Here is a 40,587-nt window from a genome sequence, read left to right as displayed (position 1 = left end):
GCGAGTGATCAGTTTGATCCTGATAGTGATCCGACGCAGGATGATACCGTAGATGATAATGGAGATGGTATTGCCGATGATGATGAGGATAGTATAACAATTCCTCCTAGACAAGCCGATTTATCACTTACTAAAATTGTGGTAGATGGCGATACAACTCCTTTAATTGGATCAGAAATTACATTTGAAATTAGAGTGTTTAATGATGGGCCGCAAGACGCTACTGGTGTTGAAGTCCTTGACTTATTACCCTCAGGATATGACTTTATCTTATATAGTTCTACTGCGGGAGTCTATGATGAGACAACAGGTGTATGGCAAGTAGGTAATGTTCCTTCAGGAGAATCAGAAACATTATTAATCGATGTTTTGGTGAATCCTACTGGAGATTATCTAAATATTACTGAAGTTATAGCATCCGATGTTTTTGATATAGATTCTCAACCTAACAATGATGATGGAGATCAGAGTGAAGATGATGAAGATAGTGCTATTGTTACTCCAGTAGAAGCTATAGCGGATTTATCATTAACCAAAGTTGTTGTGGATGGAGATACTACTCCATTAATTGGATCTGAAATAACTTTCCAGATTACAATTACAAATGATGGTCCACAAGATGCCACGGGTGTAGAAGTAACTGATTTCCTTCCTTCGGGATATGATTTTGTTCTATTTAGTTCTACGGTTGGTGGATATAATGAGGCTACTGGGGTTTGGACTGTTGGTAATATTGCAAGTGGAACTTCCGAAACATTATTAATCGATGTTTTAGTAAATCCAACAGGAGATTACTTAAATATAGCTCAAGTAACTGCTTCTGATGTTTTAGATATAGATTCAAGTCCAAATAATGATGATGGTGATCAAAGCGAAGATGATGAAGATAGTGAGATTGTAACTCCTGTTGAGTCAATAGCTGATTTATCACTTGTGAAGACTGTAGTGGATGGTGATACTTCACCAAGAGTAGGAACTGAAATTACTTTTCAGATAACTGTTGCCAATGATGGACCTCAGGATGCGACTGGTGTAGAAGTTACCGATCTGTTGCCTTCAGGGTTTGATTTTGTGTTATTTAGTTCCTCAACAGGTAGTTATAATGAAACAACAGGTGTTTGGACCGTTGGGAATATAGCAAGTGGTACATCTGAAACCTTATTGATTGATGTTTTGGTGAACGGTTCTGGAGATTACTTAAATGTGGCAGAAATTTCAGCTTCTGATATTTTAGATCCCGATTCTGCTCCAGGAAATGATGATGGTGATCAGAGTGAAGATGATGAGGATAATCAATTAATTTCACCAGTTGATGCAATAGCTGATTTGTCTTTAGAAAAAACGGTTGTAGATAATGATATTACACCAAATGTTGGAGATGAGATTACGTTCCAGATTACGGTAACGAATAATGGACCTGATCCAGCGACCAATGTAGAAGTGGTTGATCAATTACCAGTTGGTTTTGACTTTATACTTTTTAGTGCTACTTCCGGAACCTATGATGAAACAACAGGTGTATGGGATGTAGGTACAGTTCCGAATGGAAGTACACAGACATTATTTATTGATGTCTTAATAAATTCTCCTTCTGGTACAACTGATGAATATATCAATGTCGCAGAAATTACTGCTAGTGATCAAATAGACCCTAATAGTACTCCTGGTAATGACGATCTTTCAGAAGACGATCAAGATGATATTCAGGTATTTGTAGAACAGGCAGATCTTAGTCTTGATAAATCAGTGAGTAATGTAAATGCTAATGTAGGAGAAGTTGTAACATTTACATTGCAAATTGATAATGCAGGACCTGATACAGCTACTGGTGTTGCTTTACAAGATATTCTACCTATTGGATACAGTAATATCACAAATATTAGTAATGGAGGAGTATTAACAGGGAATACGATTGACTGGACTGGATTAACTGTAACCACGGCAGGATTAACTATAACCTACGATGCTACTGTTAATATGCCAACACTAGAAGATGGAGAATATGTGAACATAGCACAGATAATCGCAAGTGATCAGTTTGATCCTACTAGTGATCCTAATAACGATGATGGTGATCAGAGTGAAGATGATGAAGATAGTGCATTCATAGAAACTCCGGTTGCAGATATTCAAGTGATCAAAACTGTAAGTGATCCTAATCCTGCTATTGGTGATATAATCACATTCACCATTACAGCAAATAATTTAGGCTCTCTAGATGCTACAACTGTAGAAATATTAGATCAGCTTCCTACGGGATATAGTTTTGAATCTTTTACAGCTACCTCAGGAACTTATAGCGAAGTATCTGGTATATGGTCAATTCCGATAGTAGCTGGTAATAGTTCTGAAGTACTAGAAATTACGGTAGAGGTTCTTGATGTAGATGATTATGTAAATATAGCTTCTCTTGTGTCATTGGATCAAATAGACGGCAATGAGGATAATGATGAGAGTCAAGTTACAATTGAAACGATTTGTTTAACTGTGTTTAATGAGTTTTCACCAAATAATGATGGTGTAAATGATCAATTCTATATCGATTGTATAGATAGATATCCCAACAATAAACTGACCATATATAACAGATGGGGAAATATCGTATATCAAAAAGATGGATATGATAACACATTTGATGGAACATCAAACGGTAGAGCCGTTTTATATACGGAGGATAAACTTCCAGTAGGAACTTATTACTACATTCTAGATTTAGGAGACGGTAATGAGCCAAAAGCTGGATGGTTATATATCAATAGATAAAAAACCTACCGATGAAAAAGAACAGTAAAATAGAAAATCTACTTTCGAAAAATTTGATAAAGACAATGAATATTGATATCAGAAAAAATATAGGGATTCTAATAGTATTTATATCCTTTGGAATGTATGCTCAGCAAGATCCGCAATTTACACAGTATATGTATAATACGATGAGTGTAAACTCCGCTTACGCAGGATCTCGAGGAAATCTTAGTGTTACAGGAATTCATCGTTCTCAATGGGTAGGAATTGATGGGGCGCCAAGAACACAAACCTTAACAGTCGATTCTCCTATAGGAAAAAAGGTAGGTCTAGGATTGTCGATTGTAAACGACCAAATAGGTCCTTCTGATGAGTTTTATGTTGATTTAAATTTTTCCTATACAATTCAAGCTTCTCAAACTCATAAATTATCTTTTGGAGTTAAAGGTGGAGGAAGGCTCTTTAGTCTAGATTGGACAAGAGGTCAATCTCAAAACCCAGATGTATTGTTTCAACAAAACATCGACAATAGGTTTTTGCCCACTGTTGGAGCCGGATTATATCTGCATGGTGAAAAAAGTTATTTAGGAATATCTATTCCAAACTTCTTTACAGATCAACATTATGATGATATTGAACAATCACTAGCCTCAGAACGATTACATTTTTTCTTAATAGGAGGATTGGTATTCGATATCAATGCAAATACCAAATTTAAACCTGCGTTTCTGTTAAAACATGTTGTGGGAGCTCCTTTAATAGTCGATTTATCAGCTAATTTTATGTTTTACGATAAATTTAGATTGGGAGCATCTTATCGTTGGGATGATTCATTCAGTGGTCTCGCGGGATTTCAAGTTTCCCCAGGATTGTTAATAGGATATGCTTATGATTACACTACTACCGAGTTACAACAGTTTACAACAGGTAGTCACGAAATTATGATACGTTTTGAATTGATATCAGCAGAAAAGAGATTAAAGTCACCTAGATTCTTCTAAAAAGTACTCAATAATGAAAAGAATTATTACTATACATATTTTATTGATTTTTTCAATTACAATTTCGGCTCAGAAAAAATATAAACGAGCAGATGATTTATTTTCTAAAATGTGGTATATACAGGCCGCTAAGGAATATGAAGCAGTTATTGATGAAGGAGATAATTCGATCGAAGTATTACAAAAAGCAGGAGATGCGTATTACTTTAATACTGATATGGAGAATGCTTTTAAATGGTATGATAAATTGATATCAGAGTATCCTAATGAAGTTAATCCAGAATATATTTTCAGATATGCGCATTCATTAGAAGGTTTAGGCGAATATAAATTAGCAAAGAAGTGGATGAAAAAATTTGCTAAAAAAACGAAAACCAATGATCCTCGTGCTACCAAATATGCACAAGAAGAAGTTACTATAGAAGATATTCTAGATATAGAGCCACAGTTCGTTCTTAGAAACCTTTCGATAAATACGGAGTATTCAGATTTTGGGCCAATGTATTACAGAGATAGTTTAGTGTATGCTTCTGCAATAGATTCGTCATATTATCACGAAAGAAAATATAGATGGAATGAGCAGCCTTTTCTTAATTTGTACTTAGGTAAAATGAATACATTAGAAAATGATGTTATAAAATCAGAGAATTTCTCTGAAACGATAAATACAAAATATCATGAAGCAACTGTTTCTTTTTCTGTAGATAATAACAAGGTTTATTTTACTCGTAACAACTTCAATGGAGATTTAGGAAGAGATGAAGAGGGGATTAATCATCTTAAGCTCTACAGTGCTGTTTTAGAAGAAGATAGAAAAGGAAATCAAATATGGACTGATATAAAAGAATTACCGTTTAATGGAGAAGATTACTCAGTAGGACATCCAGCAGTTAGCCCAGATGGAAAACAATTATATTTCGTGTCAGATATGCCTGGTTCGATTGGAGCTACCGATGTATTCGTAGTTGATATATTGGATAATGATGAATATTCTAAACCTAGAAATCTAGGGAATCAGATTAATACATATGGTAGAGAAATGTTCCCTTATATAACGGAAGAGAGGTTGTATTTTGCTTCAGATGGACATTTAGGACTTGGAGGATTAGATGTTTTTGAATCTAATTATGTGGTCAATAATTATTTTGAAACTCCTGTAAATTTGGGATCTCCACTTAATAGTAAATTAGATGATTTTGGATTCATAATAAGAGAAGATAAGAATACTGGATTTGTTTGTTCTAATAGAAAACAAGGAAAAGGAGATGATGATATTTATTCATTTGAAAGGATTCCTGTAGAAAAATGTGCTCAAAACGTCTATGGATATGTTTCCAACAATAAAACCGGTGAGCGAATTACGAATGTTAAGGTAGTATTGTTTTCTAACGGTGGAGAACAAATACAAGAAACTATCACAGACGTAAATGGAGATTATAATTTCGTTACACCAATTGATTGTGATGAAAAATATAAGGTCATTGCCCAAAAACAAGGGTATAGCCCAAATGATAAAGAATTTAAAACAGCTAGACAGACTGGTAAAACAGAAGTGCCGTTGGGTCTTGATACTGTAAGTGAACTAATTGTAGAAGAAAATGGTTTACTCAAAATTAAGATAGGAATAATCTATTTTGATTTAGATAAATCTTTTATAAGAAATGATGCAGCCATAGAACTTAATAAAATTGTTTTGTTAATGACCCAGTACCCTAATATGGTTATCAAAATTGAATCACATACAGATTCTAGGTCTCCTGATGATTATAATCTTGCCTTATCAGATCGAAGAGCTAAATCAACAAGAGAATATATTATTTCACAAGGAATTGAATCTAGTAGAATCGAAAGTGCGATAGGTTATGGAGAAACACAATTGATTAATAATTGTGGTAATGAAAATCCTTGTTCAGAAGCAGATCATCAACTTAATAGAAGGTCAGAATTTATTATCACTAAAATGTGATTTGATCTAATATTACAATGGTGAAAAACAAATAAAATAAAAAGAGCCGAATCATATGATTCGGCTCTTTTGCAGTGCGGGCGGAGAGACTCGAACTCTCACACCTCGCGGCACTAGATCCTAAGTCTAGCGTGTCTACCAATTCCACCACGCCCGCATTAAAACCTTTATAAAACTTAGGACTATTTATAAAAGCGAGTGCAAATATAAACAATACTTTTAAAATAAAAAGTCTCAGTAAATTTTTTTAGTACTTTTAGACAAAATTAATTCAATCCAATGCAAAATATTAAATCTTACGTTCAGGAACATAAAGAGCGTTTCATCAACGAGCTTCTTGAATTACTAAAAATACCATCTATTAGTGCAGATTCTGCATATAAGAATGATGTTATTAAGACTGCTGATGAAATTAAGAAGAGTCTAGAAAATGCAGGTTGTGATCTTGTAGAGATATGTGAAACTCCTGGATATCCTATAGTTTATGGCGAAAAGATAATAAACCCTGATCTTCCTACTGTTTTAGTATATGGTCACTATGATGTACAACCACCTGATCCAATTGACCTTTGGGATAGTCCACCTTTTGAACCAGTAATTAAAAAAACCGAATTACATCCAGAAGGCGCAATCTTTGCAAGAGGTTCTTGTGACGATAAAGGGCAAATGTATATGCATGTTAAGGCAATGGAACTCATGACTAAGACAGATCAACTTCCTTGTAATGTTAAGTTTATGATCGAAGGAGAAGAAGAAGTTGGAAGTAATAGCCTTGGCTGGTTTGTAGAAAGAAATCAAGAAAAATTATCGAACAATGTAATTCTTATTAGTGACACTGGGATGATTGCAAAAGATGTTCCTTCGATTACCACAGGATTAAGAGGGTTAAGTTATGTAGAGGTAGAGGTTACTGGACCCAACAGAGATTTACATAGTGGATTGTATGGAGGGGCGGTAGCAAATCCAATTAATATTTTGACCAAGATGATCGCTTCATTACACGATGAGGATAATCATATAACAATCCCAGGTTTTTATGATAAGGTAGAAAACCTTTCTATAGAAGAACGTGCAGAAATGTCAAAAGCACCATTCTCGTTAGATGCTTATAAAAAATCATTAGATATTAATGCTGTTTATGGAGAAGAAGGGTATACAACTAACGAACGTAATTCAATTCGTCCAACATTAGATGTAAATGGAATTTGGGGAGGATATACAGGAGAAGGAGCTAAGACGGTTATCGCAAGTAAAGCATACGCTAAGATCTCGATGCGTTTAGTGCCCAATCAAGATTGGAAAGAAATAACAGAACTCTTTAAGAATCATTTCGAAAGTATTGCACCAGAGGCAGTAACTGTAAAAGTTACTCCGCATCACGGAGGACAAGGATATGTAACTCCAATAGATAGCATAGGATATCAAGCAGCGAGCAAAGCATACCAAGATACATTTGGTAAAACTCCTATTCCGCAAAGAAGTGGAGGAAGTATTCCAATCGTTTCTTTATTCGAAAAAGAATTAAAGAGTAAGACAATTCTTATGGGGTTTGGATTAGATAGTGATGCGATTCATTCACCCAATGAACATTTTGGTGTTTGGAATTATCTAAAGGGTATAGAAACCATCCCGTTGTTTTATAAATATTTTACAGAATTATATAAATAACAAAGAATTTTTTAAGCTTATCTTTTAATTAAACCACTCATTTAGAGTGGTTTTTTTTGTTCTAAATAAAAAAATATTTGGAAATATAAATTTTTATTCTACATTTGTAGAGTTAATTCTAACAATGTAGAGCAATGCAATTATCTAAAGCCGAAGAACAATTAATGAAATACCTCTGGAAACTAGAAAAAGCTTTCATGAAAGACTTACTAGATGCTTTCCCAGAACCTAAACCGGCAACTACTACGGTCGCTACTTTATTAAAAAGAATGACCGACAAAGGATTTATAGATTATGCTTTATACGGAAAATCCAGAGAGTATTATCCACTGGTAAAAAAGACAGATTATTTTTCAAAGCATGTAAACGGTTTGATAAAGAATTTTTTTAACGATTCTGCATCCCAGTTTGCATCTTTTTTTACTTCTGAGACGAATTTGTCAACCTCAGAATTAGAAGAACTTAAAAAGATTGTAGATAAAGAACTTTTAAAGAAACAAAAATGATAACATATATAATTAAGTCATCCCTTTGTTTAATACTCCTATGGGGATTCTATAAGTTGTTTTTAGAAAAAGAAAATATTCATTTTGTAAAGAGGTTTTATTTGCTATTTAGTTTAATTTTTGCATTCATAATACCTTTAATTACTCTAACCTATCAGGTCGAAGTGACTGCCGAACCTGAGGTAGTTTCAGAAATAGCAACTCCTTTATTAGTAGAATCTAATATTGCTGTAGTAGATGAACCGATTAATTACCTTCAGATTGTTTTGTGGAGTATGTATGGGATTGGAGTTTTGATTTTTGGCTTTCGGTTTATCCGAAATATTACAAGTCTTTCTAAAAAAATTAGAACTAATGAAAGACTTGAAGAACGATCGCATATTAATGTTTTACTAAGTAATTCGATCGTTCCGCATACCTTTCTTAGCTATATTTTCGTGCCCAAGAAAGAATTTCAGGATAAAAAAATCCCTGAAGAAGTTTTACTTCATGAAAAAACACATGTATTACAAAAACATACATTAGATATACTGTTTGTAGAAATTCTACAAGTTTTATTTTGGTTTAATCCTTTATTTATTTTTATAAAAAGATCTATAAAGTTAAACCACGAGTTCCTTGCGGACCAAAATGTATTGAAACAACAATTTTCAATACAAAAATACTTTGATTTACTCGTTAATTACCCTGCTAGCTCTAATCAAGCTGTATTATCGAGTCCTATTAATTATTCATTAACAAAAAAACGATTACAGATGATGACTAAAGAATTTTCTAAAAAAAGAACAATACTTAAACTTACTAGTTTAGTACCTATTCTATTTTTATGCATACTATTTTTTAACAACCAAATAGTAGCTAAAGAAGTAGAGCAACCAATTGATGAAATTACGTATCCTGATGTTGAAGAATTAAATACGCTTGAAGAATCTTCAATTATTGTTTTAAAGGATAAAGAAGAAATTAGTGTTGCAAGTAAAGAACAAAATAGTGTTCAGGACGGAGTTACTAAGGAAATGGTAAAAGAATATGATGTGTGGGCAAAAAATATAAATGCCAAAATCAAAGGTAACAAACCGATTAACATCAAGCAGAGTGAGATTTATCGTATGATAGATATTTATAGGAAAATGACTGCTGAGCAGCGAAAAGGAGTGGAACAGTTTCCAGATATTCCACCGCCACCTCCAGTTCCAGAATCACCAAAAGTAATGAAGGGAGAAAAAAGCAATATTCCGCCACCACCACCTCCGCCAGCTCCAGAAGTAAAGAAAGGGGAGAAGAGTGATATACCTCCACCACCACCTCCTGCTCCTAAGGAGAAAGAATATGACAATAACAAATCCAAAAAATCGGAAAAGATAAAGACGGAAGATGGTTACGCAGAAATTTTGTTATCAGAAGAAGAAGATTGGACAGAAGAGGAAAAATCGGTTTTAAAGGCACAAGTACAAAGAGAATTGGCTAGAGAGCGAGCGGAACTTGCAAGAGAAAAAGCGGAAATTAGAAGAGAAGAAGCAATGGTAAGAGCAGAGGAGTCTAGAATGGGACAAGAAATAGCAATGCTTAGTCAAGAAGAAGCTAGACAAGCAGGAGAAAATGCTCGCGAGAATGCTATGATGAGTAGAGAAGCTGCTGAGAAAGCAAGAGCTATGGCTAGAGAAGCTGCACAAGAATCAAGAGAGCGATCAGAAAAATCAATGCGAAAGGCTGAAGTACAAGCTCGAAAAGCTGAGAAGGCAATGCGAAAAGAAGAAATGAAAGCCAGTAAAAGAGCACGTGAAGCAGAAATGGAAGCCCAAAAAGCGAGAATAGAAGCAGAGGTAGGTGCATATAAAGCAGAACTGGAAGCGCGAAAAGTAATTCGTAAAGCAGAAATGAATGCTCGCAAAGCAGAAATGGAAGCAGAAAAAAAAATGCGTAGGGCAGAAATGAACGCTATGCGAGCAGAGCAGAGAGCAGCGCGGATGGCAGAGAGCAATACGCCTGATAAACTAATAGAAAGAATGGCGAGAAATGATGCTGATTTCTACTATAATGGGAAACAAATTTCTCCTAAAGAAGCTCTTAAACTAGTAGAGGGTTCTAATAACAATATTTCTATAGATGCATCTACAACAAATGGTAAATCAACAGTAAAACTGAAAGATTGATCAAGAGCTTTAGATATTATAAATAATACAAATTATTTAAAACCTCACTTCGGTGAGGTTTTTTGCGCAACATTTATCTAGAAATCAACGTTATAAGTCTATTGTCAATCAAATACACCCTTAGATTATGTTAAAACGATTTTTTATTATGTGCTCGGGAGCAGATGCTGATATTTTGGCTGAAAGCTCTAATGGAGAACAAAACAAGTATGCCGGTATCGGTGCAACTGTATTTTTTACTGCGCTAATGGCTTTTTTAGCAGCTAGTTATGCTTTGTATACAGTGTTTGATAATTATTTTACTGCCGTTTTCTTTGGATTGGTATGGGGACTATTAATTTTTAACCTTGATCGATTTATAGTATCGACTATTAAGAAAAAAGAGAATTTTTTGGATGAACTTTTGCAGGCTTCTCCCAGAATTGTTTTAGCCGTAATTATTGCAGTCGTAATTTCTAAGCCTTTAGAATTAAAGATTTTTGAAAAAGAAATTGATCAGGTTCTTTTAGAACAAAAAAACGATCTAACACTTGCCAATCAGGAACAAATAGCTACGCAATATACTCCAATATTGGAAGGCATTGATGCTGAAATAGTAGCGGTAAAACAAGAAGTTAGTACCAAAGAAGAAGAAGTAAATGAACTGTACGAAACCTATATAGCAGAAGCTGAAGGTAGAAAAGGAACCGAATTAGTAGGTAAAGGTCCAGTGTATAAAGAAAAAAGAGAAAAACATGATGCAATGCTTGCTGAGCTTGTGGAGTTAAAAGAGACAAATGCAGAAAAAGTTGCTGGTTTGGAAATACAAAAAACAGAACTTGCTGCTGAGTACGATAAACAGATAGAAGCATCACAGCCAATAATTGATAATTTTGATGGATTAATGGCTCGAGTAAATGCACTTAATGAATTGCCTTGGCTACCTTCATTTTTTATATTTTTATTGTTTTTAGCTATAGAAACTTCTCCAATTTTTGCAAAGTTACTTTCTCCTAGAGGCGAATATGATTTTAAAATTGAAGATGTAGAAGGCGAAGTAAAAACCTGGACAGCGCAAAAAGCAGATCAGCGTAAAATTTTATTAGCAACGGATCATACAGTTAATGATAGAGTCTACAGCGATATTGCCGAAGAAGATGAATTGTATCAATATAAAAAGAAAATTGCTAGAGAATTGATGCAAAAACAACAAGATGCATTTTATAAAAAGCAAACTGATATATTATAAATCAAAGACCTGAGGGGTAGGTTATACCTTTCAGGTCGAATACTTGATTTTTAAAACCGTCGATCTGGATGAAATACGTTTAGATTTAACGATGGTTTTTTATCCGAAATAATTTCAGAAACTAGTTTTCCTGTTGCTGGGCCCATACTCCAACCCATCATTGCATGTCCGGTGGCAATGGTTAGATTTTTACATTTGTTGGATTTGCCAATATAAGCCATGCCATCTGGAGATACAGGTCGTAAACCACTGGCAGCGTCATTCTTTTCGTTATCAGTAAGAACAATATCAGGATAGTATGTATGAGCAGCTTTGGCAATAGCCTCAACCCTTACTTTGTTAATATTATGATTAATTCCAGCAATTTCCATAGTTCCTGCGAATCGAGTAAATCCTTTCATTGGAGTAATAGCAACTTTAGCCTCTGCTAAGATTGTCGGCATAGTAATACCTAAATTTCTATTAGAATTGATCCGATATCCTTTACCAGCTTCTAACAATAATTTAATTCCAAGTTTTTTACTTAATATTTTCGACCAAGAACCGGCTGCTAATACAAATTCATCAGCAGAATATGCCGTAGTTGTGCTTTTAATGGCAGTGATTTTTCCATTTTCTATTGTTAGGTCAGAAATTTTTTCATTTTTCGAAAAGATCACACCTTGTTTTAAAAGGTATTCTTTTATTTCTTCCATAAATAGATGAGGTGTTGTATGTCCATCACATTCATACAAAATAGCACCTTTAGCCTTGAATTGTACATTAGGTTCAATTTGCTTTAATTCGGAAAATGAGAGGTTTTTAACGGGTAATCCTTCTTTTTGCGCAAGTTCTCCTACACGGATCTCTTCTTCTAGCATAGAATCTGTCTGACAAAGCATTAATAACCCTTTTCGTTCTAAATGGAATTTAAACTGTTCTTGTTCTCTTATTTCAGAATAAAGATCTCTGCTTAGTAGATTTATATCTTTAATGGCAGAAATGCTACGAGCTACATTTTTTGAAGAACAAGATTTATTAAAAGCCCAAGACCATTTTAAAAATTCTTTATTAAGTCGAGGTTTTATGTATAAAGGGCTGGCTGGATTAAACATCCACTTAATTCCTTTCTTCATTACTCCAGGAGCTGCCAAAGGTATGATATGGCTAGGAGTTAGATATCCAGCATTTACATAAGAAGCTCCAAAATCCATAGATGACTGATCTATCACTGTTACTTTATGACCTTCCTTATGCAGATAATATGCAGAACAAAGACCGATTATTCCTCCTCCTATAACAATTACTTCCTTCATTTTTGAATCATAAATTTAAATTACCTGAAAACCGTGAGCATATGGGTCATCTTCATCATCGATAATGATGGTGTTGTATCCATAAATTTTTGCCCATCCTTGTATACTAGGAATAATAGCTTTTTGATTAGCAAGCTCGGTTTCTTCTTCTATTCTTCCAATAAATTTAGAACCGATATAACTTTCGTGTATAAAATCATCTCCCTTTTTCAGTTTTCCTTTTGCATATAATTGAGCCATTCTTGCCGAGGTTCCTGTGCCACAAGGAGAACGATCTATGGCCTTGTCACCATAAAAAACAGCATTTCTTCCTGAAGAGGTAGGGTCTAAAGGATCTCCCGTCCAAAGAATATGACTTACATTTCTAATGGTTTCGTTCTCTGGATGAACAAAATAGTTTGGGTATTTTTTATTAATTCGACCACGCAAAACCTGTGAATATTGAATCAACTTAGAAGCTGTAAAATTATGTATTCCACTAAAGTTTTTCTGAGGGTCTACAATTGCATAGTAATTACCTCCGTAAGCCACATCAAAAATAATTTCTCCAAGTTCTGGACAATCTATAGTTAAATCCTGATTAGCAAGATAGGATTTTACATTTTTCAGGCGAACCCATTCTACTTTTTTTCCAGACTGCTTATAGGTAATCTCAACTAAACCTGCAGGGGCTTCCATTCGTATTTTTCCTGGGGTTCTGGGTTGTATTAATCCTTCTTCGATAGCAATGGTAATAGTACCAATGGTTCCATGACCGCACATAGGTAAACAACCAGATGTTTCAATAAATAATATTGCAAAATCATTTGAAGAATCGCTGGGTTTAAATAAAAAACTACCGCTCATCATATCGTGCCCACGGGGTTCAAACATTAACCCTGTTCTTATCCAATCATATTCTTTTAGGAAATGTTGGCGTTTTTCGCTCATTGAATTTCCTTTAAGATTTGGATGTCCTGTAGTAACTACCCTAACTGGATTTCCGCAGGTATGAGCATCTATACATTTATAAACAGTTTTAGACATGATTAAATCTGATCATGAGTTTGTTTTCCATCTACTAATCGAGAAATATGTAAAGGGTTCTCGTTTTTAAGTTCATTTGGCAGTAAGTTATTTGGCCAGCTTTGATAACTAAATGGTCGTACCCAACGTTTAATAGAATGAATACCAACTGCTGTAAATCTACTATCCGTGGAAGCTGGATATGGACCACCATGGAGCATAGAAGGACACACTTCTACACCTGTAGGCACGCCATTAAAAATTATTCTTCCCACACGATTTTGTAATGCGTTTATTATGGGAGAATACATTTCAATTTCATCATCCTCACCAAGGATAGTTCCTGTAAGTTGCCCTTCTAGATTAGTAATTACAGTTTCTAATTCTTTTATATCCTCACATTGTACAACCATAGAAAATGGACCAAATACTTCTTGATGTAATGTAGTGTTTTCTAAAAATGTTTTTCCTTCTACGGTAGTTATAGTTTGTTTTGCGTGATTAACGGCTACGTCACTTTCGTAATTAGCAGTTATAATTAGGCCTTTTTGTTGTATCGCATTAGTTTTGTTTTTTTCATAGTTACCAATGATATTTGGATGTAGCATACAAGATGGTTCAATTTTTATAATTTCATCAGATAAAGTATTTATAAAATTATCAAGTGATTCACCTTTTATTCCTAGGAGTAAACCTGGGTTTGTACAAAACTGTCCAGTTCCTAGTGTAATTGATTGTGCATAGGTTTTCGCAAGGTCTGCTCCTTTAGAAGTTGTTGCTTTTGGTAAAAGAATAACAGGGTTTACACTTCCCATTTCTGCAAATACAGGTATTGGTTCTGACCGTTGTGATGCTAAGTCAAAAAGAGCTCTTCCTCCTTTTATACTTCCAGTAAATCCTACAGCTTTTACTTTTGGATGCTTAACCAGTTTAGTACCAACCTCGATTCCAGAGCTATTAAGATTAGAGAATACTCCATTAGGCATACCTGTTTTTTTAGCGGCGTTTATAATAGCCGAAGCTACTAGTTCTCCAGTTCCCGCATGCATAGGGTGCGATTTTACAATGACCGGACATCCAGCTGCTAATGCAGCAGCAGTATCTCCACCAGCTGTAGAATAAGCTAAAGGAAAATTACTAGCTCCAAAAACAACTACTGGCCCCAGAGGAACTAGCATTTTACGAATATCTTGTTTGGGGATCGGTTTGCGTTCTAGATTTGCTGTATCAATTGTAGCTTCTACCCAAGAACCATTAGCAACTAACTCCGCAAACATTCTTAACTGACCGATTGTTCTGCCGCGTTCTCCTTTTGCTCTTCCTTCTGGCAGTCCAGTTTCGGACATATATGTGTTAATAAGTGTTTGGTCTAGTTTCAAGATTTCGTCTGCGATAGTATTAAGAAACTCCGATTTTTTTAGACCAGACACTTTTTTAAATGATTCAAACGCATCTGCAGCTAGAGATATTGATTTTTCTATTTCCTCTGAAGAAGCTTCATGAAAAATAGTTTCATTTTCTAGATTTAGTTTAGAATTAAAAGTTTTATATGTTTTGGTACTTTCTGCTGAAAGTTGATTACCAATGTAGTTTTTACCGCTTATCATTAATGACAAATTAGTGAGTTAGTGTTATAATAATTTAATCTATAATAGGAGGATTTTATTCTCCTAGAATTGTTTGTGTTCTGTTAAGAAACCAAAGATTTGTAATTTGGTAGTACTGGTCTTGTTTTTAATCCATTTTCAATGACCTGTAAAACATTTTGACGTTCTTCTCCAATTAATGGAAGTCTTGGAGCTCTTACGTTTTCTGTTCCAATTCCGGTAGCAACCTCTGCTAGCTTAATGTTTTGTACTAATTTAGGATTTATATCTAACTCTAGCAATGGTAAAAACCAACGATAAATTTCTACTGCTTCTTTAATTCGTCCTGCTTTTTGTAGTTCGTAGATCGCTACTGTTTCCTTTGGAAATGCACAAACTAATCCAGCAACCCATCCATCTGCGCCCATTAGTAAGCTTTCTAGAGCCAGAGTATCTACACCACTTAGGATTTTTAATCGATCTCCAAATCTATTTTTTATACGTGTAACATTAGAAATATCTCTGGTGGATTCTTTTACTGCTTGTATGTTGTCAAATTTGATAAGTTCTTCGAACATATCTAACGTAACTTCAATTTTATAATCTACAGGATTATTATAGATCATAATGGGTAAATCAGTGTTTTTAGCTACTTCTTTAAAATAAACAACTGTTTCTCTATCTCCAGCTTTATATCGCATCGGAGGGAGCATCATAAGACCATTAGCGCCATCTTCTTCTGCTTTTTGAGCAGCTTCAATAGCACCTTTTGTGCTTTGTTCTGCAATATTGATAATAACAGGGACTTTGTCTTTAACAATTTCTACGGTAGTTTTTACGAGAGTACTTTTTTCCATATTGTTTAATGTACTTGCTTCTCCCAATGTTCCGCCCAAAATAATTCCATGAACACCAGCATTTAATTGTGCTTCGATATTAGTAGTAAACATTGATAAATCCAAAGTGTCTTCGTCTGTAAACTTTGTAGTAACTGCTGGCATAACGCCTTTCCAATCTATAGTCATTGCTTATAATTTTGGTTCAAATATATTGTCAATTTCATCAAGTGTATATTTCGAAATTATCTCATTATGATACTATATTATCGCATATTGTAATAATTTGCTTAATTATGATTAATATTGATGTAGATACTGCTATAAATGAAAGCCTTACCCTTTAAAATACCCAAATCTTCCACGGATACTTTAATTGTTCAAGAAGATAAGGAAATTGTCTTATATGATAAATTTCATCAGCACGAAGAAATACAAATTTCTATTATTATTTCTGGAGAAGGTAATTTAATAGTTGGTGATACAATTACGGATTACAAACCAAATGATATTTTGGTTTTTGGGAGTAATGTTCCGCATGTATTACAAAGCGCGCAATCTGATCAGAAATCTTATATGATTTCTCTTTTTTTTACGAAAGAATCCTTTGGTAAAGGGTTTTTTGACTTACCAGAGTTTGAGGGTTTAAATCACTTTTTTAAAAGCTCTGTATATGGGATTAAAGTGCTTTCACAAAAACAAAAGCTAAAAAAACAGTTTCTCAAAATTTTAGGAAAAGAAGATAGACTAGATCGTTTTATGGTTTTTCTGAAAATATTAAAACTTTTAAAAACGGTTAAAGTAGAAACAATATCTTCATTTATTTCTAAAAGAGCATATACAGATAATGAAGGAAAAAGAATGGCTACTGTTTTTCAAGTTGTAATGAATGAGTTTAACAGAGATTTTTCATTAAAAGAAGTGGCAAGCCTTGCTAATATGACACCAAATGCTTTTTGCCGATATTTTAAACAACGCACAAATAAAACATTTTTTCAATTTTTGATAGAGGTTCGAATTGAAAATGTCTGTAGACTTTTATCCAAAGGAACTGAAATAACGATATCGGAAGCATCGTATAATAGTGGTTTTAAGAATCTATCTAATTTTAATAGAAAGTTTAAAGAAATAAAAGGAGTTACTCCGTCTAAATACAAAAAGAGATTACACGATTCCCATTTTGTTTAGTAAAAAAGAAGCATTCATATTTTGACAAACACCATCTTTGAATTTATAATCAAAATATAACTCATCATTTATGATTTGCGCATCAAAAAATCTGTTTTTCACCTTATCTAATTCTGTCGCGATTTCGCATAGACTTAAATCGTGTGTTGCTATTATTCCGGTAGCTTGAGCATTGACTAGTTTTTCTACAAATTTTCGAGATCCAGCTGCTTTATCTTTACTATTTGTTCCTTTCAGAATTTCATCTAAAATAATAAAGTACTCATCGTCTTGTAGTGCATCCACAATTTTTTTAAGTTGTGTTAGCTCAGAAAAGAAATAAGAAGCATCATCACTTAGAGAATCCGAGGTTCTCATACTAGTGATTAACTTAATAGGTCGATATACACAGGATTGAGCACAAACAGGTAATCCAATATTAGACATTACAATTTGTAACGCTACAGTTCTAAGAAATGTACTCTTACCTGCCATATTAGCTCCGGTTATGATAAAAAATTCCTCTTTGTTGATTATAATATCATTATCAACCCGTTTTGCTGTTTTTAGCATTGGGTGTCCAAGTTCTTTAGCGTTAATGATGGTACCTTCTTTAATTAATTCTGGATATGTATAACCAGGATTGTTAAAAGCAAAATTCCCTAATGAGTTATAAGCGTCAAAAAAGGCAATAACCTCAAACCATTGATCTACTTTGTGATGATGCGTGGCAATCCATTTTTCTATACGATAGCATTGCATAATATCCCAGAGAAGAAGACCATTAGCAAAAACACCAAACATCATATTGTTTCTTTGGTCTAAAGCATTAAGAATACTTGCAAATTGTTTTAGTATGAGTGATGCCTTTTCTTTTTCGTTAATTACGTTCTGCTGTCTTTCCTGAAGCAAGGTTGAATCAAAACTGCTACTTTCAATTTTATCTACTAGTTTATAATATTGTTCGAAAGTATCTTTTACTTTATTTGCTTCATTGTATAAGCTATTGATTTTTTTTAGTTGAGATCCTGTTATTCCTAAACCAATAAAAAACCAAATTAAGAACATTTGGAAAGTAATAATTTCCAAGAATAATAATACCAGTAACACTACAGAAATAGATGAAATAATAGTAGGAAGAACCTTCATTATTTTAGGAACAAATGGGACATAGTTTTGTAACCACTGTCGAATTGTAGATACTGAAGCAGAAACATCAACAAGTGAGGCAATAGCACTAAATTCCTGTCGCCAAGTTGCTAGATTCCCCAAGTTTTTTATAGCTTCTTGTTTGTCATTGATGTTATTTATGTTATTACTTCTTAATAAATGTGCTAATTTGTTCTTTCCTGCTGCAGTGGCTGTTCTATTTGTATATTGAAAGAAAGATCTATCTCCAAATAAATCAATATCATGGCTATATTTATGAGAAGGGTCTATGAATTCTTTTCCTTTAGATAATTTACTGTAATCTCCACCAAAAACATCAATTTCTAATGTGTTAAGATCGATTAACTTCTGTAGTTTATTTTTTGTGTAAGATAAATTGGTATGGCGATTAACCATTACAATAAAAAGAGCAATTCCTATTACGATACTTCCAACAATAATCTGCGTATTTGGGTACCCAAAATAGATACCGGCTATGATACCTAAGAAGACAAAAAGTCTAATTGTACTAGAAAGAGTTAGTTGTTTTTTTACCTTTTTTAGAGATAGGCTATAAGTGTTTATTTGTGTGTTATAGAATTGTTGAGGATTATTCATTGTATGTTATAGAAATAGAGATATTGATAAAAAAATGAGTGTTTTTTATCATACTCTATTTTAGTTTTAATATTAAAGATTTTCTAATTCTTGCTTTACTTTTTTTGTTAAACCACTTACTACTAACGCATAAGAGTGATCTATTAATTCACATAACATATTAGTAGCTAAACTGCCAGAAAAGTTAACAGTATTCCAATGTTTTTTACTCATATGGTATCCCGGTTCGATTTCTGAGTGATATTCTCTTAGTTCAATAGCTTTATCAGGATCACATTTTAGATTTACACTAAAAGGATGTCTTTCTAATCCAGTTAGCGCAAACATTTTTCCCATTACCTTAAAAACTAAAGTAGTTTTATCAAATGGAAACTCTTCGGTTACTCCCTTCTTTGACAAACAATAATCTCTAAACCCTTCTATATTCATCGTGTAATATTGTTATCTATCATTTTACCCATAACCAGATCTGGATTGGGTAATGAATCAAACCCAAATTGCTTATATAATCCGTGAGCATCTGCTGTAGCTAGCATCCAGCGATGAACTTTTTGTAAGTCAGGATATTCCATAATTGTTTTGATTAGTATTTTCGAATACCCATTTCCTCTATGTTTTTCGATTATAAAAACATCCATTAGATATCCAAATACGGTATAATCAGTGAGCACTCTTGCAAAACCAATTTGCTCGTCGTTTATATAAACGCCAAAATTAAGACAATGTTCTATACTAGTTATTACTTCTTGTTTTGTTCTTCCTTTTGCCCAATAAGTATTGGTAAGAAATTGATGAATAAAATCAATGTCTAATTTTGATTTTTCTGTAGAGATAATAAGCTCCATCTTTTTTAGTTTAGGAGTTTTTGATCAGCATCATTATTGAGTTCTAAGGCAGAGTAGTCTAATGTCCATCCTATAGATTCTGCAACAGTTTCCATAAGTGAGATAACGGTAAGTAGTTCTTTTCCTGCAGATTCTATTAATCCACTTTCTGGGATTTTATCAATAATAAACTGTTTAGCTTCTTGATTTATATCTGTTAGGTCATTAGATGTCATAGGATTTAACCAACCTTCTTTTTTGTCATAATACTTAAAATCAGTTTCTATCGTAAGAAGTTTTGGTTTAGGGAACTGTGTTAGTATGATCTGTTTGTTTTTAGTATCACTCTCCATTTTTATTTTAGAAAGGTCAAAACCCACATGTGCTTTTGCATCAATTAGAATTAAAGCTTTTTTCTTTCCTCTAATGGTTTTAAAGAATTTTTCTTTTACACTTTCGTAGTGATAGATTTCTGCAAAATCACCTTCTACAGTAACAAGCTTACAAACACTTCTGATTTTTTCCATTAAGATAGTAGATTGTGTTTGTATGCCGGCTCTTTTTTTTACGATATTAAATCTGGCAAAAATAAAATATGCCAAAACAGAACCTATTAACAATCCAATAAATAATAATTCCATACTAATTCTTTTTACCTATCTCACCAAGGTGTGTAAATTTAAAACCTTTTTCATATTTAAGACCATATCCTAGAATTCTGTCGAAACAAGCATGCGAAAATAAAATAATTCCACAGAGTTGTACAAATTCGTTTGAATAGTATATTCCAACGAGGTAAATCAAAATAGCGAGGCCCTTGTGATGAAATAGATTATATGAAAAGGCGCCTATTTTATTATTAATCGCATATCCTAGCATTCCAATATCTGGAATCAAAAATAAAGCCAAGAATAACCACCAAGAAAAGGATAATAGGCTAAATAGATAAATTCCTAGCCCAAGCATAGCTAGCTCTTCTAACTGTAAAGTCGATTTCATGAGGATTCTAATATTTTATACAAAATTGGTTTACTAGGAGAAGCATCGTTTTCAAAAGAGGCAATCTGAAGGTTTAACATATAATCTCCATCTTTAATAACATTTTTCACAAATACCATTTCGGTAATGGTAGCATCAAATATTGTTCCTTTTGGATAGTTCCAAAAAGCTTTATGAGCTAATAATTTGCCATCATCTTTTTCTTTATCCACAGACGGTACATCGATTAAAAGGTGTTTTATTCCTAGTTCTCGGATATATATTGCTGCATCTTCTGATAAATAGGGCCAATTAGTATGAGAATGTTGTTTGCTAATTTTTTCATCCGAATTAGGAAGCGTTCTGATAACTAGAGCTTCCGTATTATAATGAATTAATTCTTGCAGCAGACTTTTCGTAATCACAGAATCTTCATCTTTTTTTTCTGGATTTATACTAATAAGTTCTGCGGTAAAAAAGAATTGTTTTAAGGTGTCATTGATACTATAGAACTCTGTTGTTATATGGCCAACACATTCGGTGTGCGTTCCGTGTCCGTGTGGGTTAAAATGGATATTATTAAAATTTGTAGAAGCACCTTCAGAAACTTTACCAATCCAATCTCCATCAGTAACGGGCTCAATTTTTGGAGCGGTTATATACCAGGCGTTTACATTATCAGAGGTTCCTCTTAATGTAATTGAAATATCTAGAGGTTTAGATAGATCTATTTTGTAAAAGCGTTTTTTATCTTGTATAGTAGTAATCATGAGGTTGTACTTATGCTAGTTTTTATATTTAAGAAACTAGTTACCCTAAATTTAACAAGAAAAGATCACTTGCAATCCCATCACTTAAAAACTTTCCTTTTTTAGTAACAATTAATATATCCTCATCAAGAAACAAGAGATGTTCATCTAGATGTTTTTGAGCCTGTTTTAGTAGATATTCTTTATATGTAAGTCCAAAATCGTCTTCAACTTTTTTTAGCGAAACTCCCCAAATAGTTCTTAATCCTGTCATTACGTATTCATTGTATTTGTCAGTAGTGGTAAGTTCTTCAATTTCTTTTGGGAGTTTGTTTTCCTGTAGCGATTTGATATATTTTATATTGTTTTTAATATTCCAGCTACGTTCTTTGCCATTATATGAATGTGCAGAAGGACCAATTCCTAGATAATGTTTGCCTTGCCAATATGCAGTATTGTTTTTACTAAAATATCCAGGTTTTCCAAAATTAGAAAATTCATAATATTCAAAACCTTCTTTTTCCATGGTATCTACTAAAATATCGAAATGTTGTTGTGCTAGTTCATCTTTTACTGGAGCAATGACTCCTTTTTCGATAAATGAAGATAGTGCTGTATTTGGTTCTACAGTTAATGCATAGCTTGATATGTGAGGAATATTAGTATCTAAGGCTATTTTTAAGTTTTCTTGCCATCGCTCTGAAGACATTCCTGGAATACCATAAATCAGATCAATTGAGATATTATCGAAATATTTACTTGCTATCGATAAACAAGTCTTAGCTTCATTGTAATTATGAGCTCGGTTCATAAGTTTTAAATCTTCATCAAAAAATGATTGAATACCAATACTAAGACGATTGATCTCTGTAGAAGCTAATGATTTTATGTATGTTTCGGTAAGGTCATCAGGATTTGCTTCTATGGTAATTTCTACATCATCAGAAACAAGGTAATTCTCGTAAATTGTATCAATAATAAATTTTAATGCTGAAACAGATAATATACTTGGAGTTCCACCTCCAAAATATATTGTTTCTATAACTTCGTGATCATCAATTTCTGATCTTCGTAATTTAATTTCATTACATAACGCAAAAACCATTTGATCTCTCTTTTTACCAGAGGTAGAGAAATGGAAATCACAATAGTGACATGCTTGTTTGCAAAATGGAATATGTATGTAAATACCGCTGATGACTTTAAGTTTTTAGAGTTATAATTGAGTGAGTTAAATCGGATATTATTTTTTTTGAATTATTATTATTATTTCTTCACTCGTTTTTCGTTTTGTTTTACAAATGCTGCCCAACCAGTATAGCTTTTACCTACAATATCGGCTCTGCCCATATTATAAAAATGACAAACAGCGGCTGCTAATCCATCTGTAGAATCTAGGTTTTTAGGAAGCGTTTTGATCTTTAAAAGACTTTGAAGCATTTTGGCGACTTGTTCTTTACTAGCATTACCATTACCTGTAATTGCCATTTTTATTTTTTTTGGAGAGTATTCTGTGATAGGCACTTCTCTACTTAATCCAGCCGCCATAGCAACTCCTTGTGCACGACCTAATTTAAGCATAGATTGTACGTTTTTACCAAAGAATGGAGCTTCAATAGCTATTTCATCTGGGTGATATGTTTCTATGAGTTCTATTGTACGTTCAAAGATAAGTTTTAACTTCACGTAGTGATCATCGTATTTGCTAAGTTGTAACTCATTAAGCTGTAAGAAAGACATCTTTTTTTTAACAACTTTAATCAAGCCAAATCCCATGATGGTAGTTCCAGGATCAATACCCAATATTATTTTTTCACTTTCCAATAGCTTTCAATTTATACAAAACTAAGGAATGTAAGTTTAATTAATACTAATTACTAATGGAAGTTTATATCTTGTATTTACAGGAGTACTTCTAGTATGAGCAGGTTCTACATCAGGAAGATTATCAATACTTTCTTCTAAAATGTCTTTAAAATCTGGAATCTGAGATGTTATAAAATCTGGAACTGAAAAGTCTTCAAGAATTATATCCCCATTTTTGGTAATTAACAAAGGAACCCAGATGGTATCATTAATAGGTTCTTTTACTTTAATTGTTTGATCTTGGAGATAGTTTCCTATTTGTTCATTTATGATGGTATGGAAACAACGCTCTATTTCTTCTCCAGAAACGTGTTTACAAGCATCAAATAGAGGAGGTTCATCGACTTGGTTTTTGTCGATTTCATTCCATTTATCCTTTAAAACTTGTTCTTGATTCTCTTTTTTGAGCACTAAATTGTCACAAGAAAATAATGTAAAAATTAAAACAGATATATAATAAAATCGCTTAATCATTGATTAATTTTAATAGCTATAAAAGAACTTAAGTGTTTCTAAGCGCATAAAATTAAAGTTTTTTTTCAGAAGGTTAATATCAATGTGATAAGAATACTCTTTTTACTTTTGTAAATAAATTTATTTTTTTTCAATATTTTTTTTAGTTTTCTCGATTTCTTGTTCGAGTTGTCTAATCCTTTTATTGACAGTTTGTTTAAGAAAGTTTATGAATGTATTGTCTTCGTTACTTGCTTCTAGTTTTTTTAAACAATCAGTATAATACTTTAGCTTTACTTTAGGATCCTTATAATAGGCATCGGCAAAAGTTGCCAGTTGGTATTGTGCATTGTGATAATTTGGATTTTCTTTAATTGCCAATTTCATATGTTTAATGGCATTTTCCCATTCTTCTCTATGCCTATAGGTCATGGCAATATTATATAGATCTTCATCTATAGGAACATCTTTAAGTTCTAATGCCATTTTAAAGCTAGTTAGTGCTTCATCATACTTTTTGATAGAAGTATAGGCTTGAGCTAATCGAGTATACCTTAAAGGGACTTGATTATTAAATGTTAAGGCCTGTAGATATTGTTCAATAGCTTTTTTGTATTCATAATCCTTATGATAACATAAGGCTAGGGAAGCGTGAACAAATTCATTATTATGATTTAATTCGATAAGTTTTTCGAAATATGGTATAGCTTCTGAGTAGTATTTTCTTAAAAGATAGTTTTGTGCAATTACATTAATTAACTCTGGGTTTTCTTGATAAGATGCTAGTCCTTTATTGGCAATATCTTCTACTTTGATGTATTTTCGTTTTTTAAGATAATGTTTTGCAACTTCAAAACAACTTTTCTGATGCGTACTATCTAGTCTAAAGGCTTCTTCAAAATATGTTATTGCAGTAGTATCTTTCAATTTTTTCTTGGCGAGTCCTAAACGATATTGGAAATTTGGATTATCATTATGTTTAGCAACCAAGTCTGAGTATACACTATCTGCTTTTTTAAATTGATTAGTAGACATCAGTAATTTAGCATATTCTAATTTTGCAGGAAGTAATTCTGTGTTCATTAGAATTACTTTTTCATAATAATTTAAGGCATCCTTATAAGTACCTTTTGCTTTATGAGCTTTAGCTATTTTTAGAAGTATATAGTCATCCTTCGGAACGATTGTTTTATAGCTTTTTATTGCTTCAGAAAAGTTGCCAATTGTATAAAGACTGTCTGCAATTTTTAGCTGAGCATCTTGGGCCTCAACTTTTATAGAAGTTAAGGAGACTAGGATACAAAAAAGATACTTTAGGTTTTTAAGAATCGCTATTATCATCTTTATTGATTTCCTTAAGTATAGTTTCGAGGTCGTTCATATTCATATCATTTTTCTTTACAAAAAAGGATACCATGTTTCTAAAAGAACCATTAAAATAATTGTTCATTAATTTATTCAATGATTGATTGCTGTATTCCTCTTTTTTTACCAAAGGAAAATAAACATACCCTTTTCCTTCTTTACGGTGAGATACGAACTCTTTATTCTCCAGAATTCTAATGATCGTAGAGATGGTGTTATATGCCGGTTTAGGTGTAGGCATTTGTTCGATAATAGCAGCGACATTTCCTTCATTAAGTTGCCATAAAAGCTGCATTACTTCTTCTTCTGCTTTGGTGAGTTGTTTCATTTGTTTGACTCTATGTATTTATTTTTTACGTTTAGTTTATTATTGGATTTTTAATATATATAAATCTCCTGTGTATTGTCCATTCATATCGGACTCTAACATTGTTTTGGCTTCATCTAAAGTGTCATATCTTTCTAGATATACGTATATGTATGAATCTTTTGGGTTTCTGAAGTGCTTAGGTGTAATCCCTTGTTTTTTTAACTCTGCGACGCGTTTTTCAAAATAACTTTGACGTTTAAAAATATTAGCTACCATATAATATCCATTTTTGATAGTATGATTTTCATCGTCTGATAATGTTTCGGTTAGAACTTTTTCTTCTGTAATTATATTCTGTTTTTTAGTTTTTTTTTCTGGTTCTTGGTCCGAGTTACCTTGTATCTGAAAAACAATAGGCAATGAATATAAAACATTCACCTTTTCTCCATTAGACTCTCCAGGAATCATCTTAGGCAATGAGGCAATAACTCTGTTAGCTTCTTCTTCTAATTCGATAGCTGGTCCACGAGATTCAACTTCTGTAATATTTCCTAAAGTATCTATTTTAAACCGAACATAGATTCGATTTACTCCAGTTAAACCAATGGATTTAGCAATGTCTACATTGAAATTTCTATTTACGAATTGTTTAATTTCTTCAGAGACACATTTTTTTATTTCCTCATTATTTGTAAGTCCTTTACAATTCTGTGTTTTTGGTACCTTTTCTACTGCTGCATAAGGAATGTTTTGTTCTCTTAAAATTAAGATATGTCTTACATCTACTCCGTCTTTTTTAATTTTATCTACAGTTAGTAAATGCCATCCAAAAGATGTTCTAAAGGGATCAGAAATTTCACCTTCTTTTAGACTAAAAGCGACAGCTTTAAACTTTTCATGAAAAGGAGTATCTTTTTGTACAAAATATAATCCTCCATTTCCTTTGGATCCAGGATCTTCTGAATATAACACAGCTCTACTGGCAAAGCTTTTACCATTTTTTATAATATCATTTTTAATTTCTAAAAGTCGATCAACGATTTTTTGATCCACCCTGGATAAAGAATCTAAATTGGTTGTTTTTATTGGTTTTTGAATTTGTTCCTCTTCTTTTTCTTCTGTTGGTTCAATTTCTAAGATATCTGAAACTTCTTTTTCATTGTTAGCTGTATCAGTTTCAGTAGGGATTTGAGTCTCCTTCTCGGTAATTTCAGCATTGACTGTTTCATCAGAAAACGTATTAGTCAATTCTTTAATTTCGTCCGTTATTTTTTCGGATGAAATATTTGCAATAGCAACAGCTTTTTGAGAAAAAGCGGTAAATGTAAGCATAACTACTAATAACGGTACAATAGCTAAGTATTTTAATTTAGCATTGGATTTTGATTTCGTTTTTTGAAGCATGATGATTCTTTTTTTAAGTAATTTATGATTGAAGAAATTATTAGTAAACTTTACATTTTTAGTCTGGAAATTAGAGTTAAGTAATTGTTCATAATATGCTCTTTTTCCTAATTGTCTAATAGCGGATGCATCAGAGATATATTCGTGTAAAGTGATGATTCTAGAGTGATATATGTAAATCAAAGGATTAAACCAGAAAAGGATTTTGATTATTTCGAACCAAATGAGATCTAATGTGTGCTTTTGTTTTAAATGCACGATCTCATGAATTAGAATTTTGTTTTTTTCTGTTTCCGATAATTCATTTCCAATGTATATAGTGTTCCAAAAAGTAAAGGCATCTTTACTATCAGGTAATATTCTAACAGGGAATTTACTGATCATCCCTTTAGAAGATTTTTGTTTTAAAGAACGAATGATTAGTATTTTTCTAATAAATAAGAACACGGCTACAGAAACTCCGATTATATAAAGAACTAACCACCAGTTTATATTTAGAGATGCTGAAGAAACAGTATTTGCAACTTCAATAGTATTATTCGAAACTCTTTCCCCGATAAAAACAGTGGGTAAATTAACTACATAATCGTCTGGGATAGTTTCTTGGATACTTTTAACCTTAATAAAAGGTAGAGTCAAAGAAAGTACAGAAGTAACTAAAAGATATACTCTATTTACAGTGAAAAAAGTATCTTTTTTGTGAAACATGTCGTACGCTAATAAAAATATTAACTGAAATAATATAGTTTGAATACAATATTGAAGCATATCTGTTAGTATTAATTATTTATAGTTTACTCTATTAATGTGTATGTTCATCTAACATATCTAATGAAATAGAATATGAAGGAACATTAAGACCTTGTGGTGATATAATTGTATTAAAATCAAGAATATCTTGGCCTTCTTCTTCTATTTTTTTGTTGGTAAACGAAAGCACACATTTTTCGTTTTTTTCTTCTTTTTTATAACCTTCTCCATACACAATTTTTAAGTGATACTTGCTTTCCGGAATGTTTCTAATGAAGTATTCTGCATTCTTAGGCAGGTGTATAGTCCTTACGCTTTTTAGCGTTTCTAAGTTAACAATATTGATAATTACTTCAGCATTTTTTCCATTGGTTACTTTTAGATAATTATCTAATTTATAGTCGTATCTAGTTTCATCAGAATTTGCACAATAAGGCTCAGCTTCTTTTTTGGATATATCATTTGTTTTGATCCCATTGTTGTAAGCTGCTGCTTTTTCAGAAATTTCGCCTTTTTTTTCCTCCTGATTAACATTTCCTTTGTTATCGGTATTGTTACTTTTAGAATCTTTAGGTAAGAAATCTAATGCTAAAGAATAAGAAGGTACATTTTTCCCTTTTTCATTTATGATAATATTATAATCGAGAACGTCTTCTCCAGTTTCGGAAATAAACTCTGTTGCAAAACTCCCCGAACAATAACCATCTTTTTCCTCTTCTTTATACTGATTTCCATAGACAGCATCAATTCGATATGTACCTTGAGGTATGTTTCTAACAAAATGAGTCTGAGACTTGTAAACTATAGCTGTTCTAATAATTTCATTTGTAGTTAAAGAGACAATTTTGGCAATTATATCAGCATTTTTTCCATTTGTAATTTTTAAGTAATTATCTAACGTATAATCATACTTAGAACCTTTGTTAAGACATGAAGGCTGATTACTAGTTGCTATTTTTTTATTAATATCAGTGCTCTCTCCTTCTACCATAGTAGCGTCTTCTGATTTAGATGTACCATCATCTTTACAAGAAGTGTAGGTAAGGATTCCCGTAATGACTGGTATTAATAGTAGGTATTTAAATTTGGCAATAGATTTTGATTGGGACTTTTGTAACATAAGTATTCGTTTTTTGATTAATGATTGATTGAAAAATTGATTGATAAAAGTTATTTTTTCTGTTTGAAAAGCAGAATTAAGTAACTGTTCTATATAATTTCTTTGATTTACTTTATGTATAGTAACGGAGTCAGCGATATATTCGTGAAGTAGTGTGATCCGAGCTTGATAAATATAAATTATTGGGTTCCACCATAATAATACTTTTAATATTTCTATACCGATTTGATCGATGGTATGTTTATGATTTACATGAACTAGTTCGTGAGAAATAATGTTTTTCTTTTCTTCTTCTGTTAAAGAATCTCCTAAAAAAATGGTGTTCCAAAATGAAAATGCGTGAGAGCTATTAGGGAGTATTACTATTCTTTTGTCAAAAGCTTTAGAAATATTAGAAACATTCCTTAGTATATGAAGTTTATGGAATTTTAATATAAGAACTACTATGCTGATCATTATTCCTATTAAGTATACTATTAATGACCAATTAACAGACTCAGAGGAAATATTATAAATATCATTGGTTTGGTTTCCATTTAGTAGGGTGCGTTCAGTAGAGGCTATAATTGTTCTTTCAATAGTAGAAACATAAGCTCCTGTGGAGCTAGAATTAAGAAAATCAATCTCTATAAACGGAAGTGCTAACGATAAAAATGGTACTATCAATAGATATAGACGATTCCAATTAAAGAAAGTATCTTTTTTATGTAATATGTCATATATCAGAAGAAATATTAGCTGAAATATTAGGATTTGGAGGAGGTAATAAAACATATTTTCTTTTTTAGTAAAACAGTTAAGGTATTAGTCAATCCAGAGTCTGAATATTCATATTCTAAAAGAATATATCAGACTCAAGTTGACAACCCCAATGTTGTTTTTTAGATAACTACATCTGTTCAACTAATAGTTTAGTTGAATAGCAAATATATGTATTTTTTTGTTTTAACTAAATTTTTAGTTAAAAAAAATGTGGAAATTTCACTACGGATTGTTATTCTTGGGTTTTATAGATGATTTCTATGGATATTTGATTTTATCCAATTGCGGTTTCAAAAACTAAATAATGCAATGTAAGGTATACTGCATTCTATTTATAGGTTGGTAATGGTGTTTTTTACTTCAAATTGTATTAGAATGGTATAGAATGCTTTAGAATCGACTACTGACATTGATAGATCCGATGCCGGAATTATATCTGGAAAAGACATCAATGTTCTGATAGCTTCTTTTTCTAGTTCTGGAGAAAACCCTTTAACTTGGATATTGTTTATTTGACCATCATTTGAGATATTAAACCTTGTGTAAATCCGATTGAGCCCAGGTTGTGCATAAGAAGAGACAGCTATAACGTCATAATTATTTTTAGCATATTGTTCTATATCTTTGCATACACAATGTTTTCTTACACGTTCAATAATCTTGTTTTTACATTTAACTGTTGTGGGATTATTTTGAGAATAAGCAAAAAATCCCATAAGTAAGGTCATTGTGGTAATAAGAATACATTTTTTCATTTCAGGGGGTAGAATAAGTTGATAAAAGTATTTTGTTTTCCTACAAATTTAGATCTTGTAAAGGGTTCAAATGTTAATACAACTTTAAGGATTCGATTAAAAAAGTAATAGTACAGTAACAATATACTTTTTTAGTAGTCTAATAAATTACTATGGATATAGCGTTAGTCATAATAGGGTTTATTTTATGTTTGGTAGGTATTATTGGTAGTTTTCTACCTGTGTTACCGGGACCTTTTACTTCTTGGATAGGTCTTTTGATATTGCATTTTACTAATGTTGTTCCTCAAAACTGGACTTTTCTAGGTGTTACACTAGCGATAGCGCTAGTAGTATGGATCCTTGATTATATAGTCCCCGCTTGGGGTACAAAACATTTTGGCGGTACCAAGTATGGTATGATAGGGAGTTCTGTAGGGCTTATCATAGGGTTGTTGTTTCTGGGGCCATTGGGGATTGTTATAGGGCCTTTTGCTGGAGCGTTTATTGGTGAACTTATAAAAGACAGTAATGATTCTGCTAAGGCTTTAAAAGCAGCTTTTGGTTCTTTTCTTGGTTTTCTTGCCGGTACTTTCGTAAAATTTATAGTATCCGTAGCTTTTGTGATTTTATATATCAATAAAGTTTGGGAGCATTGGGGGGAATTGTTTTAGTAATAAACAATAAAAAAGAGCGTCTCCACGCTCTTTTTCTTCACACAAATCATCTTAATTTAGGGGCTTATTCTAAAATTAAAACTCACTTTTATAAAAACTTTCATCTTGGGGGTAATGAAAGTACTAACTCATTTTCACTTTGTAAAGATAGTATAAAAAAGCTTATCACCAAATTATTTATGCATTTTATCTGTAAAAAAGTGTATTTTAACATATTTAAATCTGTTTTGTTTAATTTTAGTAAGATTAAGACTACAATTGTTAAATTTAACATTGATATAATTATACAAATATGTTTTTCTCTAGGAATATAGTAGTAGGGGGTTCTAAGTTTTAAAAGAGATTTTTAGAATTCTGTGGTTTTTGATTTTGTGAGTTTAAGAATCTTACATATAGTATTAAATTAAAAAAAGCCTCTCCGTTTTCAGGAAAAGCTTCTCATTGGTTTACTAAACCACCCACGCAAACGGCGTGGGACAACACAACTTCGTTAATTGCAAAAAAAAGCTTCAATGTTAGTTGAAGCTTTTGCAATTTGCGGTCTGGACGGGACTCGAACCCGCGACCCCCTGCGTGACAGGCAGGTATTCTAACCAACTGAACTACCAGACCATTGCCTTATTGCGGATGCAAATATACACCTCATTTTAAAACCCGCAAATGTTTTTTCAATTTTTTTTAGTTTATTTTTTACTGTTTTATACAAATTTCTGCCTTTCAACAAGATATGTTGTGAGAATTTTGTCAAAATCTTTTGTTATATCTGCTTCTACATATTTTATTTTGTATTGAGAACATTTTAATTTAAGTTCATAAAAATAGGAAGCAACTGCTTTTTGATAATTTTCTTTAATATTATCGGCATATAAATTTACGTGCTCACCAGTTTCCACATCTATAAATCGAGTGGGTCGATTATTAAAATCAAAGTTTAGTTCCTTAGTGCTATCGAAAGTATGGAATAATACTACTTCGTGTTTATTATATTTAAGATGTCTTAATGCTTCAAATAATTTTTCTGGACTTGAGGTAGCTTGAAACATATCCGTAAATAAAAAGATCAATGATCTGCGGTGAATTTTTTCTGCAATTTGATGCAAAAAGGTATAGGTGTCGGTATTTCTTGTATCTGGAGTCGAAGATACTATTTGACTTAATTTGCTCAAAAGCATTTGGTGATGCCTTTCACTACCTTTTTCTTGAGAATAATAGTCATAAGTGTTGCTGTAAATACTTAAACCAATAGCATCTCGTTGTTTTTTAAGAATGTTCATCAAGCAAGCAGTTGCCAACACCGAAAAACTAATTTTATTTAGTGAACCTAAATGATGCTCCTTTGTTTCGGGGTAATGCATAGAAGAAGAATTATCAATGATAATATGACACCTAAGATTGGTCTCTTCTTCATATCTTTTAGTAAATAATTTATCTGTTTTTGCATACAATTTCCAATCAATATGTTTCGTGCTTTCTCCATTATTGTATACTTTGTGTTCTGCAAATTCTGCAGAGAATCCATGAAAAGGACTTTTATGCATTCCAGAAATAAAACCTTCTACCACTTGTTTAGCTAAAAGTTCAAGATTAGTAAAGCCTCCAGTTTTGTTAATTTCATTTTGGATATTCATCCTTCGCTACGTATTAAGAGTATTCGTTTTAATAATTCAAACAATATACGGATACTAATTTATTTTCTATAAAAAAGGGTTGACAATCGGCCAACCCTTTTTTTATAGAAAATATACTTTTTTAGATTAAAGAATCTAAAGCTTCTGCATAAACATTCTTAGGAGAAACACCTACTTGGCGACCAACTACTTCTCCATTTTGAAAAACTAATACAGTAGGGATATTTCTTACTCCATATTTTGCCGCAAATTCTTGATTTGCATCTACATCTACTTTACCTACTACTGCTTTTCCATCATACTCTTCGCTGATTTGTTCGATGATAGGACCTACCATTCTACAAGGGCCACACCATGCTGCCCAAAAATCAACTAATACTGGTTTATCACTCTTAAGTACTACTTCATCAAAAGTAGCATCTGTTATTTCTAATGCCATAGTTATTTATTATTTAAATTTTTATTCATTTTTAATTTCACAAAATTAGTCAATAATTCTCCCAAAGCTTACAGTCATAATATTAGTTTTGACTATAGGGGTATTGAATTTGCTGATACCCAAATATACTATTAAATTGTTCTGACTTAGAATAATTGTTTTTATTATTTTATTTACTGGTTAATTATTCTTCAGGTTATAGATGCCTATAAGATGTGTTCTAACATCAACAGAAATTTCTTCATTTTTTGAAATCTGTATCTTCATAGTTTCACTTTTTACTAAAGGCATATGACATTGGATGCAGTTATTTCCCATTTTTTTAATTTCATTGTTATCACCAGAACAATTGATTGGTTTTGATAACGATGTATGGCAATCCATACATTTTTGGTTAAATGAAGAGATGTTTCCTCTTTCCTTTTTATGAGGGTTATGGCATGTAGTACAATCAAGAGAATTGCTATTTGTAAAACATTTACTAGCTTTTAGTAAACCGTATTGATTTCCATGTACATCAAGATCTTTTAAACTGGACTCGTCGTAATCAGGAAATGAAAACTTCTTTAATGTATCTCCAATTGCAAAAGAAAATACACGTTCTGTGGTTTCTGTTCTTAAGCCAGAATGACATAGCGCACATGCATCTAATCTTTGCTGTCGAGATAAAGAACTATATTTTATAATATGTTTAGCAATTTTATCCGTAGGGTTTTGTTTATGATATACTACGTGTTTCTTTACAGGGCCGTGACATCTTTGACAATCAATACCATAAACAAAGTTCTTTTTGTGAAATTGATTACTGTTTTTGTCTCCCGTAATATTTTGCGCGTATGTAGTGTGACATTCTAAACAACGTTCTAATACGGGTCTTGCTGGAGCTAGTTGATCTGGAGCTCCTGGGCTATTAATCCAACTATCCGTGGGAGTAAAATAAGATGCCTGTAGTTGCAATAAATTATTGTTATTCCACATTAAATATGATTGTCCTTTAGTTCCGGAACCTACTACAATATCCATTTTGGCAGAGTAAAAGGGAGTGTTTTGATTATTAAATACGGGTTCTTGGTAAAACCCAGAATCTTTTTTAATAAAGTTAAAAGTAACTTTGTTGTTTAATTTTAATGTGTTTTTATTTTTGTCAAAACTACCTTTTATGGTGTTTTTATTTGCAATTTGCAAGGAGTTAAAATGTGCTGTTTTATAATGGTCCTCCACTATTTGAGCATGGCATTCTACACAAGTTGCAGAATCTATAAAATCCATTCCATTTATGTGAGTGGCAATTGGAGTAATCGCTATATATTCGTTTGTGTTATTTGATGTTTTTGTAGATAAAGAGAAATAGCTAATAGTGCCAACTAGAATAATAATAACACTACTTATGTATAAAATACGCTTTTTCATAAAATTTTTAGAATATCATACAAGATAGGGTAATTTAGTGTTTAATAAATTTATAAGGTGTTCAAGAATTGATATAGATCCGTTTCTTTATCTAAATTCAGTTTCTTTTTTAAACGATATTTTGATTTTAATACGCTATCTGGTAAAACATTCAGCATGGTAGCAATTTCTTTGGTAGTAAGATTCATTCTTAAAAAAGACGCCAATCGTATTTCTTTTTCGGAGATTTCCGAGTAGATTGATTTGAGTTTATTATCAAAGTTGTTATGTACATCTGCGAAATAAGATTTAAACACTTCCCAATCTTTGTCTTCAGCGCTTTCTTTTTTTAATAATAATACCAAACGTCTGAATTCTACTTTAAAAAGTTCTGGTGAATTTTTAATACGTTCGAGGTTTTCTTTTAATTCCTGAATAAAGCTGTTTTTTTGTACTAAGTGTAGTGTTTGCGAAGTAAGTTCTTTCTTTTTGAACTCGATTTCTTGTTTGTATATTTCTTCTTGTTTTTCACGCTCTATTTTGTTCTTTTTTATTCGTTGTTTGAATCCGAAGAATAGTAATCCAGAGACAGCTATAAACGAGATCATACCTCCAGCATATAATGTTTTACGAAGATTGCTGATTTCTACCTGTTGGTTTAGGTTTTTTATTTCTTCTTTTTGCAAAGCAATCGCAGTTTCTTTTTTTTCGGTTTCATATATAATCTTGAGTTCCTCTATCTGCTGTGACTTTTTAGTATTGAATATGGTATCACTTATTGTTTTTAAATTTTTAAAATCACTTAATGAATTTTTAAAATCCCCAAGCTTTTCATAGGATTCTGATCTATTAAAATAGCCTATTTGTAGGTTTCCTTTTACACCGATTTCTGTAGCTAGTTTTATAGATTTATTTAAAAAAGCCTTTGCTTTAATCGGATTATTTATAGAATTATATGTTTTACCCAGATCATTTAATACTTCAATAATTTTATTTTTGTTATCTGTTTTTTGTAATATGGATAAACTTTGATCAAGATAGGTAATTGCTTTTTTGTATTGTTTTATTCCCGTATGAGCTTTTCCAAGATTATTCAAAATTGTAGCTTCTAAGGTAGTTACCCCCATTTCCCTAGAAATAGGTAAACCTTTGTTTAGGTATTTAATTGCATTTTCATAATCTTTTAGATAAAAATATGAGTTGCCAATATCATTTAATGCTTGAGATTCGTATAATCTGTCGTTTTTTTCTTTGTAAATAGTAAGTGCTTGCTTATTATATTCTATGGATTTATCATAGTTTTTTAAGTAAGCCTCTATACTGGCTAAATGATTTAAAGCATCAGCTTTTCTAATTTCATCATTAATTTGCTCAAATATTCGTAAACCTTTTAAGGTTTCTCTTAGTGCTATATTATAATTTCCTTGATATAAATTTATTGAGCCTATAAAATCGTAAGACATACCTAGTCCCGAAGAGTCGTTTAATTTGGTTGTATAAATTTTAATGTTTTCATTCAAAAGTTCAATTGCCTTTTGATAGTTTCCAGAAGAGTATTCTAAAATTGCAATTCCATGATTTACACCGGTTATACCATCAAAATTTTGATTCTGATCATATATTTTGAGAGATTTTAAGTAAAATGTTTTTGAAGAGTCAACCTTATCGGTATTACTATAATATACAGCTAAATTGTTAAGAGCTTTAGCTATTCCTTTAGAGAAATCAATTTTTTTTGAAAGCTCCAATTGTTCTAGTGCATATTTTTTTGCTTTTTCCTGATTATTATAGAGGAAGTGGTTAAATAATAAATTAATTGTAATTGCTTTGACTGAATCATCCTTATGCGAGTGATATGCGTTTAGCAAACTATCTAATTTTTTATCATTTTGACTGTATATATTTTGAAGACTAAAAAGAAATATGAATAGAATGAAAGTAGAGAACTTCATGAAAATGATTATTTAGTTTCCATCTAAGTTAGGAAATAAATACTCTAGTTATATGAGCTTGTCCATTGGTAGCATCATTTTTTTTAGAGTAAAACGGCCACCAAGAAAGATTTTCTCCTTCTCAATAAATTACAGAAACCCTTGAAAACACTGAAAAATTTCATAAAGAGGACTCGAAGTTAAGCAAAGCTAAAAAAGTTATGTAACTCATTGATTTTTAATGCATGTCCATACTTTGTCCATACCAAAAATTAGGCTTCAGCTGCGTTTTCAGATAGTTTTGACTCGTTGAATCATTAAAACATAAATCATGAAAACTTCAATTTTAAAAATGCCCCAAGCGTTTATATTAATTAGCTTAATATGTTCTTGTATTGCGTGCAGTTCTTGTAGTAAGGATGAAGATCCTATTCTAGGAGAACCAACTAATCCCGAAGCGAATACTATTAATGATTTTATAAATAATCTTGATTATGATGCTAATCAGTTATTGGGTGTTGAAGAAACTGGTGGAGAAGCATTATTGAAAACGCCAGGTGAAACAACTACTGATGTAACCACTTTAGAAGGCGAAAAAACAACCTGTGTTCGTGTAGATTATAATCTTAAAGCGAATTTTGAGGATGTGGCAATTCTACGACCAACTAGAGGAATCATTTGGCCAGGAGCATTAGTGGTTGGAAATGAATCTATGAGAGATGGTTTGCCAGAAGCATTTACCTTAGGTAGGGCACCAATGACAATCCGTTTAGATCTGCCAGGTATTGGTGAAGCAGGAAATATTAGAATAGAAGATCCAATAAACTCTAATGTACAAGCTAAAATTGATGAAGCATTGGAATATTGGAATGCCAATGCCTATGATGAAGGATACACAAACCCATCTAATTCTTCTTATGCTGCAAGTACATCGTATAGCTCTAAACAAATGAGCTTAGAAGTAGGTATGAATACAGAATGGGCGACTGGGGATGTATCTGCGCAATTTAATTATGAAACCACTTCGACCAGAAGAGTAGCTATCATGGTATTTAAGCAAGTTTTTTATACAATAACGATGGATACACCAAGTAATCCGGCAGCTGTATTTGGAGCGGATGTATCATTAGCACAAGTTGAGAATGCATTTAATTCTGGTACACCACCAGCATATGTACATTCGGTAAATTACGGTAGGATTATTATGTTTAGAATGGAGACTACGGCAGAAGCAACAGAGGCTCAATTAACAGGTGCTTTTAACTATGCTAGTGGTGTAACCAGTGCTTCTGGAACTGTAGAAGCAAAGTATAAAGAAATCTTGAATGAATCTAATATTACTACTGTTACTATAGGAGGAAATGCAGCAGTAGCTTCTCAAGCGGTGTCTGCACAAAATTTTGGAGACCTGCAAACCATCATAAAAGGTGAAAATGCAACATACAGTAGAAATAATCCAGGAGTACCTATTGCATATACCATACGATTCTTAAAAGATAATAGTTTAGCAAAAATGGGATATTCAACAAATTATGTAGCTTTAAATTGTACTAAGGTAGGTGTTACACACAATCAAATAATATTTACAAATAATTTGGCAGATAATTTTAGGGTTGGGATAGAGTATAAGAACAATCTTACTAACGATGTCTCTTATGATAAAATTGATTGGAAATTTAATACAACCGACGGAGCTAAAACAGCAATTACTCCGCCAAATGGAGCCTATGATATATTTTACCATGTAGAAAGAGATAGGTTTGGAGATAGTGGTTATGAGAGCAAATTAGTCGATAATATTGGTGGTCATGTCCATGATCATGAAGATTGCTTTGAATCTTATAGAGATGGTCTTGAAGCAAAAGTAAGAACCTGTCAATAAAAAATAGTATTATCTCTTTGCAAAGTCGGTGTCTAAAGTTGTGATTCAGCAACTTGATGCCGGCTTTTTTTGCAAAAAAAAGCTCAGCACCTATAGGTTACTGAGCTTTTTCAAAAGGTTTATAAAAGTTACTACTAATTATTTGTAGGTATTCCTATTTGAGTACCAATAACACTAGCATCAGGTTGTGTAATAACAGGACAGTTGATAATGGCTCCTGTAGCCGTTAATAGATCTGATAACGAATTTGCCAATGGGCTAGGATTTGCATTTCCTCTAAAAGGAATTAGAACTCCTTCTTCGAGAAGTTGATTTACTTGGTCAAAACTTCTTAAGATTGGACGATCTGATTCTGGAATTGTAAACTCAGTTACATGTGCATCCCACATAGGAGCATATCTTGTGTCTCTAGGATCTATTGGAAATGTATTTGTGGGATCTTGTACTTGTTGATCACTTAAAGAAGCCGTATTTAAGCCTTGTACCCCAAAACCATCAGTATCAGTTGTTCTACCATTTGCTGTAGGACTAAATGGCAACATGGACCCTCCTGGGAATAGACCAAATGTTGGTAAATTAGCTAACCTTGGAGCAAAAACTCCTAATTCTATAGCTGCAGGTCCTGGATCTGACGTGTCAGTAACAATATGAAAATAGTATGGTTTACCGGCTTGCCATCCATCTAAAAGTTGCATTACAACTGATGCCTGATCAATAGCTAAATTAGGATTGTTTAAGTCGTCTTGATCTTCGATACTATTTCCGTTTGGATTTGGAATTCTATCATGGATACCAGTACTGTTAGCTACTAATTGTGCGTTAATAACTACACCACTTGGTAATACTACATAAGAAGACCATTTAGAATCTGCAATAGCACCAGGGTTAGCTTCTGCAGGAGGGAAACCGAATAACAATCCATCAGGCGCTCCAGCTACTAATGATCTTTTTGGAGAAAAATCTACAGATCCTTCAAAAACTAATCTTCCGTTACGATTAAAATATGCTTTTTGCTCTCCTCCAGACCCTACTGATGCGGCCATTCTAGGAGAAAAAATAACACCTAGTTTTTTGGCCATAAATTTGTCAGAAGCTTCTGTAATTACATAATACCCTTTTCTAAGGTTTCCATCAGGCAATGTTTCCCAACCTTGAAACATTGGAAATCTAGCTGTAGGTCCAGCAGGAACAACTGATCTGTCAATTCTATAATCAATTCCTAAAACACTAGGTAAAAAAACATTTTGTGATTCTGTAAATCTAAGTGCGGGGTTAAATACATTAAATGGGGTTCCTCCATCTTTACGAATGGTAGTTAAAAGAATTTTAGCTTCTTTTAGCGCTCTTAAAGATTGAAATAGTCCTTTAGATTGAGCTTCTTTTTCTAAAGCGTCTTCAGCTGTTTCACTCGTTGTTAATTGTTCTTCAGTAACCACAGTGTCGTCTGTGCTACAGGCCATAAATAATGAGATAGTGAAAATACTTAAAAGTATGGTTTTAAAATTTTTCATTTTTTGTGTTTTTAATAGTTATATTCTGAAAAAAATAAATAGAAAAACAATTGGCCAATCGTTTTATATAAGGGTCTTAAGATCTTACCTAGTTTGAGACGACATCGATGTTTTGTACTTACAGGAGGTAATGTTAAAATGAGAAAAATAATGCTTCCGAAACCAAAATAAATTTATGTAAACAACTGATTGTTAGCACTTTGTTTTTAATTTCAGCAAGGATAATTATTTTTTAAAATTAAGTTTTTAACAAATAATTATTATATTTTTTCACTTTTTAAGAGTGTGTGAAAATTTTGTAAGTGTTAGGTAACTAACATGTGGTATTGCTATTTTTGTTTTTTTTATAGGAAGGTTTTTTAGATTTTCTGTTTTATAAAGAATCTAAAAATCTCTAGTTATAAAAAAAGGAATTACTATAAATTTTAATTCAATTTATAGTATACAGAATCGTTTTCTAAAGCGGTTAGTAATTCTGGAGAAATATTAACTTTTTGTTTTCTACTTGGCATATGTAATTTTAGTTTTTCCGCCATTTCGAAGATTACAAAATTCAACGTATGATTCCCAGAATGCTCGGTTAATAGTTCTTTTAAACCATCAATACGCTTATCAGAAAGGTCATTAATATCTAATTGTATTGTTAGTTTTCTGGCATACGTTTCCATAACATCGTGTAATAACTGAAAGCTATTAAATTGTATTCTTGGATCTCCTTTTTTACCAGTATCTCGATTTACCCAGCCTTCTTTAATAAAAGCTTTCGCATAAACAAAAGTACTTTGTACTAGAAATGGTCTGTGTTTCAGGTAGTCTTCACCAAAAATTCTAAATTCATGGGCGGTATTATAATCTTCGATAGTAAAGGTTGCCCAACCTTTTCCGTTTTTAG

General features: G+C 32.3%; 34 protein-coding genes and 2 tRNA genes (1 of these 36 only partly in view). 10 read left to right on the top strand and 26 right to left on the bottom strand.

What is annotated here, in order from left to right:
• The 3 genes from J8L88_RS08815 to J8L88_RS08805 all read left to right on the top strand — a co-directional run.
• A partial coding sequence (locus tag J8L88_RS08815) for a gliding motility-associated C-terminal domain-containing protein (RefSeq protein WP_211060544.1) occupies positions 1–2,763 on the top strand: 2,763 nt, incomplete at its 5' end.
• Between the two features lie 65 nt (positions 2,764–2,828).
• The gene (locus tag J8L88_RS08810; protein WP_027392949.1) at positions 2,829–3,746 is read left to right on the top strand and encodes a type IX secretion system membrane protein PorP/SprF; all 918 of its coding nucleotides are present in this window, start codon (positions 2,829–2,831) and stop codon (positions 3,744–3,746) included.
• Positions 3,747–3,759: 13 nt separating this feature from the next.
• Positions 3,760–5,712: an OmpA family protein gene (locus J8L88_RS08805; RefSeq protein WP_027392950.1), complete on the top strand. Its 1,953-nt coding sequence runs from the start codon at positions 3,760–3,762 to the stop codon at positions 5,710–5,712.
• 75 nt (positions 5,713–5,787) lie between these two features.
• Here J8L88_RS08805 and J8L88_RS08800 read toward each other — a convergent pair.
• Positions 5,788–5,869: transfer RNA gene (locus J8L88_RS08800), tRNA-Leu, on the bottom strand.
• Between the two features lie 122 nt (positions 5,870–5,991).
• On the opposite strand from J8L88_RS08800, the gene J8L88_RS08795 reads away from it, so the two are divergent.
• The 4 genes from J8L88_RS08795 (at position 5,992) to J8L88_RS08780 (ending at position 11,267) form a co-directional block, all read left to right on the top strand.
• The gene (locus J8L88_RS08795; RefSeq protein ID WP_211060543.1) at positions 5,992–7,380 is read left to right on the top strand and encodes a dipeptidase; all 1,389 of its coding nucleotides are present in this window, start codon (positions 5,992–5,994) and stop codon (positions 7,378–7,380) included.
• 134 nt (positions 7,381–7,514) lie between these two features.
• Complete coding sequence (locus J8L88_RS08790; protein WP_211060542.1) at positions 7,515–7,886, top strand: BlaI/MecI/CopY family transcriptional regulator; 372 nt, start codon at positions 7,515–7,517, stop codon at positions 7,884–7,886.
• On the top strand, positions 7,883–10,039 hold the full coding sequence (locus tag J8L88_RS08785) for a M56 family metallopeptidase (RefSeq protein WP_211060541.1): 2,157 nt from the start codon (positions 7,883–7,885) through the stop codon (positions 10,037–10,039). The genes J8L88_RS08790 and J8L88_RS08785 overlap by 4 nt, the downstream gene beginning before the upstream one ends.
• A gap of 127 nt (positions 10,040–10,166) precedes the next feature.
• The gene (locus J8L88_RS08780) at positions 10,167–11,267 is read left to right on the top strand and encodes a DUF4407 domain-containing protein (RefSeq protein WP_211060540.1); all 1,101 of its coding nucleotides are present in this window, start codon (positions 10,167–10,169) and stop codon (positions 11,265–11,267) included.
• A 50-nt stretch (positions 11,268–11,317) separates the two neighbouring features.
• On the opposite strand, the gene J8L88_RS08775 is transcribed toward J8L88_RS08780, so the two are convergent.
• The 4 genes from J8L88_RS08775 to J8L88_RS08760 all read right to left on the bottom strand — a co-directional run bounded on the left by J8L88_RS08775 (position 11,318) and on the right by J8L88_RS08760 (position 16,178).
• Positions 11,318–12,562, bottom strand: a complete 1,245-nt coding sequence (locus tag J8L88_RS08775) for an FAD-binding oxidoreductase (RefSeq protein ID WP_211060539.1) — start codon at positions 12,560–12,562, stop codon at positions 11,318–11,320.
• Between the two features lie 15 nt (positions 12,563–12,577).
• Positions 12,578–13,588: a 4-hydroxyproline epimerase gene (locus tag J8L88_RS08770; RefSeq protein WP_211060538.1), complete on the bottom strand. Its 1,011-nt coding sequence runs from the start codon at positions 13,586–13,588 to the stop codon at positions 12,578–12,580.
• Positions 13,589–13,590: 2 nt separating this feature from the next.
• A complete protein-coding gene (locus J8L88_RS08765) occupies positions 13,591–15,174 on the bottom strand; it encodes an aldehyde dehydrogenase (NADP(+)) (RefSeq protein WP_211060537.1) in 1,584 nt (527 codons plus the stop codon).
• 83 nt (positions 15,175–15,257) lie between these two features.
• Positions 15,258–16,178, bottom strand: coding sequence for a dihydrodipicolinate synthase family protein (locus J8L88_RS08760; protein WP_027392990.1), 921 nt, complete (start codon positions 16,176–16,178; stop codon positions 15,258–15,260).
• A 138-nt stretch (positions 16,179–16,316) separates the two neighbouring features.
• Here J8L88_RS08760 and J8L88_RS08755 point away from each other — a divergent pair, with 138 nt between their 5' ends.
• On the top strand, positions 16,317–17,177 hold the full coding sequence (locus J8L88_RS08755) for an AraC family transcriptional regulator (RefSeq protein WP_211060536.1): 861 nt from the start codon (positions 16,317–16,319) through the stop codon (positions 17,175–17,177).
• Here the strand turns inward: J8L88_RS08755 and J8L88_RS08750 are convergent.
• The 14 genes from J8L88_RS08750 to J8L88_RS08685 all read right to left on the bottom strand — a co-directional run bounded on the left by J8L88_RS08750 (position 17,154) and on the right by J8L88_RS08685 (position 30,259).
• Positions 17,154–18,923 (bottom strand): DNA mismatch repair protein MutS, encoded by a 1,770-nt coding sequence (locus J8L88_RS08750; RefSeq protein ID WP_211060535.1) that lies wholly within the window; start codon positions 18,921–18,923, stop codon positions 17,154–17,156. The genes J8L88_RS08755 and J8L88_RS08750 overlap by 24 nt on opposite strands.
• Before the next feature lie 72 nt (positions 18,924–18,995).
• The gene (locus J8L88_RS08745; RefSeq protein ID WP_027392993.1) at positions 18,996–19,352 is read right to left on the bottom strand and encodes an MmcQ/YjbR family DNA-binding protein; all 357 of its coding nucleotides are present in this window, start codon (positions 19,350–19,352) and stop codon (positions 18,996–18,998) included.
• Positions 19,349–19,768: a GNAT family N-acetyltransferase gene (locus tag J8L88_RS08740; RefSeq protein WP_027392994.1), complete on the bottom strand. Its 420-nt coding sequence runs from the start codon at positions 19,766–19,768 to the stop codon at positions 19,349–19,351. The genes J8L88_RS08745 and J8L88_RS08740 overlap by 4 nt, the downstream gene beginning before the upstream one ends.
• Positions 19,769–19,773: 5 nt before the next feature.
• Complete coding sequence (locus J8L88_RS08735; RefSeq protein WP_027392995.1) at positions 19,774–20,388, bottom strand: DUF4230 domain-containing protein; 615 nt, start codon at positions 20,386–20,388, stop codon at positions 19,774–19,776.
• 1 nt (position 20,389) lies between these two features.
• Positions 20,390–20,746: a DUF4260 domain-containing protein gene (locus J8L88_RS08730; RefSeq protein WP_027392996.1), complete on the bottom strand. Its 357-nt coding sequence runs from the start codon at positions 20,744–20,746 to the stop codon at positions 20,390–20,392.
• Positions 20,743–21,495, bottom strand: coding sequence for a cyclase family protein (locus J8L88_RS08725; protein WP_211060534.1), 753 nt, complete (start codon positions 21,493–21,495; stop codon positions 20,743–20,745). The genes J8L88_RS08730 and J8L88_RS08725 overlap by 4 nt, the downstream gene beginning before the upstream one ends.
• Positions 21,496–21,535: 40 nt before the next feature.
• The gene (hemW, locus tag J8L88_RS08720) at positions 21,536–22,672 is read right to left on the bottom strand and encodes a radical SAM family heme chaperone HemW (protein ID WP_211060553.1); all 1,137 of its coding nucleotides are present in this window, start codon (positions 22,670–22,672) and stop codon (positions 21,536–21,538) included.
• 68 nt (positions 22,673–22,740) lie between these two features.
• Positions 22,741–23,298 carry a crossover junction endodeoxyribonuclease RuvC gene (gene ruvC, locus J8L88_RS08715; protein ID WP_027392999.1) on the bottom strand — a complete coding sequence of 186 codons (558 nt, stop codon included), beginning with the start codon at positions 23,296–23,298 and terminating at the stop codon, positions 22,741–22,743.
• A gap of 36 nt (positions 23,299–23,334) precedes the next feature.
• Complete coding sequence (locus J8L88_RS08710) at positions 23,335–23,814, bottom strand: hypothetical protein (RefSeq protein WP_118389031.1); 480 nt, start codon at positions 23,812–23,814, stop codon at positions 23,335–23,337.
• A gap of 120 nt (positions 23,815–23,934) precedes the next feature.
• On the bottom strand, positions 23,935–25,134 hold the full coding sequence (locus J8L88_RS08705; protein ID WP_211060533.1) for a tetratricopeptide repeat protein: 1,200 nt from the start codon (positions 25,132–25,134) through the stop codon (positions 23,935–23,937).
• Complete coding sequence (locus tag J8L88_RS08700) at positions 25,115–25,486, bottom strand: BlaI/MecI/CopY family transcriptional regulator (RefSeq protein ID WP_211060532.1); 372 nt, start codon at positions 25,484–25,486, stop codon at positions 25,115–25,117. Before J8L88_RS08700 ends, J8L88_RS08705 begins: the two co-directional genes overlap by 20 nt.
• A 39-nt stretch (positions 25,487–25,525) precedes the next feature.
• Positions 25,526–27,580: a peptidylprolyl isomerase gene (locus tag J8L88_RS08695; protein WP_211060531.1), complete on the bottom strand. Its 2,055-nt coding sequence runs from the start codon at positions 27,578–27,580 to the stop codon at positions 25,526–25,528.
• Between the two features lie 94 nt (positions 27,581–27,674).
• Positions 27,675–29,516, bottom strand: a complete 1,842-nt coding sequence (locus J8L88_RS08690; RefSeq protein WP_211060530.1) for a M56 family metallopeptidase — start codon at positions 29,514–29,516, stop codon at positions 27,675–27,677.
• Positions 29,517–29,836: 320 nt separating this feature from the next.
• A complete protein-coding gene (locus J8L88_RS08685; protein ID WP_211060529.1) occupies positions 29,837–30,259 on the bottom strand; it encodes a hypothetical protein in 423 nt (140 codons plus the stop codon).
• A gap of 152 nt (positions 30,260–30,411) precedes the next feature.
• Here J8L88_RS08685 and J8L88_RS08680 point away from each other — a divergent pair, with 152 nt between their 5' ends.
• Positions 30,412–30,912, top strand: coding sequence for a DUF456 domain-containing protein (locus tag J8L88_RS08680; protein WP_211060528.1), 501 nt, complete (start codon positions 30,412–30,414; stop codon positions 30,910–30,912).
• A gap of 541 nt (positions 30,913–31,453) precedes the next feature.
• Here the strand turns inward: J8L88_RS08680 and J8L88_RS08675 are convergent.
• The 5 genes from J8L88_RS08675 to J8L88_RS08655 all read right to left on the bottom strand — a co-directional run bounded on the left by J8L88_RS08675 (position 31,454) and on the right by J8L88_RS08655 (position 36,323).
• Positions 31,454–31,527: transfer RNA gene (locus J8L88_RS08675), tRNA-Asp, on the bottom strand.
• An 86-nt stretch (positions 31,528–31,613) separates the two neighbouring features.
• Positions 31,614–32,543 carry a DUF58 domain-containing protein gene (locus J8L88_RS08670; RefSeq protein ID WP_211060527.1) on the bottom strand — a complete coding sequence of 310 codons (930 nt, stop codon included), beginning with the start codon at positions 32,541–32,543 and terminating at the stop codon, positions 31,614–31,616.
• A 121-nt stretch (positions 32,544–32,664) separates the two neighbouring features.
• Positions 32,665–32,982 (bottom strand): thioredoxin, encoded by a 318-nt coding sequence (trxA, locus tag J8L88_RS08665; protein WP_027394894.1) that lies wholly within the window; start codon positions 32,980–32,982, stop codon positions 32,665–32,667.
• Positions 32,983–33,162: 180 nt separating this feature from the next.
• A complete protein-coding gene (locus tag J8L88_RS08660; protein WP_211060526.1) occupies positions 33,163–34,392 on the bottom strand; it encodes a multiheme c-type cytochrome in 1,230 nt (409 codons plus the stop codon).
• Positions 34,393–34,442: 50 nt separating this feature from the next.
• On the bottom strand, positions 34,443–36,323 hold the full coding sequence (locus J8L88_RS08655) for a tetratricopeptide repeat protein (protein ID WP_211060525.1): 1,881 nt from the start codon (positions 36,321–36,323) through the stop codon (positions 34,443–34,445).
• A 310-nt stretch (positions 36,324–36,633) separates the two neighbouring features.
• Between J8L88_RS08655 and J8L88_RS08650 the strand changes: the two genes are divergently transcribed.
• Positions 36,634–38,184, top strand: coding sequence for a thiol-activated cytolysin family protein (locus J8L88_RS08650; protein ID WP_211060524.1), 1,551 nt, complete (start codon positions 36,634–36,636; stop codon positions 38,182–38,184).
• A gap of 134 nt (positions 38,185–38,318) precedes the next feature.
• Here J8L88_RS08650 and J8L88_RS08645 read toward each other — a convergent pair whose 3' ends face one another.
• Positions 38,319–39,695: a hypothetical protein gene (locus J8L88_RS08645; RefSeq protein ID WP_247666442.1), complete on the bottom strand. Its 1,377-nt coding sequence runs from the start codon at positions 39,693–39,695 to the stop codon at positions 38,319–38,321.
• A 425-nt stretch (positions 39,696–40,120) separates the two neighbouring features.
• A protein-coding gene (gene dnaE / locus J8L88_RS08640; RefSeq protein WP_211060523.1) for a DNA polymerase III subunit alpha crosses the window boundary here: on the bottom strand, positions 40,121–40,587 show its end. It continues 3,919 nt past the right edge of the window; only the last 467 of its 4,386 coding nucleotides appear in the window; its start codon lies beyond the right edge, outside the window; it ends in the stop codon at positions 40,121–40,123.

Source organism: Aquimarina sp. MMG015 (assembly GCF_018100855.1).
Taxonomy (GTDB): Bacteria; Bacteroidota; Bacteroidia; order Flavobacteriales; family Flavobacteriaceae; genus Aquimarina; species Aquimarina latercula.
This window is presented reverse-complemented; position numbering and strand designations above follow the sequence as displayed.

Coding starts and splice junctions, on each gene's coding strand:
- J8L88_RS08785 (WP_211060541.1), top strand. CDS start 7,883: ATGATAACATATATAATTAAGTCATCCCTTTGTTTAATACTCCTATGG.
- J8L88_RS08710 (WP_118389031.1), bottom strand. CDS start 23,814: ATGATTAAGCGATTTTATTATATATCTGTTTTAATTTTTACATTATTT.
- J8L88_RS08685 (WP_211060529.1), bottom strand. CDS start 30,259: ATGAAAAAATGTATTCTTATTACCACAATGACCTTACTTATGGGATTT.
- J8L88_RS08645 (WP_247666442.1), bottom strand. CDS start 39,695: ATGAAAAATTTTAAAACCATACTTTTAAGTATTTTCACTATCTCATTA.
- J8L88_RS08670 (WP_211060527.1), bottom strand. CDS start 32,543: ATGAATATCCAAAATGAAATTAACAAAACTGGAGGCTTTACTAATCTT.
- J8L88_RS08730 (WP_027392996.1), bottom strand. CDS start 20,746: ATGAAATCGACTTTACAGTTAGAAGAGCTAGCTATGCTTGGGCTAGGA.
- J8L88_RS08750 (WP_211060535.1), bottom strand. CDS start 18,923: ATGAATAATCCTCAACAATTCTATAACACACAAATAAACACTTATAGC.
- J8L88_RS08650 (WP_211060524.1), top strand. CDS start 36,634: ATGAAAACTTCAATTTTAAAAATGCCCCAAGCGTTTATATTAATTAGC.
- J8L88_RS08805 (WP_027392950.1), top strand. CDS start 3,760: ATGAAAAGAATTATTACTATACATATTTTATTGATTTTTTCAATTACA.
- trxA (WP_027394894.1), bottom strand. CDS start 32,982: ATGGCATTAGAAATAACAGATGCTACTTTTGATGAAGTAGTACTTAAG.
- J8L88_RS08795 (WP_211060543.1), top strand. CDS start 5,992: ATGCAAAATATTAAATCTTACGTTCAGGAACATAAAGAGCGTTTCATC.
- J8L88_RS08660 (WP_211060526.1), bottom strand. CDS start 34,392: ATGAAAAAGCGTATTTTATACATAAGTAGTGTTATTATTATTCTAGTT.
- J8L88_RS08760 (WP_027392990.1), bottom strand. CDS start 16,178: ATGACTATAGATTGGAAAGGCGTTATGCCAGCAGTTACTACAAAGTTT.
- J8L88_RS08735 (WP_027392995.1), bottom strand. CDS start 20,388: ATGGAATTATTATTTATTGGATTGTTAATAGGTTCTGTTTTGGCATAT.
- J8L88_RS08780 (WP_211060540.1), top strand. CDS start 10,167: ATGTTAAAACGATTTTTTATTATGTGCTCGGGAGCAGATGCTGATATT.
- J8L88_RS08790 (WP_211060542.1), top strand. CDS start 7,515: ATGCAATTATCTAAAGCCGAAGAACAATTAATGAAATACCTCTGGAAA.
- J8L88_RS08765 (WP_211060537.1), bottom strand. CDS start 15,174: ATGATAAGCGGTAAAAACTACATTGGTAATCAACTTTCAGCAGAAAGT.
- J8L88_RS08740 (WP_027392994.1), bottom strand. CDS start 19,768: ATGGAGCTTATTATCTCTACAGAAAAATCAAAATTAGACATTGATTTT.
- J8L88_RS08775 (WP_211060539.1), bottom strand. CDS start 12,562: ATGAAGGAAGTAATTGTTATAGGAGGAGGAATAATCGGTCTTTGTTCT.
- J8L88_RS08700 (WP_211060532.1), bottom strand. CDS start 25,486: ATGAAACAACTCACCAAAGCAGAAGAAGAAGTAATGCAGCTTTTATGG.
- J8L88_RS08725 (WP_211060534.1), bottom strand. CDS start 21,495: ATGATTACTACTATACAAGATAAAAAACGCTTTTACAAAATAGATCTA.
- J8L88_RS08655 (WP_211060525.1), bottom strand. CDS start 36,323: ATGAAGTTCTCTACTTTCATTCTATTCATATTTCTTTTTAGTCTTCAA.
- J8L88_RS08705 (WP_211060533.1), bottom strand. CDS start 25,134: ATGATAATAGCGATTCTTAAAAACCTAAAGTATCTTTTTTGTATCCTA.
- J8L88_RS08680 (WP_211060528.1), top strand. CDS start 30,412: ATGGATATAGCGTTAGTCATAATAGGGTTTATTTTATGTTTGGTAGGT.
- J8L88_RS08770 (WP_211060538.1), bottom strand. CDS start 13,588: ATGTCTAAAACTGTTTATAAATGTATAGATGCTCATACCTGCGGAAAT.
- J8L88_RS08690 (WP_211060530.1), bottom strand. CDS start 29,516: ATGTTTTATTACCTCCTCCAAATCCTAATATTTCAGCTAATATTTCTT.
- J8L88_RS08755 (WP_211060536.1), top strand. CDS start 16,317: ATGAAAGCCTTACCCTTTAAAATACCCAAATCTTCCACGGATACTTTA.
- J8L88_RS08695 (WP_211060531.1), bottom strand. CDS start 27,580: ATGTTTCACAAAAAAGATACTTTTTTCACTGTAAATAGAGTATATCTT.
- J8L88_RS08745 (WP_027392993.1), bottom strand. CDS start 19,352: ATGAATATAGAAGGGTTTAGAGATTATTGTTTGTCAAAGAAGGGAGTA.
- J8L88_RS08810 (WP_027392949.1), top strand. CDS start 2,829: ATGAATATTGATATCAGAAAAAATATAGGGATTCTAATAGTATTTATA.